This is a genomic window from Pontibacter sp. H249, from assembly GCF_037892465.1.
Classification (GTDB): Bacteria; Bacteroidota; Bacteroidia; order Cytophagales; family Hymenobacteraceae; genus Pontibacter.
Window position 1 is genome coordinate 1 of the sequence record NZ_JBBKTR010000013.1, and the last position, 57,671, is coordinate 57,671.

Below are 57,671 nucleotides of genomic sequence, written 5' to 3' on the forward strand. Positions count from 1 at the left end.
CAAAGTAGCTGTTCTCTTTTTATAAAGTCTTATATAAAGTCCACCTCTAATGTTAATGCATACACTTATCTGTGATGGTAACATTGTATTTTAGCTTAATCTCCTGGTCAATCTTATCATAGCTAACAGCATTGGTAAGCTTTTTCAATGAGTTAACAGTAATGGAATGTTGACTTCTTGTGTAGTTATTAAGTTCTTCAGTAGCTAAGACATAAAACTCCCACTGGTTTAAATTAAGAGGGTCAACAGTTGCTTTATCCAGGTGATGTAACAAGCAAAACACATACACATCAGCACTTCTTAGAGCCACTGTTGAACGCTTATCCAATTTCCAATCCCAAGGCTTTGAAAGCTTCGTGCTGAATGAAATCTTTGATAATTTGCTCTGTTCCCAAGATTGAAGATAAGCTGCTGACTTTACTTCTATTTTAATACCATCTGGTGTTAACAGGTCATATGCCCCCCATTCATCTCTTACTTGTTTAACATCAATATTTGTAGCAGTTGCCACTATAAATTCAGCTAAACGACCACGAGTAGCATTACTTAGGATGTCTGAAACACTCCACCGCCAGAAATCTGATAGCTTATAGTCTAAGGTTGTATGGTCAAGAGTAAGGCTTTCTTGTCCTGTTTTAATGGTAGCTCGAATACTTTCTAAACAAAGCATCTAATGAAAATATTTATGATTAAGTACTAAGTTCTATTTTGAAAATAGAAGGTTATTTATGCTATCCAAATCGTGTAGGTCCTTTTGATTATCTTGTAGACTATTATAAATTGCTTTAGCTTTCTTTCCATCTTCTTCTCTGCTCACCCTGTCAAACTTAGCATTACCCCTATCGATGAAGGCATGCATTCGGTCGTACGGTGTATATTTTTCTTTCTTTTTTAGGATGTTTGAAGCTATTTTTACAAGTTCTGTAGAAACTTTTTCTGCGTTGCTTATACTTCCTAATTTGTACAAAGAGAAAATCTTATTCCAGTAGTAAGGTGTGAGATGGGGAGCAAGCTTGATAGCCTTATCAAAGCATTCAATAGCTTTTCCATGTTGCTTATTGGCGTCATGTACAAAGCCTATAACATTTGATAGTTCAGGATTTTTACTGTCCAAAGCTATACCCCTTTCAGCACAAACTAACGCTTCTTCACCTTGACCATTTCTTGCTAAAGACCAAGCTAATGTTTCGTAGGCTTCAGGTATTTGGGATAAGTCATTCCATGAAGATTTTAACAAGGCAATTGCTCTGCTATAATCTTTGTTCAAGTAACATTTAGCTGCTTCTTCTAAAATCGTCTCTGTATTGGTAGATTTCTTTGTAGAAGTGACATCATCTTCGAGGAAATGTTTTTCTATTAAAGGTGCTTCTTCAACTTGTCGGAAGTTTAGGAGTGTAATATCATCTATACTTCTGCAGCTACTTTTCAAATTTTCAAAATTACAGATATAGGACTCAGCAACCTGTTGTTCGGAAATAACTACTATATTCTCTTGATTAACACGTTCTGCTTGATTTGTCCAGTTGTAAGAGCCAGTGATGACTGTAACTTCGTCAATTATACAATACTTATGATGTAAAAGCTTTTCTGTGCCTGAAAAGCTTATTTTACCACCCCTTTTATAAAAGTCAGCCCATGACAAAGAATCAGCGGAATTATTAATATAATCATCACGTATAATCAACTCAACCTTAACACCTTCGCTTAACTTTGTCAGAAGTAAGTCCAGAAGTTTCTGGTTAGTAAACCATGCAACAGCAACCTTTATAGATGTTTCTGCCTTATTGAGATTGCTTATCAAGACAAATTCGATTTCAGAAAAGTATGTCTGAGTCATTGGTAGGAGTTTGAATGCTTAATAAATAAAGGGGTCGGGTATTGAAAGTCCTAATTTCCGAAAGTTTGAGATTCAGTTCTAAGAGAAGCCAAATAAAGTTAATGTATTGCCTATTTTTCTTTTTCGTAAATAAACACCTGTGTAAAACTATACTCCTTTCTATCTGTAGATGAATCTCCCAATCCTATCCAAATAGATGCATTCAGTTGCTTTACTTTATATGAGCAATACTTTTGGAGTGTATCACTTAAGACTGGTTTAGAGCCTGTCATATATGTTACGCCTACCCCACCCAAAGAATGAGAAAATATGGAGCAATCATGTAGCCCCTTATTCTTAACAAACGCAGCTTTTGTAATCTTTACCTTTTCCAGTAATTGCTTGATAGTTGTATTGTTGAGTTCAAGAAGAATTAACCCAATTTTTACTCTATTATGTACTTCCGAATAGTCAAGTTGCAGAAGGAAATGATTGAACTCCTTAGAAATATAATGCTTTGGCTTCTTTGTCACTTTCGTCTTATGACCAAATTTATACATGTAGTAATCATTTATTGCATCCGTATCTGGAGCGAAATGAATTGCATTTGCACTATTCTCTTCTGCATCCTTTAACGTTTGCTTAATGTGCAAGCTATTGTACATGAAGTAAGAAACTAAGTCAAGTTCCTCATAAATGGACAGGTGCCCGTGAGTTAAGAAATCATTTCTTCTTTTAATGTATTGTATAAATAGAATGGGGTTATCAATTAAGTCTGCCAATACCACCAGGTCATAGATGCTGATAATCCAAGGGAAATGCTCAGGGTTAAAATAACCTATATCATTGGTTGCTTTAATTAACATTGCCAGGTTTCCAACTGGCTCTAAGGTCATAGAAACAATAATAATATCGTCAAAATCAGTCCTGCAAAGCTTTATTTTTTCACCATCTTGAACCCTAAATTCAGCTATTTCATTTTCTTCGATGTATCTTAAAGTTCTAATTCCCTGAGTATACGAATCTTTTACTAAGTCTTTGAGATGGTCTTCCATTTTCAGTATATGACCACTTCTTGCCTTTGCAGTAATTCTTTGCCCTTTTGCTTCTATGATAAAGAGGGTTCGGTCATAAACAATCAAACCATCGGTTTCATGCTCATCATTATGGATGGTATAGTATAGATTAGATTCAATTATTTGTGCTGTTGGGAGAAGTCTTTCAAAATAATCTAATCCTTCATTGAGCATGAAATCATGTTTTATGGCAGCAAACCTTGTATACCGCTTCTGGCTTTCCTTTATCTTAGCTTCAACCACTTCTTCAACAGCCCAAGTAAGCAATGGGAACGATGGTAATAGGAATTGACCATTGTGTTCCAGAATCGGCTTTGACTTCAATATTGTTATTGGTTTGTATATTTCTTCATCGGACTTAAGAGATGGGAATGAGCAGGAGAAAGTCTTTAGAAAAGCTTTACCCGCATGCAGTTCGATTTTACTAAAATCTGATAGTTCTTGGGCAGTGAAAGTATATACCTTGCTAAAGTTGAAAAATAACTCAAGGTATGTGTGGTTTTGTAATCCATGCCTTATCTCTTTATCTGTGAGTAAAGAATATTCTTCCAGTTGTTCCTGAGTAAAACTACTATCTGGCTCTACTAACTTTTTCTTTCTGTACTTTGTAATTTCTTTGGCAAGCTTGTTAGCTTCAAGTTTCGCTTCCTCAAATCCATTTCTGCACTTAATATTAATCAACTCTGGAATCGACTTTCTGATTTTTATTGAATCTGATATACTGAACCCCATCAAAGACTTTATTTCTTGCTTGATAGGCTCAAATAGTTTTTCAGAGAAAATAAGGTGATGGTCAGGTAAACCTGGATTCCTTATTTGCTTCGCTTCTCTTGACATTGCTCCAGTTATATCTGAAAAAAGACTATTGCTTTTTAGATTAGCAGTTATTTCAAGTGCGTCTTTTCTTCCACAGTAGGTGATTGTTGCTTTTTGTATTTCTTGAACAAGGTTAAAGAACTCTTCAAATGAAACTGTGCTTTCTTCAACAAACTCATTTTTCAAGCATAATAAGGTTAGGACTTCAGACACAAAGAAGTTTCTGTCACCCCTAAAATCTGTGTAGGTTTCGGAGTCATGTGCATTATTATAATAGGAGATGTTTGCCAGTAGGTCAAAAGTTTGAAGCTTTCTAACCGTTTCTGAGAGAAATGAATAGCTTTTTTCAATTTCAGCAGGAAATGAATCGAATAAATCCTGCATAATCCTTTGACTATCTTCTTGGTATATCATTAAGCTTCTTTTTAATACTTATATAATAGCACTTTCAATACTGTTAATAGAAAAAATAGTAAAACTCTATGACATTTAACATTTCAGGATAGTCATTAATTTTTTTAAATATAGAAGTTTCTTAAATATTGCGTAGTTAGATTTACGGTTCACATTTAACCCTATTTACCACCAATGGTTCTGTTTGACAACAGCCTTATTAAGTTAGATTACTTCCCTGCAACAGATGTATTAGAGGTTGCATATCCTGATTTGCATGATTATCTGCTTCTTGACATAAAAAGCAGTATAGATATTCTGGTAGATACTATAATAAGCTATGATGTAAAACGGGTCTTGCTGGATTCGTCAAATACCATTGTAGCTGTTGATGCTGAGCAGAGCAGAATGATTACAGCACATCTGGTAAAGGGCTTTATGACCACACGCATCACAAAGCTTGCGAGACTTCAATCATTCAATGAAACTGTGGAAGCAACGGCTCATAATAATATAAAATATGCAACTGAGAATTTTGCCTTCCCTTTTGAGTTGAAGAACTTTTCAAACAAACCAGATGCCCTTGAGTGGCTTCAATCAATTTAAATACAGGTTATACTGTATTATCTTTTAATCTAATAAGGCTTCTTGTTACTATCCTTTCAAAGAAGCTGGTAAATTATATGAGTAATTACAACCACTCCGAAGACAGAATGCATGGTTCTATATTCGTTCTTCTGAAGCGATTTGTTGAGAACCTGTACGACTACAGCACCTGGCTAAGATTGCTCGAAGAAGCTGGCATTGAACGTGCATCATATCAGATGCACGAGATGTACCCAACCAGCGAGTTATTCGCCCTTGTGCAGAAGGCATCACAGATAACAGGCATACCAGCTTATGACTTGATGGAGCGATATGGTCAGTTTCTTGTACCAGACTTAATGTTGATTTACAACAAGTACATCAACCCTGACTGGCGAACCTATGAAATGTTGCTTAACACGGAAGAAGCCATGCATGGTGCTGTAAGGAAAGAAGACAGCAGGACAAGCCCACCAAAGCTGCTGGTGACTAAGAAAGGGGCAAACCAGCTAATAATAGATTACCATTCAGAAAGACGCATGGCAGGCGTAGCAGTAGGTATCATCAAAGGCATTGCCCAATACTTCAACGAGAGTGACAAGATAGAAGTGACACGCATTACCCCTGAAGACGAGCCAAGAGTGCAGATAAGAGTAAGCTTCTCAGTCTTATAGTAATGAACTGCACAACATAAGCCAAAGTTTGTGTTTAAAGGTATAATAGCATTGCACCAACCAGAAAGTTTATTTTGTTAAATAAAGAATTAATTACTGAGCAACACTTCACTATCAGCCTTGATATCATTAATGATATACTGCATGTAAATTGGAAAGGCGACCAATCGAAAGAAAGTGTCATGGATGGCTGCGAAAAGATAAGACATTACCTGGTTCAACACCATTGCAAGAAGGTGCTGAATGACAACACAAATGTCACAAGTATTTGGGATGATGCATCAGATTGGGTGGCAGTTGATTGGTTTCCGAGGATGCACAGTTCAGGTTGCGAGTACTTTGCGTGGGTGTACTCACCTAATGTTTTCAGTAAGTTGTCAACAGACAAGACCCTTAACAGGGGAATAAAAGGTGTAATTGTAACTACCTTTAAGAGCGTTGAAAACGCTTATGCCTGGCTTAAAGTAATGTAGAGCCCATCTCCATTTTGAAATGACTTATGTTTTCTAACATAAGTGATAAATTACCATCATCAATACTGATTCTCATTATTAAGTTAGGGGCGTTCACGTTACTGAAGTAGTAAACCTGACTACCTTCTTTTCCTGATTCTTTAGCTTGGAGTAATTTAAACTTCTCAACAAATTTGTCGATAGTTATTGATTGCTCACCACAGGATAAGGTTGCATAAGTTAGTTTGCTACCTTTAGCTAATGCCTTGATTCTGTCAATAGGGTTCATTATTGAATAACCCTAATGGGCTGTCAAAGTTGTAGAATATGATGCAATTATAATTTATTTTGATGAGTTATAGATTAGATGAGTCATACATTATATGTATATACTTTAATCTGCTTTAGTCATCTCAAATCCGTGAGTAAAATAAACGATTGTATCCTTTACTACTACCCCAGATAACTATATACTTATAGATGGAGCATCACAGTAAAATATGGAGGGTTTAAGCATATATAGCTATCTGTTACGTAATTCTTTGTTTTCCTTCTCAAGAAGTGCAATACGTTCGTAGCATTTGGCAAGTGAAGTGCGGGCAGCCAATCTCACCTCCATTTCATCCATCACAATGCCAGCCATTTCCTTAAGCAATTCAAGTTGTTCCTTGCTTAAATACCTTTGTTTCTTATCTATAACACACAGGTTCCCGAGATTATAACCATCATTCGTTTGTAAGGGGGCAGCGGCATAGAAGCGAAGCCCGAACTCACTACACACTAACGGATTCTCTAAGGTTCTTGGGTCTTCGATGGCATTTTCCACGAGATATACATCCTCAGAGAAAATAGCAGATGCACAAAGCCCAGGCACTCGGTCAATTTGCTTCACATCAGGCAAACCGCTCTGAGATTTGAACCAGATTCTATCATGGTCTACCAATGTAATTAGAGCGATAGGCATATTGAACATTTTGGAAGCTAAGGCGGTGATACGGTCGAAGCTGCCATCTGGTGGTGTATCCAGAATGTCGTATCGCTTTAGTGCTTTAATTCTTTCTTCTTCAATTACCATCGTTTTCATAGGTTAGTATAATACTGGGTTAAACACTTTATGGAAATCACAAACTGACAGAGATAGAGTTAAACTTATTTAGTGGTTATAAAGCCTTATTTTATCTACCACCCTTTTTCAATATTTTACGCATTTTGTTTAATCTTAAAGTAGTCCGCAATTTAAAAAACAAAGTTATTATAATTACAAGTTAAACAAATTCATGCCTTTATTTTATTTATATTAGGTAATTCCTATTATAAAAAGCTATACCAGAATTTGAATCAGCCACACTTACAGGAAATATTCCTTATAGTCTACCATTTATAATCAGATGTCTTACTCTAATATGAACATCTCATTTTACAGTTAGTAAAGTAAACGGTTGTTTTCTTTACTAACCCCTGCCAAAACTTTGACCCCATCTGATTAAGCGTATTCAGTGATTGAAAAGTAAATTAACTCAGTTAAATATTCAAAGTAAATTATTATATTTGTATAACGAGATATTTAACTAAATCTGTTTCTATGCTTATAGGCTATGCCCGAGTATCAACACTTCTTCAAAATGTGGATTTGCAGCACGATGCTTTAACACAAGCAGGCTGTGAGAAAATCTTCACCGACAAAATATCAGGTACTGTATCCGAAAGACCTTCTTTAACAAAAGTTAAGGAAGTACTAAGAAGTGGTGACACATTAGTTGTATGGCGGCTTGACAGGTTAGGTAGGTCGTTGAAAGACCTGATTGAGTGGATGAACTACTTGGAGCAGGAAGGCATAGCCCTTAAAAGTTTGCAGGAGTCAATTGATACCAGTACCGCCACAGGGAAACTTGTGTTCCATATTTTCGCATCAATGGCAGAATTTGAAAGGAATCTGATTAAGGAACGGACAATGGCAGGACTTTCAGCAGCAAGAGCAAGAGGTCGGGTGGGTGGTCGCCCCAAGAAAATGAATGAAGATAAACGGAAACTTGCTGTTCGTCTTTATAATGAGAAGCAGCATTCAATTGATGCCATCTGCCAAATGATGAATATTTCAAAGCCCACCTTATACAACTATATAAAGGAGAAATAAAGCTACTAAGGCAAAATTGATAGCTACCGAATTAGTAGCTATCTATATCAAAGTTCTTCTTGTTCCAATCGTTAAATTTCAGGATTACCTGATTGCCAAGGTCAAGCCCTATGTATGGAGAACACAGCCTTTCTTCTGTTTCAACACTACTGGTTTCTCCACTATTTATTTCAATCAGAAGTACATCAACAGTCATAGTACAGTAATAAGCTAATTCACTATCGTAGTAGATGACAAGCACCGTGTATTCAGTTGAAAGCTTTCCAGCTTTGGAATCAATAAATTCCTGCATGGAAAAAGGGTAATCTTCTATACTGGTTACAAGGTCATACACTCGTTCTTCATTCTCTACCACAAAATTTACTTCTGCTCGGAAGTGCGAATCATCTTTAATGACTTCAATATTAGGCGGTATGGCAAGCAGAAATTCTCCCTGCTTATAAATACCTGGAATATTGATGTCATCGCCAGGTAGATACTCTTTTATACTGGTGGCTTTGGTTAACTTTCTACTTGGGTTCATCTTTCTGTACCTCCCCTAATCCAAATTTTTCGCCTAACGCTTTTAATGCAATCTGAACTACCTGGTTCTTGTTCAGCCTGACCTTATATTTTTTTAGGGCGAACAATTTTAATGTTTCCAGTTGGACATCGCACGAGTCTGTCAATTTCACGCTTCTCATAAATACTTTATTTCTTTTATCTATATATCAGGAATCATAACTCCTTTTCTACTTTTCCATAATTCTACCCAAAACAGGCAATGTGCTACTTCAAGGTTAATATATACCATAAACAAAAGAGAAGATTATGGTAGTGATATTAAGAAATGAAGTGCTTGGTGCATGTGGGAAAAAGGTTATTTACAAGACGTATGATACCGAAAAAGACCACTATGGTCTGTACAAAGAAACTCCTGATGGAACGACCAGTTTAAGTGAAAACTACATTCACATTTTCCCCTTTAAGGATAATAAAGCTGCTGCCATAACAGAGGATGAAGACTACGTTTGGATAAGCCCTAACCTGGAAGAAATTCCTATGGAGGAAGAAGATAAATGGTTTTGTGAAGCTATGGTTATCCTGGATTCGGTATGCAATTGTGTTACAATAGACACATGTATAGATTGTGATTTATGTGCTTTAGGTGTGATTCCTAATAATTATAGATTTAGGAGGGTGGATGAACAGTCAGGACTGGTGGTGTATGAATACCATACAAACTGCTACACCTATAGAATAAAGGTGTACGAAGGAGACTCATTTATGAGCAGGGTCGTGGATTATGTTTGGGATAGTTCAGACATTATAAGCAGACTTAAAATAATCGTGGAAACATTCGAAACACAAAAGGTCAAGTTAGAAGACAACCTTTATGTATGTGTGCTTGATAGTGTCTGTGACGTATATCCTACGACTTTACTTACTCCCTATTTCATAACCATAGATATTATAGATGTGGTTATAATTCTTTAGATAGGATAGCTTTCAAAAGGATAATCAATTAATCACCTGGTTGGTCCAGTATCAATCTTGGATTCCAGCATTTCCTCGATTTGGTCTGGTAGTTCAGACAAGATGTTATAGCCAGTTGCCTGTTCTATGGCATCTACCGATGTCCTGTACATACCCCATTCAGAGTTAATGGTGTTAATGTTGGGTGTGTTAACAGCGATAACCCTGGTATTTGCCGTTACTCGACTAATATCATCATCCCCAACTGGTAGTATCACAATTACCTTCCATATCTGCTTGGGTACGGTGACCCTGCCATTGTCAATGGTGTTGGCTGCCCCGTTGCTGCCTACTCCACCAGTACCATAGCTGCCCATGATTACATAGGCTTCCATTCCCTTTTCTACAAGACTACGGGTATAATCTTCCAGGTTAGCCCAAGTACTTCTGTTATTATTTGGGGCTTGTGGAATCATGTTGGTCATCAGAAAGGTAGCTGAATTGTCTTCCACCGTTTTCGTTCTATCAGCTGATGGCGTGTTATGCCCTCTGTCAAAGCCACTTCCTGTATAGGCAGATGCACCAACTCTATACCAGTCTGATGGCAAAGTCATATCTGCTCTGAAATCATCCTGCCTGTCAGCCTGACCAAACCAGTCATTGCTAAGATACCAACTAACCCAATTAGGTGTTCCCCTGTCTTTGCTATATGACAGCACATATTGCGGTTTTACCATGAGATAGTTGTTGCTATTGGATACTTCGGCTGTAGCATTGCTTGGGTTGCCGAATGTAAGATGTATACTTACTGATGTTGCAGGTGGTGTCTGTTTAGGGATTACTTCTGTTTCCTTACAACCTAAAAGTGTAAGTAAGACAAGTATGTATAGGTGTAAATAATGTTTTCTCATTATAAATTAGTTTTGTGTAGTATTCATTTCTACTTACGGTTTGCTAAGAGGTAGTTAGTTATACATAACTTCAAAAGGTTGGTTCAACCAGTTTAGAATTTAAGATGCCCTAAGCTGTTAAGCATTTTTTAAACATCGGATAACAACACCAGCAATATTGTATTGCTGATATTATTTAACCCTTCTTACATCATCAAATTGTTATCATAAATTACTTAATCTCCGCTCTAAATTTATTATTGATTTTGAGTGACTATTCAATAGAAATATAAAATACTAAATAGGGTTAAGGAAAGTAAATAGTATCTAAATTTTGCTATATTGTGATTTTATTATACTTGCTCCCACGGCTGAAGTTAGCCAGCACGAATTAGCAACAATACAGCACAATCAGAAAACAAACAAAATGACATTAGATACCTATCAGCCTCTTTTACAGAGTCTTCCTGTATTGCATCAAAGCTTCACAACAAAACGCAGCAACTGGACTAATGCTGAAAAGCAAATTACTTGGTTACAGGAATTGAATGACCAGCTTTTCCAGAACCATCCATCTCTTGAACTGAGCAGACAAGACCTGTTCTCACATACTGGCTCCACCCGAGAAATGATAGTGAAAGTTATCTATTGGGGCTATCCAAAGGGCATGCGTGGAAACCACTTTGTCAATATCCTAATGGGTATGCCTATACTTGAAGCAGCACTTGATAACATTAAAGTGAAGAGCAGCCCTGATGATTCAGATTATGAATCCTTGGTCAAATCCTTTGACAGTGTGCCAGGGCTTGGAATGTCCACCTTCAGTAAGATTCTATACTTTATGAAAATCACTTTCAATGGAAATCCTTCTCTTATCCTTGACCTACGGCTCATAGATGTGTTTAAGAGCAACATGTTTGCAGATTTTGTTGAACTCAAATCAATTCGTTATGATAACACCCGTAAGCACTTCTTGAATTACATCCGAATTATGAACGAACTGGCAAACAAGCTTGGCACAAGCGGTGAATGCATCGAGCAGTTCCTTTTCATCTTTGGCAACAACCTGAAAGCAAACTAAGACAATTACATAAGATATGGAGACATTATACAACGATGGCTACTGCCCAGAGTGCCAACTTAACAATGAGGAAGTAGTGCTAATGCTCAATAAAGATGATTTTTGGGAATGTCCGAAATCATCCTTACAGCTTGCAGTGTACGGCATTGATGCTGTAACATTGAAGTTTAGGGGTATAGGCAAGTTCAAAGATGCTCCTGTTTATGGAACAGACGAGATTTGCGGTGCCGCTTTATCACGTGCAGAAGGAGATTCTATCTTGCCAACCAACTCATTCTTCGATTCACTTGATGAATTAAGAAGCTACATTCAAAAGGAAGTTGAGCCAAATCTGGAGTTGAGCCTTCAAAACCTGGCAGTTTCATACATTGACTATAAATACAATGGTGGTAGTTCTCACCTATCCTATAAACGCCAGTCCAAGCACTTTAAGATTGATTTCGATAACAATAACATCTTAAAGAAACTGGAAAAACGAGATGAAGTAGAAAGTGTGCCATTCCCAAGTTCCTATACTCACTTGTATAGTTTGTTAATGAGATTATTTCAGAACTACAAAGAAGGGAATATAAGCTGGCTTCCAGAGCAGGGCATGAGTTTGAACCAACTTCACCTCTGTAAAAAGCACCTGCACAGCATGCCTGAGCCTATTACACATATTAAAGACAAAGAAGTTATTAGGAAAAGGCTTAGTGAGTTTATTGTTGATGTGATAGAAATTATTTATCGTGGCAAGGCAGTAGATGACGAATCACATATTGAACAAGTAAAGAAGGAATCAACTCAACAGCAGGATACAATGAAGTTGACCTTACAGGACATCTTAAACCTGAAGACTGACCTGTTCAGAAATGCTAAAGTTAAGCTGGTTCGGCACAAAGATAACAGGAAAGAATATCGTGAATTGATTAAGGATAAAGCAAAGCTAATTGAGTACCAGCGGGAACAAAGTAAGGAAGTTTTCAAAGGATGCGACTACATCATTTCTTTCATAGGTCAGGAAGGCACTAAGTCTTTGCTCTTCGGTATATTCAAAGTTAACGGTGTCGAAAAAGGCGAAAAATACTTCTACTATGACTTGGAGCAGGTGCAAGACCTGGATTATCTGATTGACCGTGTAGTCATAGATTGGGGAGAAAATGCAATCGCATGGCATCAATGGTATCATAAACAGCCTAAAGAAGTTGTACAAATCCTGCCTAAAGGATACTTAGGTGCTTTTCCAGGTTTACTGAACTTTGTTCTGGAGTTTGATGAACTACAAAAGCTAACTAAAAATCCAGATGCCAATCAGGACTGGAAGAATCATCTTTCTGCTGTAAATGGCATATACATGATACTCGATGCCAAAACAGGCAATCAGTACATAGGCTCAGCATGCGGTGAAGGTGGTATTTGGCAAAGATGGAATGACTACGCCAGAACCTTTCATGGGGGAAACAAAGAGTTGATAAGGCTCTGTGACGCTGACCCTGAATACCACAAAAACTTCCGCTATTCGGTTTTACAGGCATTGCCAAGCAATCTTACAAGAAGAGAGATTGTAGCGATAGAGTATCTCTACATGCAGAAGCTTGGAACAAGGGTTCATGGTTTGAATAATTAGCAGACAATAAAATGACATATGCAGAACTGCTATCAGATAAAAGATGGAAAGCGAAAAGAGCAATTATAATTGAAAGAGATGGGAACAAGTGTAATCACTGTGAAAACCTATCTTATGTAAATGGGTTATCTGCTTCAAAATTCAGTATTTCACCAGATGGGAACAGGATATATGTTTCCTATAAAGTTGGCAGATACAGTTCACATGGTCGCATAGATGTCTCATATAATAAATTACTTGCATTAGCTGACAGGACTGAGAACTTCCACCGATGCCTGTACGTCCATCCTTCTGAACCCAGTCACTCAGTTTATGCTATCATAGCATATAAAAGAACATTAGGTGATAATGCCTCTTTAACAAGCATATACAAGAGTATTAAATGGCTTTACACGAAAGGATTACATGTTCATCACAAGTATTACCAAAGCGGACTTGCCCCGTGGGAATACCCAGATGATGCCCTTTTAACTTTATGTCTGGTATGCCATGAAAATCTTCATAAGAATGAAAAAGTACCATTCTTAGATGAAAATGGCAAGCAGATTTCTATGCTAACCCCATGTAGCAAATGTTCTGGAGCAGGTATGTTTCCAGAGTATTCTCATGTACAATCAGGTATTTGCTTTCAATGTGGTGGTGCCAGATATGTCGAACTAATTGAATAAGCTAAACTGAGAGAAATTTCAAATAAAAGTAAACTTTAATCACCATGCTATAATGCCTGTACATCATAAGTTTTTAAATAAGAATTGGGGCAATGGGTTCCAGACGCATAACTCCATACTGGATACTGTTCCTTACGAACCTGAAGTCATTATTATTGGCACATTCAACCATGGTTGGAACTGGAACAATGCTGACTTCTTTTATGGCAGAGGTATGTATATGTGGACGATACTTGCTAATATGTTTATACATAATGGTAATACTTTGACAGCCAGGAGAACTATGGTGAATAATATTCCAACTCTGGATGATATATTCAAAATCTGCAAGAAAGGCAAGATTGTCTTTGCAGACATTGTGAAAGGCACTAACCCTCATGTACCTACACAACAGGAAGGCAACAGCATTATTGTAAATAATAACTATGTATGGGATGATTACGGAGATGACCATTTAGATATAATGGGTGCAAATGAGTGGCTGGATGACAATGTGGAAGAAATAGTGAAGTATATAAACACTACTGAATCTATAAAGCACATTTATTTCACTTTCAAATCTGGTGGCTGGTTAGTTGAGAAGCTACAATCCATAATTGCTCAAACCCCTACAGTAACAGCATGCTCTATTTTTACTCCTACGGGAAGTGGTTTTAGACAGAACTTACCACAATATCCTGCTCGTGCATGGTCATTGGCACATTGCTGGGTCTGGAACGGCTTACCACATGAAAACCCAATCAATAAGCTTGGTTACGGTCATTTCAATCATGCCTGGCTTGTAAATAATGGTGTAAACCCTGGTAACTTCTAAATGATAACAGATGACCAAACCAACTTCCTGTATCTTGCTGATACTCTTCCTAAGAAGTACCCAAACTTTTACCAGGAGTTTGAAAAGGTTCTTACTAAATGTAATTTCAGCTATAGTTTATTACCTGGCACAAAGGACATTTGGTGCAGAGATTATATGCCCATACAGGTCGCTCGTGACCATTTTGTTCAGTTCGTTTATAATCCTGACTACCTACAAAGCAATAAGTGGCTAAAGACCATTTCTGATACAGATAAAATCTGTCAAGCAATAGGCATTAGCCCAAGTAAGTCGAATATTCTGGTTGATGGTGGTAATGTGGTTAGAGCCAAAGGCAAGGTTATCATGTGCGATAAGGTATTCAGAGAAAACCCACATATCCCTGAAAAGCAACTGATACGAAAATTGCATGAGCAACTTGAAGTTGACCAGGTAATATTTATACCTACTACAGATGCTATTGGTCATTCCGATGGCATGGTTCGCTTCTTGGATGATAAAACTGTGTTGATAAACGATTACTCTAAAGAAAAGTCACAGTTCCAATTAGCGTTCAGAATGGCACTACATAATTCGGGTCTGAACTGGATTGAAATACCTTACAACCCTTACCAAAATCAAAAATACATTCAAGCCAATGGCATTTACATTAACTACCTTCAAATGAAGGATGTAGTCATTATTCCTATGTTTGGGTTTGAAGAAGATAAAGCGGTGGTCAAGCAGTTTGAGAAACTGTTTCCAAAAAGTAGAATAGCTACGATTGATAGTAATTCCATAGCAGATGAAGGTGGGGTGCTTAATTGCATAACATGGAATATACATCTGGGTATAAATCATGTCAACAATAATATATAATGCAAGAATTAGAACACTTTGAAGGGTTCAATGAGCAGATTTTTAAAGTTTACGATGAACGTAATCTTAAAAATTTGAGCCAAGTTAAATTTGAAGAAGAGACTTCAACAGCTTTTTTAAGCAATGTGTTAAGAAGAAAGGTAAATATTTACCCATTGCCCTATTCTGACTTCAAGATTCACGATGAATTGGACTTTATAACAAAGGACATCAAATACGTTATTGGTGTGCTTTACTTCTTAAAGCCATTTATTATAGATACAGATTATTCACAAGGTACATACCGACAGAATTTAGAAGACAGAAGATATTTGATGTATGCAAATTTTGGATTGCAAAGCATTTACAATTTTTGGGATAGAATAGGTGATATTTTACATCTGTATTTCGAAACTGGATTAAGCCTTGAGAATGTCTATTTAGGTCGTGTACTAAACAATATAAAGCCAGCACATAAAGCTAAACCAGAATATCAGACACTTAATAATATATATGAAACTCACTTAAAAACTTTTTTTAATGAAAGAAATGTGACTGTTCACCATTTTCAACTGGAGTGTCAATTTTACTGGGGGTTTATTGAAGCTTCAAGAGATTTAGAAAAACAGGCTGAACTCAATGAGAGGAAACACAATTTACCATTACTGTTTGAGAATTTGCTTAATCTTTGTTTTGAAGGGTTCAAAGCTGCTCTTGATTTAATTAATACATTACCTGATAAAACTAACATCTTAATCAGGAAGAAAGAACATTTAGAGGATGGTAGATACTTTATATCCGAACTTAAGTTGATAAGTGATGAAGAAGATATATTGAATCTGATAAACCCTCTAACTGGCTATAATGACGAAGAAATTAAAGCTATTCTCGCTGAAGGTTTGAGTGTTAATCCTGAAATGATTTTCCTGATAGAGGTAATATAATAATAAATCTAAGTTCAATTTGAAAAACCCATTACAGCAAGAACTGGATATATTTCTTGAGAACATATCGCTGACCAATTCGATGTTCTATCAGACATCCACGCACCTGAAAAACCAGAAGCAAAGTTTGTTAGAGCGTTTTCAGAAGCATGAACCTGAAGAAAGTATAATGGGAACAGCTTTAGCCATTGGCGACCTGACGGGTCCATCTGATAACGGGTACAAACTCTTCTACCATACTGGTAAGTATGATACGGTTAAGGTTAAGGATATAGCAGAAAGTGTTGAAGCTTTGATTAGCAAGGAAGGTATGAGAAGCGTAGCCACTTGTTATGAAATTCTCGAATCTTTTTTGTTTGACATTACCGCTTCTTACCTGTACCATAACCCTGATGAATATTGTAAAGCAGACAAGATTGCTCATCAACATTGCACATCACTGGAAGACTATAAGGAAGGGGTAAGAAGAAAATACCGTGGTAAAAACAACGCTGATATTATAAAGCTTATCAAGCAGTTATCCGAAAAATTCAACGAGTCAGAACAGCCAAGAAGGTATAACATTTCACAGTGGTATCAGGTCATAAGCCACGTCAGGCATGGAGTGGTACACTCCTCGTTTAAGATAAATAAGAAAAGAGCAGAGTTCACAGCTTACCAGAAAGAGCTATTCGAGCATTACTTCACCTTTGAAGAAGACACCCAGCATTATAAGCTCAAAATGAGTAGGGAAGAATCCAAGACACAGATTATCCTGGTAGCCGAATATGGATTCCACATTTTCAAGTGCCTTTGCATAGAAAAAGGATATAACTGGCAGGTATTAAGCGGAATGAAAGATAGGTGATTTAACCGCACCTTATCCCATTATAGTCTTTCGTGATGGTCTAATTATAAATTACAAGAAACCAAATGTACCTACTGCTCCAATCAGATAAATGAAAAATAAGTTATTAACTGAACCGCCAGTTTTATTTTAAGCTATCAATAAACATCGTCATGTAAATCCTCATAATTGCTATATTACATTTTTATTTTGCTCAGCTTCATATAGCAACAGGGAAACAAATGACACTTCATAATTACATTGATATTCTCAACACCAGGTACAAAGCAGGCTTTTCAAGAGAACATAGCTATCGTGGTGATTTACAAACGTTGATTTCAACCTTAGCCCCCGATGTACTGGTTACAAATGAGCCTGCTCGTATAGCTTGTGGTGCTCCTGACTATATCATTACAAAGAATGAGATACCAGTAGGCTATATTGAAGCAAAGGATATTGGTGTGGTGTTGAATAGTAAAACGCTGAAAGAACAGTTTGACCGCTATCGTGCTTCACTGGATAACCTGATTATTACTGATTATATGGACTTCCATCTGTACATAGATGGTGAGTTTAAGACATCGGTGAAAATTGCAGAACTACAAAACGGGCAGATTCACCCGCTACCTGAGAACTTTATGATGTTTGAAAGTCTGATAAAAGACTTTTGTACTCATATAGGTCAGACAATAAAGAGTTCTAAAAAGCTTGCTGAAATGATGGCAGCTAAATCACGTTTGCTTGCAGATGTCATCGAGAAAGCTCTTAATAGTGATGAAGAAAACCAGGAGAATAGTACGCTGCAAGAGCAAATGAATGCATTTCAGCAGATTCTCATACATGATATAAAGACCAGGGAGTTTGCTGACATCTATGCCCAAACCATAGCCTATGGCATGTTTGCGGCTCGTTTGCATGACCCTACCTTACCTACCTTTAGCAGACAAGAAGCGGCACAGCTAATACCTAAGACTAACCCTTTTTTACGCACCATGTTTAATTACATCGGTTTCGATTTAGATAGCCGTGTGGTATGGATAGTTGATGGTCTGGCAGATTTATTTAGAGCCACAGATATTGCTGCACTGCTGAAGAACTTTGGTAAAGCTACCCAAACACATGACCCAATCATCCATTTCTATGAAACATTCCTGGCTGAGTATGACCCGAAACTCCGTAAGGCTCGTGGTGTTTGGTACACGCCTGAGCCAGTCGTAAACTTCATCGTTCGTGCGGTTGATGATATTCTTAAAACAGAGTTTAATCTTCCACAGGGTTTAGCTGATACTTCTAAAACAAAAGTTAAGCTTAACATCCCAACCCATGATAAGCGGTATAAGGCAGGTCAACGTGAGATTGAACATGAAGTGCATAAGGTGCAGATTCTTGACCCTGCTACTGGTACAGGTACGTTCTTGGCAGAAGTTGTAAAACATATTCATGGCAAGTATAAGAGCATGCAAGGTGTGTGGAGCAGTTATGTGGAGAATCATTTGATACCACGATTGAACGGCTTTGAATTGCTAATGGCATCATATGCGATGGCACATCTGAAACTGGATTTGCTTTTAACTGAAACAGGATATAAACCTACGAAAGACCAACGTTTCAGAATTTATCTTACTAACAGCTTAGAAGAGCATCATCCTGATACAGGGTCTTTATTTGCCACTGCACTTGCCAATGAAGCTAATGAAGCTAATCACATAAAGCGTGATACCCCTGTAATGTGTGTGATTGGTAATCCACCTTATAGTATTAGTTCAAGTAATAAAGGGAATTGGATTGAAAAATTAGTTGCAGACTACAAAATTGGTTTGAATGAAAGAAATATACAGCCTTTATCAGATGATTACATAAAGTTCATTCGGTATGCTGAGCATTATATCGAAAGAACAGGTGTTGGTGTAGTGGCGATGATTACTAATAATTCTTTCATTGATGGAGTGATACATCGCCAAATGAGGAAAAGGCTGTATGATACTTTTGATAAGATTTACATTATAAATCTCCATGGTAACTCTAAGTTAAAAGAAAAAACACCAGATGGAGATGTAGATGAAAATGTATTCGATATTATGCCTGGTGTATGTATTAGTCTTATGATAAAGACTAATGCTAAAGATAAGAAGGTGCTGTATAAAGACTATTATGGCAAAAGACAAGAAAAATATGAGTCACTGGCAAATGGAAACTTATCACCAGAAACCTTCATCGAGTTACAGCCTAATAGTCCAAACTACTTCTTTATCCCAAACAATAGTGATGGAGAAAATGAGTATAATGGTTTCATTGATATCAATGTGCTATTCCCTCTGAATAATTCAGGTATACAGACTGAAGCCGATAACATCTTGATAAAGGATACAGAAGAAGGTCTAAATACTTTAAAAAACATTTTAAGCAGCAGCAGTATCTCTGACGCAGCACATGTCTTAGGAACATCACCAGCACGTATTCAGCAAATGGTTAGTGACATATCAGTAAATAAACCTATTGTTTCTGATATTTTATATAGACCGTTTGATAGTAAAAAGACCTTTTATACTGGTAAGACTAATGGTTTAATGGGTAGACCAAGGCATAGCGTAATGAAACACCTAATTGATGGCAAAAACACAGTCCTTCTGTTAGGTAGGCAGGGAAAAGTCGTTGGTGATATGCCTTGGAATTTGGCTTTCATAGGTAAGACGATTGTTGATAGAAATATCTACTATCGTGGAGGGTGCATCCTTTTTCCCCTTTATTTATATGATGAAAATTCGCTGCAATTAAACCTGCACCAAGGTGCAACACGCACACCAAATCTTAACAAAAAGATTGTTCAGCAAATAGCTGATAAGTTAGGTCTAAAGTTCACACCAGAGAAAGAAGGTACGCTTGGTACTTTCGCTCCAATAGACATCTTGGATTACATTTATGCTATGCTTCACAGCCCATCATATCGTGAAAAGTATAAGGAGTTTTTGAAAATGGATTTCCCACGTGTACCATATCCTACTGATGCTGACGAGTTCTTGTCGTTGGCAACATTAGGCGGCAAGCTTCGCCAATTACACTTATTGGAAAGCCTTGATTTAGAAGAATACATCACACAGTATCCAGTAGATGGTAACAATGTGGTCGACAAGTTACGGTATGAGAATGGTAACGTCTATATTAACGACAGCCAATACTTCGCCAATGTTCCGCAAACAGCTTGGGGGTTCTACATCGGTGGCTACCAGCCTGCTCAGAAATGGTTAAAAGATAGAAAAGGTAGAGAACTTTCTTTTGAAGATATACTTCATTATCAGAAGATGATTATAGCCTTGACCAAAACTGCTGAACTTATGCAGGAAATTGATAAGGTATTAGTGAAGGGGCAATTAGTGGATATGGATTAATAATATGCTGATTGTATATTAGTATTTGTTAAAAGATAGATAGCCATAGGAAATGGGAGAAAATAACAGAGACAACTCTGAGGACAGCCGCAATAACGAAGAAAGGTACAAACCTATTATTGATTTAATTACAGGTATAAATAGTAAAGCATCCGTTTTTGCAGCTCAATCTGCTATGATGAAAAATGGCATGTTAAGTTCTTCTGTAAATCAGTATTTAAAAGGTATAAGCGACCAATATTCAGCTATCTCAAGCATCTATCAGAAACTGCCAGATGTAGCCAAAATATCCTTTGAATCTCCTATATTAAAAGCTACTCGGGATGCCAATAAGTCTATTGCAGCAATTACAGGACATACTTTAGCTCCACAGTTAGCAAAGGCTATAACAGAACAGGCTAAAATATCAAACGGGCTTCAGAAATCATTAGCAATAACAATGAGCCCTGTTAGTGCTGGTTTGCAATTAGACAAAAGCATCAAAACACTTACTGCTTTCCAAGGCATAGATAAATCTATAATTGCACAATTTGCAATTTCAGCAAACATCGGTAAGATTACTGAATACGCTTTACATGCAGAAAGAAATTTTTCAGGCTTAAATTGGGGTAGTCTTGGTCAAAGTTTAGGATTAAACCAAATTGAGAAAGGGCTACTGAGCACATCCTTAGTTGAATACACCACCCAATTTTCAAAGCTTTGTCATTCATTTCAATCTAATCCAAGCTCGTTGGTTGGGCTTAACTCTACTTTAGCTCGGATTCCATCTATTGAGTTTTATAATACATCTAATGTTGTTGAGAAAATTACGATAGATAGGGAAGACGAAGTTGAAGAAGAAATCTTAATTAATGATATTCTTATAGAAAGTGAAGAAACTCTGCATTCACTTCTACCTAAATTAGACCCTGAATTAGTACGCTTATGGATAGGTGCTAATCAAGCTTTAAATTCAAATAACATAGATAAGACCAGGCACTTTATAACATCTCTTAGGGAATTATTCACTCATGTTTTCCATTTACTTGCACCTGATGCAGAGGTCAAGAAGTGGTCAACTAAGCCAGATGATTTTCACAATGGTAATCCAACAAGAAGGGCTCGTTTGCTTTATATAACTCGGGAAATAAATAACGAGGTATTTAATGACTTTTTGTCAATAGACATACAGTCAACACTGAAACTCATTGAATTATTCAATAGGGGAACTCATGGTGTTGTGTCAAAACTGTCGGAGAAACAGTTAGTTGCTATTAAATGCAAAGCCGAATCAACACTTAAATATTTACTGCAAATACACTATGCTGATTGTTTATAATATTTTGCTTTACAAACAGCAGTAATTTAATAGTAAGATGAAGATATTACAGCCACACAAGATTAGTACCGAGATTCTTGACCTGATTTATGATGCCAAGCAGTACCTTATAATTGTATCACCATATGTTAATTTCAAGTATTGGGAGCGAATTGCCAGTGAATTGGTCAACGCTAAGAATCGTGGTGTAAGGATTGATTTCTTTGTCAGGAATGAGCCTGAGAACTCGGCAAGTTGGGAGCAGGTGGAAAGTTTAGGTATCACCCCACGACTGGTAAATAACTTGCATGCTAAGTTCTATTTCAACGAGAAAAACGGTGTAATATCTTCCATGAACCTGCTGTCCAGTTCAAACAGCAACTCGATTGAAATTGGCTGTAAACTGGAAACCAATGAAGAACTGGAAGAACTGAAAAGGTTTGTAAAAGACTTTATTACTTCAAATGAGGTTAAAGAGAGACCAAGTGATATAGATTTATTTATAAGCAAAGAGAAGTTTTCTATTGTATTAGAAGAGTATATCTATAAGTCAATAGATGAAAAGGTAGATGTTGAATACAGAAATGGCATCATCAACATCTACGCTTGTTCCAATACCTTTATTCTTGAAATAGATAAAGTCAAAAACTTTGCTGCCGTATCTGGAATCATCTCACAAGAAGAAGCAAACAGATTTAAGTCCCAGTCGTCTAAATATCTCAAATCTGGGTATTTTGATTACGAATTGATAAAAGGTGATAAGAACCACTATAATACGATTGATGCTCAAAGTAAAACACGCCTTTCAACTACATATTGGGATAGCCTACGTGTGACCGAGAAGAAGACATTAATTGTAGAAGTAGGGGAGTTTATTAAAGCTGTTCGTGATTTTAAGATACCAACTAAGGTATTTAAATCCTAAACAGGTATCTGATATAGCCGAAACAAAATAAGGAGACAGAGGGGATAAAAAGCATTTATTCCCCACTATTCTTCATCATCTTCTGCTTCTTCAGCTTCTCTTAGTCTGTCAAATTCTATACCTTTCTTTTCTAAATCTCTAAGTCTTTTACAGGTATTTAGCCAATCTTGTTTACTTTGAGCGTTAGGTAAGAACATCAGCATATTAAAATCATCTATTTCAAAATCGGTAAGCTTAAAAGGCTTTTTCTCAGGAAACATTTCATAGCTGTCGCTTCCATATCCATTGTCGTTCATACACATATATTGTTCTTTTCTTTTTATATATCAGAACGATAACATTACATGTATGCTGCTTCTAAAGCCTATACATCTACTTCCATTTTATACAAGTTAATGATATATAATATACTACTATTAATACTTAGTAATAGGTGATTACTGTATACTAAAAAGACAATTAGTGTAAGGACATAAGAGAGTAATATAACTCTATCTAACTCTTATTAATCTTAAAGATTACAACTTTATATTATTCCATAAATAACTAAAAGAAAGATTTATTTGAGATAAATAACTTAAATAAATTAAACTTTTATTCTTTTTGAAATAAAAGAAATAGATAGTCATTAAACATGATTATCATAAAAATGGATAGTTAAATAGTGAATAATAATGAGATAGATTTCTATATACCAACTAATTTAAACATAAGGGAAATACTCAAAAAAGAAGGAAAAGGAAAGCGTTACATCGACTGCCAAATAGATAAGTATCACTGGTTTATCAGTTCTATCTATTTAAGGAGCATAACAGATAAGAGATATGAATCTGGCGATTTCCTGCCAATGAACTATCAGGTAATGGAAGATAACTTAGGTATACGTTACATTGACGATATTAAAAGAATACTTTCAGAAAATGGCATTATTGAAAACGATGGTGATTTTACAGTAGGTGTTAAAAGTATAGGTTATAGATTAACACCACAGTATCAGGTCAAGCATGATAGAATCTTGTACGATAGCGATTCCACCTTCATCAAAAAACTAAGGCTGGCTATACCTCTAAAAATAGCTGCTATGGATGATATTACCAGGTACACCTATCATCAGCTTAATGAAATAGGCATCCATCGTGAAGCAGCAGAGCAGTATGTTGATGACTGGTATCAACAGAACTCTTTAGTTAAAAATCCAACCCTATTAAAGAAGCTAAATAAGAGCAATAAGAAGCGAAGGGAAAAGGAGAAAATAGCAACGGCTAAAGGTCAGCAAGTAAAGTCAATACAGCTTACATACCAGCAAATGCTTGAAAAGAAGCGTGACAGCTACCTGTATCAGATACGAGCGATTGATGAAAAGCTTTGGCTACCTAACCGAGATAATAAGGGTCGAAGGGTTCATACATATCTAAGTAATTTATGGTCTGAGTTACGTCAGTTTTTATTTATCAAGTCTAAACCGAATACTCAGCTTGTATCACTGGATTGCAGTAATTCACAACCATACACACTGGCTAAGATTATTTTAGAATATTTTGATGGTATTATAGATTCAACTACTCCTACCGATGTAGTACGCTATATTGACCTTGTTACCACAGGTAAGTTGTATTCGTTCATGTGCCAGGAGTTAAGTATAACTGACCTTGATGAAATAGCAGATTTTAAGGTCAACATGTTTTCACGTGTGTTCTACTGCGAAAACCATAAAAGCTTTTTCAGCAAGGAAGCTAAAGTATTTCTTAAGTTCTTTCCAACGGTTTATCAGATAGTCATGCAGGAAAAGAAATACCAATACAATCAGCTTAGCATTAAGATGCAGCGTGTAGAAAGCGAAGCCATATTAGATATAGCTTTAACTAATTTAAAAGTAAAATATGGAATGGCAGTATGGTTTGGTAGCATCCATGATTCGATTCTGTGTGAGAAAGGGTTTGAAGATGAAGTTCGCCAGGTAATGATAGATGCCTATACACAGGTACTTGGAATAGCACCGCATATAAAGGTAGCAGAGAATATAAATGTGGTAAAAGATATAGACGTAGCAGTTCAGGCAAACTTACCTGATACAACGCCATTAGCAGAGTTACAGCAACGTTTTGAAGCACAGTTTAAATCAACACCTTATAAAGAGTTAATTGCTCATAAAGAGCCTGAAATTGATTACAGGATAAGGAAGCGAAGAGAAGCTATAGAGCGTGGAATAGAGTGGTAGTATAGCTAAACTTTTTACGGTCTAATAGATTTAAGCATGAGTTAAATTTATCATAACAGCTATTTTTCATCTTATATATAAGGTATCAGCAGTTAAACGCTGAAAAATTAACTGATAGATATAAGATGAAAAATGATAAGAGAATACAGCAAATATTGGGTGCCAAGCTATATAACGGCTTAGGCATTACCTTAAAAGAAGAAGCTGAAAGACTATTGCCCCTTATTAAAAGATTGAGTTGGTATAATGAATATACAGAAGAACTTATAGACCCTAATTTAATCAGTTACTACTTTTTAGAACACACACCAGGCAGCGTGTTCTTCTGCGTAATGAAGCAAAATGGTCAAGAAGTGGACTATTCTTTACTTGAAACTTATCCTGAGATAGATGAAGTAAATTATAAATTATTTGTGGAAGAATATGTGTTACATTTTAATGCGACCTGTCTGCACTCCAATGGGAAAAATGATGATGTAGACCTGGATTTAGTCGTAAATCTTAGAGATTATAAGCTATCAAATCTGATGGATGATTTATAAATGTTTATGTGCTTATTCTCGGTGCAATGAAATAAGTAGCATTAATATTTAAATTCATATCCATACATCTGCATGCTACACAAAGAAAGCATTATGTGTGCCACTACAATAGTTAGTGTTACTCTCTTTAAATAATTAGAAGTGTTGATATGCAGTGTAAAACTGCTTCTATCATAGCCTAAAAATTAAATCTAAAAGTTTAAAACTTTAGTCTGATTCTGTGTACAATAAACATAACATATTAATGTACAAAACGAGAATATAACAGATGGAAACTTGGAATGAACAACAGCAAAGATTAGGTGCTGTAATAAACAATAATTTAGGCATTACCCTGAAACAGCAGGCAGAATGGCTGCTACCTGTGATAAAGAAACTGGAGTGGTATAATGATATAACAGAAGAATTAGTTGACCCTAACTTAATTGGCTATTACTTTACTGAGGATATGAGGGATAGCCAGTTCTATGGGGAATACGATGAAGCATTAAAATTCTGTGTTATGAAAGGTAACACGCAAGAAGTTGATTTCGACCTTATAGTAGCTGTTGCTGAAATAGATGAAGAAAGCTATGAAGTACACATATGTGGCTATGACATAGATATTAATCTGGAGTATATACCTTGGATAGATAAAAGTTCTGATGCTGTATTGGATATAGCAGTACCAATTCGAGGTTATAAAATAGCTAAGCTTCTGGAAGGTTTTTAGTTTATTGTAGTCCTAATATGATGATAAATAACCTATTAGTGTTGATGCTTTCTTGCTACATTAGGGTCTTTGGAAAGGAACGTCAGCTAATTAATATAAAACTCAATCTGAAAGCTATAAATGGGCAATATAATAATGGCAGTGTGTAGTAACTGTAGTTTAGAATCAGATACAATCTATCAAGGTATTGGCTTTAGATTCTATGAGAATGGTATCCGAAATGAACCTGCCTATTGCGATGCATGTGGAGTAGTAGTTGGAAGGGATATAAGTAAAAACTATTGTAAATGTCCTAAGTGCCGAAAGAAGGTCAAGTTCTACAAAGAAGATGTAGAAGAAAGCGAGACCGAAAAACAGTTTTTACCACCAAGCGACTACCTGCAAGAAAAGGAGTATTGGCATTGTCCACGATGCAAACATGTAGCATTACAGTTTCAGAGTATGGGCATATGGGATTAGTATAGCTATACGTTTAGGCTAATACCTACTGATTTAATAGTACTGTGATTTAGTTGTTAAAATAAATTCATCTAATATTCTGAATTAGTCATTAGGTTTTTAGTAGGTTGGAAATAAGAGAGAATCGTTACAAATTAATAGTAGGGTTCGAACGGTAGAGTAAGAGGTAGTTGACTTATATCGATAATGCCAATTTTAGTTAGTTCATTATAAGAAAGTGAAGACTTAGAATTTCTTGTTGCTTGAACAATCAACCAATCACTATTAGCATCTTTACCTTTAAAAAATATTTTAATTTCTGTTTTAAACTTCTCTGAATACATATAGTGGCACGAGTCAAAATCCTCACGTTCTCTGTGCCCAAAAGCGGATTCAATGCATTCATATTTCAATTCATTGAAGGATACCAGCACGTGTACGCATTCATTTTTATCAATTGGTTCGATTGCTACCATAAACTCCTTTGTTCTGTTAGCAACCTTATTACAATCGCAATAATAGTACAGCCATTCAAAAGGTATATAATATGTACTCCCATCAACCCTAAAATTATACTCATTTTTCATCTCGAATTTCAGGTGTCTTTCCAGTCTTTGTTTTTTTTCACCACTAAATACCCAATTTTTGACCAGTACGGTTATTTCAACTTCATCAGAATCATAGTTAAATATTGGTGCTGTTGTTGGCAAATCACCAAAAAAGAATCGTGATTTAGTAAGTGCATATGTAATCAACTGTTCTATATGCTTTTGTTTGGGCATTATGATGTGATTAGTGAATAATATTTAAGTGTGATAAGGGAGCTAAGCTTAGAAAATGACCATCAAAATTAAAATTAATGGCTATTTACATAATGATGATTTATTCCGTAAACAAGGTAAAGAAATTTAATTCAATACATATACAAGCATTATAAAAAGAGCAAGAGCCGTAATTGCTTCTACTAATCATATAATTTAATATGTGTGGCAGATACTCAGTAACTCCAAAACCGAAGGGTAATTCCCGCATTGCAAAGCTTCTTGAAAAGAACCTGAAAGATGCACATTATAACTCTGCACCAAGCCAGTCATTACCTGTGGTTACACAGGATAAACCAGATGTAGTTCAGTTTTTCTCATGGGGGTTACAGCCGTTTTGGGCAAAAGATGCCAAATCGGTGAAGCGTTCCATAAATGCTCGTGCAGAAACACTAACTGAAAAGCCATCATTCCGAACCTTGTTAAAAACAAAACGTTGTTTGGTGCCTGCTAATAGCTTTTTCGAATGGGAAGTAACTTCATCGGGTAAAGTGCCACATAGGATTCTGCTAAAGAATGAAGAACTGTTCAGTTTTGCGGGTCTTTTCGATGAATGGGTAGATAAAAGTACAGGTGAAGTACTTCATACATACACCATCATTACAACAGAAGCCAATAATTTGGTAAAGCCAATCCATGACCGCATGCCTGTTATTCTATCGCCAGATGCAGAAGAACTATGGTTAGATGATAATGAATCACAGGATGATTTATTATCGCTTTTGAAGCCCTATGACGCATCCAAGATGAAAGAATATCCAGTTTCACCATTGGTTAACTCACCGATTAATAATGTACCTGAAGTGCTTAATTCGCTATAAATTAGTATAGAACAAGATGATTAAGGTTATTGAAATACTATTCTATGTGATATGTGGTGCTGCATTCCTGTGGGTTGCTTTCTTCTATATGACACCTGAAAAGATTGAAGAAGAACATAGGAAAATGAAGGAACGTGAGAAAGAAGATAGAGAGTTATTATAGTGCTAAGCTTTCAATTTTGCTTTGAAAGTATCATCTAAAATGAAGCAGAAGGTTTATCTCATATTTAATTTAAGTTGGTTGTTGTTGCTCGGCTAAGTCGTATAATTGTTTAAAATCTCCAGCATTAACGTGATAGAAATTTAGGGTTTGTGGAAAAAAATACTTTTTATCGTTTTCTTTTATAAAATTTAAGAAACCATTGTAATTATGTCTTAACCAGGGTGATAAACCAATGCTTTTTATTTGATTGCGAGTACAGAATTTTAATATCTGCTCAAAGGTATAATTCTTTAAGATTTCAGCCTTAGGAGCAACATTTTTCAGGTTTTTAGCTTCAATTGGGGAGCAACGAACAAAAAGAGAATCCAATACATCATAATCTTCCCAAATATTCTTCCGCTGAACCGTTATTTTTCTACTACCATGTTTGAATGAAACTGGCTCACTTGCTTTTTTCTTTACTTTCCACACGCAGAACTCTTTACCATATTTATAGTAATCAGAAAACATATGTGGGTTGATGTAGTCAGCATCATGTTCGTCTAACAATGTCGCTTCCTGAGGCAGGTTGAAGTATTTCTTCCATTTTCTTTGCCCGTAATATTCTGGACAGGCGATATGAATATATTCATCATGCATAATGGGCAAGATGTTAGTCAAACTCCAGTTTGATTGCACAGCGAAAAAGCCGCCACCTTCTGCGAGACCCTCGTTTATACAACAGATAGCAGAAAATTTTACACTAATGGATTTAAATAGAGCTGTAGCTTGAACCGAGTCAAGTCCTATACAGATTATCTTACCGTTAATGGAAACAGTTTCTTTGAAAGACTTATCGACTAAAACAACATTATCATAAGGTAAACCTTCATATCCTTCTCGGATTCTTTTACCTGACGCAAAGTATATCAGATTATTTTTATCCTTCAATTGCTGTCTTAATAAATTCTTTATTGGGGTTATTACAGAGTTTGGCAATTGCAAGGATAGTTGATGCATTCAGAATGGGTTTAGTTAGAAATAGATTTTGCTTCCATAAAGTTACCCAAAAATATCTTAAAAAGCTAATATTTATTGACTTAACATGCTCTTCCTGAGTTACATGCAAACCCTAAAAGTTAACCATAATAATCTGTAATCATGTTTTTCAACAAATCCTGTGAATAAATAAAGCTAAAGTATTTAGTTTATATAATACTTGTTTACGTATGTTTGCTAATATTATTAGTATAAATCTATAAGCGTTGGCAGTATGTGTAGTGCAAAAGTCATCCCCATTAATTCTCAACTGTTAGAGCATCTTGCCTTTGATTACATTGACAAGATAGAGATACCTTTCTTTTCGGCTTTTATATCAGCAGGCTTTCCAAGCCCAGCAGACGACTACTTAGAAGACAAGATTGATATAGGTAAATATCTCATTCAAAATCCTACATCAACCTTTATGATGCGTGTGAAAGGTAATTCTATGGTCGATGCTAACATCCATGAAGGAGATGTATTGGTCATTGATAAATCCTTAAAGGCAACGGATGGCATGCCAGTAGTGTGCTTTTTAGATGGGGAGTTTACAGTAAAGACCTTTAAGAAGATAGGTGATAAAGCTTATTTGATGCCTGCAAATGCTGCCTATAAGCCCATAGAGGTTACAGAAGAGATGGATATGCGTGTGTGGGGTGTAGTGGTTTGGATTCTCCATAGACCAGTAAAGCAATGACTACTCTGTTTGCCTTATGTGACTGTAATAACTTCTATGCAAGCTGTGAGCGTGTATTCAATCCTGCTTTAAATGGTAAGCCAGTAGTCGTGCTAAGTAACAATGATGGCTGTGTAATAGCCCGAAGTAACGAAGCGAAAGCCTTAGGCATACCTATGGGGGAGCCATACTTCAAAATCAGAAATCTGGTAGAAAATGGGCATGTGAGAGCTTTCTCTTCTAACTATGTGCTGTATGGTGATATGTCAGACAGGGTGATGCAGACACTTTCAATATTCACGCCCAATGTAGAAGTATACTCCATTGATGAATGCTTTCTTGATTTAGGTGATTTTTATGACATTGACCTGTTCTCTTATGCATGGGAGATTAAACGAACCGTGCAGCAGTGGACTGGTATTCCTGTCAGCTTAGGTGTTGCACCTACCAAGGCACTTTCTAAGGTGGCAAACAAGCTTGCTAAGAAGTCTAAGAAAGCAAATGGTGTACTGGTACTAACTGACCCATACCACATCAAAAAAGCATTGGAAGCCACCAAAGTGGAAGATGTATGGGGAATCGGTGGGCAGTATGCCAAGTTTCTAAAGAAGCGTAATATCAACACTGCTCTTGATTTTTCAAGCCTCTCAGAAAATTGGGTTAAGCAAAATATGACTATCGTTGGGGTACGTCTTTTAAAAGAACTGCAAGGCAAATCGTGCCTGGAACTGGAAGAAGTGGCACCACCCAAGAAGGGCATCTGCACGTCCAGAAGCTTCGGAAAAAAAGTGAATACTTATGATGAATTACTGGAAGCTACCGCATCCTATGCCGCTAAGTGTGCCAAAAAGCTACGCCAACAAAAAAGCTGTGCTAACCTGGTAACTGTGTTTGTGACAACAAACCGCTATTCTGAAAACGACAGTCAGTACTCCAATAGCAAAACCATTTGTATGCCTGTTGCTACCAACTCTGATATGGAGCTAATCCATTACGCCAGTATCGCTCTGAAAGAAATTTATCGAGATGGTTATTGGTATAAGAAGTCTGGTGTCATAGTAACCGAGATAGTACCTGAAAATCGAATACAGCTTGACCTATTGGATACAGTTGATAGAAACAAACATGCTAAGCTGATGCAGGTAGTGGATGGTCTTACTGATAGGTTTGGTAGAAGTAAGGTTAGAGTGGCTACACAGGGAGTTGATAATTCATGGCAGCTTAAAAGCGACTTTAAGTCACCTTGTTATACTACTCGGATAAGCGATTTACAGTCGGTTTATGTGAGATAATTCACCTGCCTGAGCAAGTTTAGTGAATGTTAGTGAAAGTTAGTGAATGGGCAATTGTATGGATGTCATCATTTAAATCATTATATTAATAGGGATACGAACCACCTTTCACTTAAAAAGTTCTTTTATAAATATACTGACACGCTCAAAAACAGTATTCACTAAAAGTGCAGATATTTTCACTAACAAACTATGTAACTGTTAGTGAATTTAGAGATAAAGCAAATAAAAAAGGCTGTCTACATTGCGTAAACAGCCTTTTTTGATTTCACTCGTTTTGAGTGGTGTGATCCCGCTGGGATTCGAACCCAGGACCCATACATTAAAAGTGTATTGCTCTACCAGCTGAGCTACAGAATCAGTACTAATTTTTTCCCGTTGTTTGGGAGGGCAAAATTAAAAGCTTTATTTTAAACTGCAAAATAAATTTTCAGGTTTTGCTATTCTCCTTTACAAAGGCAGAAAGAAAAAGCCTTTCTGGTCAGAAAGGCTTAAGCTCCCATTTTGTGATCCCGCTGGGATTCGAACCCAGGACCCATACATTAAAAGTGTATTGCTCTACCAGCTGAGCTACGGAATCTTTTAGTAACTTGCATTCTCAAGGACGTTTCCCTGAATTGCGATGCAAAAGTAACAACCATCTGTTTAAATGCAAAATCTTTGGTTCAAAATATCAGCGTTTCTTATACTTTTTTTAACGCTTTTCTCTAAACCAGCTTATTCTCAGGCAGATAATTCTAACCTTATCAAGGCAGATTCTTTGTTTCAGAAACAGCATTATTCAGATGCTTTAGGTTTATACGAGCATATACTGCAAAACGAGCAGGCTTACTCGCCACAAATGCTGCTAAAAATGGCCTACATTAAAGAAGGCCTGCGCGACTATACTGGCGCCATGTACTACCTGCACATGTTCTATACAAAAGAGCCAAGCCGCTCTACGCTCAGAAAGATGGAGGAGCTGGCGCAGGCGCACCGTTTGCAAGGCTACGAGTACAACGACCTGCAGTTCTTTAAAACACAGTTTAACAAGTACTACATGCGTATACTGGAGCTTATGCTGCTGGCTGCTGTAGTTACCGTTACCATTATGTTCTTTAGCTGGCGCAGAGGGCACCGATTTACAAACACCTTTAAAGTAGGCTTTACGCTGTACCTGCTGTTTATACTTTACTACATCAACTTCCTCAGCCTCGGCGATGCCGGCATCATCAAAAACAACAATGTAGCCATTATGTCGGCTCCGTCGGCAGGTGGCTCGTGGTTGGCAACAGCCTCTCAAGGCCATAAAGTACCTATTACAGGCGAGCAGGATATCTGGTACGAGATAAGATGGAAAGGTTCTAAGGCATATATCCGCAAAAGCAATCTGCTGGAGCTGCCGTAGCTGTTTTAACAAAAGATATAAAGGACAAAAGACTGTGCTATATCAATCTTTTGTCCTTTGTCAAAAAGTCTTTAACCAATAATTTACTTCTTCAGCGGCGAATCCTTCTCTTTCGCCATTACATTATACACCAGCTTATCCGCTAAGCTCGGAAATAGCTTGTTTACCCACACCGCCATTTTGCCTTGTGCGGTCATCACCAAATCACGTTTGCGTTTTTTAGTAGCTATCAGAATACGATCTGCTACTTCCTCGGCACTCATCATCTTCTGTTCTTCGCGTGGTGTTTCGCCCTGCTGCTGGCCGTCTGCTGCTAAAGCTGTGTTACGTATGTTAGATGCTGTAAAGCCTGGGCAGGCAAGCAGCACATGCACGCCAGAGTATAGCAGTTCGGTACGGAGCGTTTCCAGGAAGCCGTGCATAGCAAACTTAGATGCCGAGTAACCTGTGCGGGCAGGTAAGCCTCTGTAGCCGGCAATAGAGGAAATACCAATGATAGAACCTTTGGCAGACTTGATATATGGCAGCGCATACTTGGTACTATACACAGTGCCCCAAAAGTTTATATCCATCACCTGGCGCAGTACATTCAGGTCAAGGTCTTCAAACAGAGCACGCATCGAAATACCGGCATTGTTGATCAGAATGTCGAGTTTGCCATACTTTGTAACAGTCTCATGCACCATGCGCTCGCAATCAGCCTCTATACTTACATCAGCCTTTATTGCCAGGTTATCAATGCCAGCTGCGGCCAACGCTGCGGCTGTTTCGTCTAAGCCAGCCTGCTTACGCCCTGAAAAAGCAATCTTAGCCCCTTCCCTACCAAACGCAAAAGCCAATGCCTTGCCAATGCCTGATGTACCGCCTGTAATTAGAACTACTTTATCTCTCATTTATACTTGTATCTCGGGTGTTTCCAATTACAAAGATAAAGTTTATTGTTGATTGATATTTGCGGATTGTTTGTACTTCTGGCACAAGTCTAAAGTGAAGCGTGAATTGTGACTTGACAAGGGCTTCAGAAAAAGGATAAACTACAAAGACCTCGCGGTGTCTTTACGACCCGCGAGCGTCTGGTGTAAGCTACGAAGCAACAATCCTGCACTGGCAACAGCCTTTCCAAATCAGACGCTCGCAGGACCTCCGGACGCTGCGAGGTCTTTATCATTAATATAAGAAACGAGACGCATAATGTTACTTCTTTACATTTCAGAAATCGAACAACGAGCAACCAATAACGAAACCTACCTCAGATTTTCGTACTTTTGCACCATCGTGAGAAATAAGTATAAAAAGAAATTACCGATACTCGAAAATATTAGAATCGAGGACATGGTAGCCGAGGGCAAATGCCTGGCGCGCCACGACAACATGGTTATTTTTGTGGGCGGCGTAGCTCCCGGCGACGTGGTAGACCTGCGCGTTACCCGCAAAAAGAAAAGCTTTATGGAGGCTGTTCCTGTGGCCTTCAGGGAGTATTCTGAGTTACGCGTACAACCATTTTGCGAGCATTTTGGTGTTTGCGGCGGCTGCAAGTGGCAACATATTAGCTACGATACACAGCTGCACTACAAGCAAAAGCAGGTAAAGGACAACCTGGAGCGCATCGGCAAAGTTGCCCTGCCCGAGTTCGACCCTATACTTGGCTCCGAGAAAACCCGCTATTACCGAAACAAACTGGAGTATACCTTCTCCAACACCAGCTGGCTTACCAACGAGCAGATCCAGTCTGGGCAGGACTTTGACCGCGATGCACTGGGCTTCCATATTCCGGGCCGTTTCGACAAGATTCTCGACATAAAGCATTGCTACCTGCAGCCAGACCCGTCGAACGCGATTCGCCTGGAGGTAAGAAAGTATGCAAAAGAGCATGATCTGCCGTTTTTCGACATTGTGAAGCAGGTAGGCTATATGCGTAACCTGATCATCCGTACAGCCAACACTGGCGAGCTGATGGTGATCGTGCAGGTGTTTGAGGACAGACCGGAGGAAATGGCTGCGCTGATGGAACACCTAGCTAATACCTTCCCAGAAATTACTTCGCTGCAGTATGTGGTAAACTCAAAAGGAAACGAAACTTACCACGACCTTGAGGTGGTTTGCTACAAAGGCCTACCGTATATCCACGAAGAAATGGAAGGCATCAAGTTCAGAGTAGGACCAAAGTCTTTCTACCAAACCAACGCCGACCAGGCCTATGAGCTATACAGACTTACCCGCGAACTGGCAGCCCTTACAGGCAACGAACTGGTATACGACCTATACACCGGAGCGGGTACCATTGCCAACTTTGTGGCAAAGCAAGCTCGCGAGGTTATCGGAATTGAGTATGTGCCAAGCGCCATCGAAGACGCCAAGATCAACTCACAAATCAACGATATCACCAACACTACTTTTTATGCCGGTGATATGAAAGACATACTTTCGGATGAGCTGATAGAACGACACGGTAGACCGGATGTGGTGATAACAGATCCGCCGCGTGCAGGTATGCACCAGGATGTGGTGGAGAAGCTGCTGCAAGTGCACCCGAACCGTATTGTGTATGTAAGCTGTAACCCGGCCACGCAAGCCCGCGATCTGGAGCTGCTTTCGGCAAAGTATGATGTAACACGCGTGCAGCCAGTGGATATGTTCCCGCAGACGCACCACGTAGAAAATATAGTATTATTAACTGCTAAATAAACCACAATGGAAAACGATCCGGAATTAAACGGCAAATATCTTGGCTCTATCTCCAAAGATTTTGTGGTAGTAGCCGAAACATTAAAAGAAGCATCTTACCAGGTGCGTAAGCGTAAGATTTCAGAGTATCCTATTTTTGTTTTTAGCCGCACCCAAGTGCCGGTTGGCTCTATTTTCCTGGCAAAGGAAGAAGTAGCGCTGGATTGGCACATTAATGCTTCGTACCTGGAAGACTTCGTGCAGCGCCAGCTCGTAATGCCAGAGAAGGTTGAAGAATTTAAGGCTGCCTACAAAGACCCTGATGAATTCTGCTGCCTGTTCGTAGCAGACGGTGATTTCCAAAGCTTTGTGTACATACCTTTTCCGGAGGATTGATTTTTGCTTGGCAATCGATTTTGTGAGAATGGATAAAAGACTTGCCAGATAACGATTAACCCACCCCTCCCAATAGGGGAATCATACTTAGATTGAAGATATCCCAAGATTTAACCAACCATACGAAGATAAAACAGAACAGGCAGCTTCTACAGCTGCCTGTTCTGTTAATACACATTAGGCTCTTATCCTTTGTCTACAAAACTAAAAATGGCTCCAGCCCTGCGCTTTTAATGGATACTCATTGCCATGCTTCGTGGCCAGGTTTATACCTTCGCTTTCTTCTGTAATCACACCGATAATCGTAATATCAGGATGGTTCTTGAGTTTATCATGATCAGCTAACGGAACTGTAAACAGCAATTCGTAGTCTTCGCCGCCATTCATGATGCAGGTTAAAGGATCGATGTTGAACTCAAGTGCCGTCTGTAGCATTTGCTGATCGGCTGGCAGATTGTCTTTGTAAACCCTGGCACCCACTCCAGACTGCTTGCAAATGTGGAACAACTCAGAAGCCAATCCGTCCGAAATATCAATCATAGAAGAAGGTTTTATACCGCGTTCTTTTAGGTCGTACACCACATCCATGCGCGCCTCTGGCCTTAACTGACGGCCAACAATGTACTGCTTACTTTCCAGCTCCGGCTGCATGTCAGGGTTTTCCAAAAATGCCTGCTTCTCACGTTCCAGAATCTGAAGGCCCATATAGGCTGCACCCAGATCGCCGGTAACACAAATCAGGTCATTTACCTTGGCGCCGCTGCGAAGTACAGCCTCACCCTTGGCTACCTCTCCTATGGCAGTTACGCTAATAACCAAACCAGCATGAGATGAGGTAGTATCGCCACCTACCAGATCTACTTTATAATTCTCGCAAGCCAGTCGGATGCCCTCATATAATTCTTCCACAGCCTCTACAGTATAACGTGCTCCTAGAGCAATGTTTACCGTTATCTGCGTAGGTTTAGCGTTCATTGCCGCAATATCTGACACGTTTACCGCTACCGCTTTATAACCCAGATGTTTTAACGGACAGAAAGTAAGGTCGAAGTGCACGCCTTCTAACAACATATCACTTGACACTACAATCTGCTTCTCTCCTGGTTCCAGAACAGCCGCATCATCGCCAATTCCTTTTATAGTTGATTCATTTTGCAGTTCAATCTTTTCGTTAATCAGCCTGATTAAACCGAACTCGCCTACTTCGCTTAATGGGGTATATTCGCTCATTGTTTTCTCGTTTTGGAGATGCAAAGGTACAGAAAAGGGTTTGTTTGTGCTAAAGTGGTTGAGGTGAGGTTTTAATTATGGATGGTTAAATCACCTGTCACTTCTCCCCTACCACAAAGGCACCACCCTCCATCACATCATGAAAGGTAATTCCAGCAGCAGCTAACTCTTTGCGCATCCGTTCGCGGTACCAGGAGCTGTTGGAGCCGTCAAGTATAACTTTATCAAAAGTATATCTCTGCAACTCTTCCGGCTTTACACGCACGTTGCGTCGCAGCAGTATATAATTTATTTTAAAGCTGCCGGTAGGCTGCACCTGCAGCGGAACTGAATGTATAAGCCAGCGTTTGCCGTTTACCAGCAGTAGCTGATTTCCGTCGGGTAACACCGCAGAAGTAGCATCGTTGTTTATACTTTGCTCTAGTGATACAAATTGAGGTTCCTGCACACCCTGTTGCCAAAGGTGCGGCTGCACATTAAAAGTATAATTTCCTTGGTTTTGCATGAGCGCAGAATCGGCTATTATTATAGCCTGTTGCCCATTTAGGATTGCCATACCTGTACTGCCTCGCAGGCTATAAACCGCCTGCATACTTTGCTCGCGCTGCTGTACCGTTTCCAAAATTTCCTGCACCGAAAGTATAGCTGCAATGCCCGTGGCTACACTTAAATAGCGTAGCTTCTTCAGCGCCATAAAAAGTATAAAAGCCAGCAGGAACAAGTATAAAAGTATGGTTTGAAAGAGCGTGATATCGATGCCGTTGATGATTGCCTGCGGCAGTTGCTGCACCCATAGATTAAACTCGTTCATGCACCAGATAATCGCAAAGTGTATTTTAAACAGCAGCCAACTCAGGCCAGGCACCCAACTAAATGCAAGTGCCGCTACTCCCGACCAAAGTACAAAAGTTGCCAGCGGCACTACCACCAGGTTAGCCAGCCAGAAGTATACTGGAAACTGATGGAAATAAAACAGGCCAAGCGGAAATGTAGCCAGCTGAGCAGCTAAAGCTACTGTAAATAAAGCCCATACTTTGTCAAGCAGCCAGTTATTTATCTCCAGCAATTTATAGAACCTAGGCTGCAGGTAAACAATGCCTAGCACTGCTATAAACGATAGCTGAAAGCCTACATCCAGTAAATTATAAGGGTTAATAAACAGCAGCACCAATGCCGCCACAGAAACAGTATTGTAGATATTCGTATTCCTGCCCAACGCCATACCTACAGTTACTAAGCTGAACATAAGCACCGCACGCAGCACCGACGGCGAAAGCCCGGTGATAAAAGCATAGAGCCAAAGTATAACCAAAGTGAGTATGGCACTTAAAATACGCTGCTGCACGTTTCGGTTAAACTTAGACAGCAACAGCATCAGCACCGAAAAAATTAATCCCACATGCAAGCCCGAAACCGCCAGTACGTGCATGGTGCCGGTTTGAGAATAGGCATTCCGAATGTTATTATCCAGTTCATCTTTCACGCCAAGTATAAGCGCTGACGATATGCCATACTCCCGCTGCTGGTCCAGCCTCTGCTGTAGTAAGTTATCGAATTGGCGGCGCAGCTGTATACTGAAGTTTAAAACAGCTGAACCCGGTTCATTTTGCAGCTTCTGGAATTGAAAAGTTTGTAAATAATGCTGATAGTAGATGTTCTTGTTAGCGAGATATTGCTTGTAATCAAACTGAGCAGGATTAAGGGGTGGTGCAACTGCCTGAGGTGCTCCTTTTATCAGAAGTCGATCTCCGTAAGCTAGTTCATACTGCTGCTCCGAATCATGGGGTACAGAGAGCTGCACTTTACCCTTCGCTGGCTGCCATTGCCCCTTTACCTTTACCTTTACCTGCTCTACCTGAAGCACCGTACTTTGATAGCCAGGCTTTTGTACTATATAATCTTCTACCACACCTACATAATGCGTGGGGGCATCTACTGCGTTAACTAAGTGCTGAGATTGGTGTGATTGTGTACGATAATGAGCTGTAAATAAGCCAGCGGCAAAAAAACTTAGCAGACCAAGTATACCAGCAATGTTGGTGGCAAAAGCAGATTTATACTTTTTAGAAAGTATGGCCGCAGCTGAAAAGGCTACAAAGAAAAAAGCAAGCAGCTCAAACGTATACCTCAGCTCCCTGCCCGAAATAATGTAAAGCAATATGCCCGCTATAAAGCACAGCGTGATGCGCACAAAAGGATATGGCGCCCACCGCAGCATCAGCCTTTAAAAACCATTTTATAGTGGTTGATATCGCACTCGCTGAACATCTCCCCTTCTGTTACAAAACCGTGCTGCAGGTAAAAGTTAACGGCAGGCAACTGTGCGTTCAGGTAGATCTTTTTGTCTGGGTGCGCGGCCAGTACATCATCTAATACAGCTTTTAGCACATGGGCACCAATTTTCTTGTTCCGGTACGCCTGTAGCACAGCAAAACGCTCTAATTTTATTCCCTCTGCTGTTTCGCGCCAGCGGGCAGCGCCGCACGGTACGCCATCATACATAGCCAGGTAGTGCCTGGCAGTTTCCTCGTATTGGTCGCACTCTGCCTCGCGCGGCACGTTCTGCTCTAGTACAAACACCTGCTCCCGCACACGATGTGCTGCTTTTAAGTCTTCACTATTATCAACTCGTTTCAGCGTGATCATGCTGTAAAGTATAAATTAAGGTAAACCGTTATAAAAAGTTAAGAGACGCAATGGCTTGCGTCTCTATAGTTACAAAGTTACGAATTGCAGAGATACAAAGTGTTTCCCTGCTTTTAGGGTTACTCAGCCTTCTGCTTTCTGCTATGCCCGTTTACTTTTACTGGCTCTCCGACTGCGCTGGCTTCAGCAGCTTCCTTGGCGGCACGGCGTTCGTCTTCCATCGCGCTATAGGCATTTACAATGTCCTTAACCAAACGGTGACGAACCACGTCCTCAGCCTTCATTTCCACGAAACCAATGCCTTTTACATCACGCAGCACGTTCATGGCCTCAAACAGGCCAGAGCGCTGTCCGCGCGGAAGGTCAATCTGAGAGCGGTCGCCGTTTACCATTACTTTGGCATTCGGTCCCATACGCGTCAGGAACATCTTCATCTGAGCTGGCGTGGTGTTTTGGGCCTCGTCCAGCAGCACAAATGCATGGTTTAGTGTGCGTCCACGCATGTAAGCCAGCGGCGCAATTTCAATAATCTTGTTGTCCTGGTAATACTTCAGCTTTTCCACCGGAATCATATCTTCCAGAGCATCGTAGATCGGACGTAAGTATGGGTCAACCTTTTCCTTCATATCGCCGGGCAGGAAACCAAGGCTTTCGCCGGCCTCTACCACAGGTCTGGAAATGATGATCTTTCTTACTTCCTTATTCTTGAGGGCACGTACTGCCATCGCCACCGAAATATACGTTTTACCCGTACCAGCCGGACCAAGTGCAAAAGTGAGGTCGTGCTTTTCAACAGCGTCCACCAGTTTTTGCTGGTTCGGAGTTTTGGCTTTGATAATGCCGCCCTTGCTGCCGTACACGATCACATCCGAAGAGGTAGCAATTACTTCTTCTTCTGTAAAAGGATCAGCAGAAAGGTATCTATTTACGCTGTTATGCGTAATCTTTCCGAACTTATGGTAATGGTCAATTAAAGATGCGAGTATTTCGTGAATTTTGGTGATTTCGGGCGTTTGCCCCTGAATTTTTATCTCGTTGCCTCTGGAAATAATCTTGCTGCTAGGAAAAGCTGCGGCCAGTTGCTTGATGTTCTGGTTCTCTGTTCCCAGAAAATCGATCAGAGAAATATTCTCTAGGGTTATTACTTTCTCTACCAAATGTTTATCCTAAATATAGTTAGTTGGGTATATTGCTATAATTTAACTAAATTACATATATATTAATACAAATTTACCTAAATTATAGTTCGTAGTATGGCTGTAATTACGTTTACATCTGACTTTGGGTACACTGACCACTATGTGGCTGCTGTAAAAGCTAAAATACTGTCCCAAAATCCTGACGCCACCATCGTGGACGTCTCGCATGGTATCGAGCCTTATAACATTGCGCAGGCCGAGTATGTTTTGGGCGCAGTCTTCCAGGATTTTCCGGAAGGTACTGTACATATAGTAGCCGTGAACACCCATGGTAGCAAACAGGGCAAATATCATGCAGCAAAGTATAAAGGCCACTATTTTTTAATGGCAGACAATGGCTTACTGTCGTTGATAACAGAAGGGAGCCCCGATAAAGTAGTAGAGCTGCATACCGATAATCCGCAAATGTCGTTTCCGGAGAAAGATTTGCTGGCTCCTGCCGCAGTATACCTGGCCAAAGAGGGCGACATGGACATACTTGGCGAGCAAACCACTAACTTTAAACAGCTGCTAAACCGCCAACTGCGCCTAAACGATCATTCCATCACAGGCCATATCATACACGTAGATCGTTACGGCAACCTTATCACAAACATAACCCGCGACAGCGTAGACACCATTGCCCATGGCAGAACTTATACAATACATTTTGGCAGAGAGACAATATGCCGCATACACCCCACCTTTAACCAAGTAGACGAAGGCGATTGCTGCTGTACTTATAACAGCTTAAACCAGCTTTGCATTGGTATAAACAAAGGCCATGCTGCTGAGTTGCTGGGCCTAGGTTTCGACTCTCAGGTAGATGTGCGTTTTTATCCCGGGGCTTGAGGACAATTGTGAAGGTGTAGACGAGTAAATTTATACTTTGGGCCTTACCAACTCTGGTTCTGCTCAGGATTTTTTACTTTTACACCTTAAACCGAGATCAAGAGTTAAGATGGTTAATTAATTCTTCGCTCAATTACTTATACACTCATACACAACTATGCTAATTCGCATCGTCCGGATGACGTTTCAGGAGGACAGAACAGCTGATTTCTTGGAGATATTCCGTAATTCTAAAGATAAAATCAGGGCTTTTGAGGGTTGCAACCATGTAGAGTTGCTGCAGGACCTGAACCACCCCAACATTTACAGCACTTACAGCCTTTGGGACTCTGAGGAGCACTTAAACAACTACCGCGACTCTGAACTGTTTGGGCAAGTATGGAAAGCGACCAAAGCACTTTTTGCCGATAAGCCACAGGCATGGTCAAATGTGCAGGTAAAAGTATAAAAAATCTATAGAGTTTGGGAGTTAAGTAATTCACTTATTTAAAATCAGCCTACATCCGTAACCATACGCTCGCAGGAACTGCGCACGCTGCGCGGCCTTAAGCACAAGGTTAAACAATCCTGACGCTTTTACTGTACCTTTGTTAAGTATGCTGCTCTTAGGGGCAGTTTGTTAACGAACACTTGAGCACAAATACATGAGCAACTACTTTGAGTTTTACGATATACCTGAAAGCTTTACACTTGACGAGAAGGTGCTGAAAGCTAAATACTACCAGCTAAGCCGCGAATACCACCCCGACTTTTATGCCAACGAACCACAGGAAAAGCAGGACGAAATTCTACAGCTAAGCACCCAAAACACCAACGCCTACCGTACCCTCTCCGACCCTGACCTGCGCATGCAATACATCCTAAAGGAGCATGGCCTTTTGGAGGAAGGTAAAAATGAATTACCTTCTGATTTCCTGATGGAAATGATGGAGCTGAACGAAGAACTGATGGAGCTGGAATTTGATTTTGACGCTGCCAAACTGCACGAAATTGGAGAAAAAAGCAGCGGCTTAGTGGCTACCATGGATGCCGACATTTTGCCGGTGCTACAGCGATATCCTGAGTTACACGGAGTTACCAAAGAAGAGGCCTTGCTGGAGGTAAAAACATATTATCTGAAGAAAAAATACCTGTTGCGTATTCAGGAAACTTTATCTAAGTTTGCAGCACGTTCCTGATACTCGATCAGGAGTTCAGTAATGCCTTGGTGGCGGAATTGGTAGACGCGCTGGTCTCAAACACCTGTGAGGTTACACTCGTGCCGGTTCGACTCCGGCCCAAGGTACAGCAACAACAAAACCCATTGATAATCAATGGGCTTTGTTGTTTATAGGTGGCAGGAATGGTGGCAAAAATCAATGTAAAAGCTCCTCTTTGCACACACAACTCTCCTCCTTCTAAAATCTTTTAATTAAGCTACAGCTTTAAAATTCACCACTTAGCTATTTATCAGCCTCTTTTTCTAATAACTAAGGCTGATTGGGACTCAGATATTAGTGTTGGAATAGTGCACCGCTACATGCTGCTTTATTAATAAATTATCTACCAAGCGGTATCTTACTTCAAACTACCTAGAAACAAAAAAGGCGCAGAATCACTTCTGCGCCTTTTTTGTAATTTGTAAGCTACTCTACTTATTGCTTGTGCACTTTAACCGTGCGAATAGAATTGCCATCTGTGATGCGCACCATGTATAGGCCGGAGGTATGCTTAGTCATATCTAGCTCCTGCTTTCCGGTAGTGCTTACTTTCTGGCTGCTTAGCAGTCGGCCGCTGGCTGTGAATATCTCCACTAACATGCTATTTCCTGCCTTTACGTTATCAAGCTCCAGGTACACCATACCATCCTTGGTCGGGTTAGGGTAAAGCACAATGCTATTCAGTTCATCCGCCTTATCAGCGATGCCTGTCGGCGCCTGCACCGTGAGTGTGGCAGAAGCGGTACCAGTGTAATTAATATCACTGATAGTTGCCACAACAGCATAATTACCTCTGGCCGCAGGCGCTGTAGTCGACCCGTCATAGGTGATAACCACACCCAAGCCCTCTGGCGTGGTAGTGGCCGTAACAATTTTAGGCTGACCGTCCTCTGGCTGCTCCAGGTTTGAGAGCTCTATTGTAGCCGAGGCTTTGGTAACTGTTAATATGCCTGACTGGTAAGTAAAGCTGTAGTTGTCGTCACTACCGCCCGCCACTAAAATAGTGTACTCCCCAGCGTTGCTCTCAGCTATGGCAGTGGTGGTCGCGACAGGAGCCGCGTCCAGTTCCTGAACCGTTTCGCTACCTGTAAATCCGGTGATGGTAAAGGTAAGCGCCGGATTCTCCTCCCCATATATACGGGATTTGTTGTCGGCTACCACCACAAGCGCTTTCTTGGCAACTGTGAAGGTGCGCACTATGTTGGCAGCAGTTTCGAAGCAGTCGTTGCCGGCCTGGGCAGCTGTCACAGTCACCTGGCCTGCGCCGGTGATGGTTAGAACGTTTCCGTTCAGCGTGGCAGGTCCCTCAACGATATAGGTTACAGGAACACCTGAGGTCGCTGTGCCTGACAGCGTGATAGCCGCATTGCCGTAGGTAGCGTCTGCGAGCTCGGCAAACGTAATTTCCTGTGTTGCTTTTTCCACGGTTACGGTAGCCGTAGCGGTAGCCATATTGCCGTTGTTATCGGTTACGGTCAGCGTAACAATTTTGTCACCGGCATCGGCACAGGTAAAGGTGGTCTTGCTAAGCGCCAATGACCTGATGCCGCAGGCATCAGAGCTGCCGTTATCAATATCTTCAGGGGTAATCGTAGCCTCTCCGTCTGCGTTCAACCTAACAGTAAAGTTGCGTGCATTTACGGTTGGTAGCTCATTATCCGTAACAGTCACATTAAAGCTGATGGAAGCGGTGTTCCCAGCTGCATCCGTGGCTGTAAAGGTATTGACAGTAGTTCCCACTGGAAAGAAGGAGCCCGAGGCAAGACCTGCTGTCTGCGTGACGGTTGCTATGCAGTTGTCCGTGGCCTCAGGAACTGTAAACGTAACCACAGCTCCGCAGGCACCTGTGTCGCTGTTTCTGGAGATCGGCGCCTCAGCAGTAAACACCGGATTGGTCACGTCTTTCACCTCTACTTGCTGCGTTTGGGTAGCGGTATTGCCGTTGCCGTCGTCATATGTCCAGGTAACGGTGTAGGTGCCTTGGACGGTGTAGGTCAGAGGGCCGTTTGTTGTGCCTGTCACAGTACCGGCATAATCGTCTGTGGCAGTTGGGGCTGTTAGCGTTACCGCACACTCTCCCCTCGCCACAGGCAGCTCAGCAACCGTCGGAACTGGCGCTTGCGTATCCTGTGGTTGCCCTACTGTTACACTCTCCGTTTTAGTACATCCGTTGTCGTCCGTGATGGTTACCGTGTATGTACCGGCCGTCAAACCTGTTATACTCGGGGTACCGTCGCCTTGGGGAGCGCCCGGAACCCAGTCGTAGGTGTAACCACCTGCCCCACCAGACGCCGTAACACTTGCCGTTCCGTCCGCTGCACCGGGCTTAGTTGCATCCGTTTTGGAAGCAACTGCGCTGAGGGCGCTTGGCTCTGTAATGGTCACCTCGGCAGTTGCAGTACGATTCTGTATATCTGTCACGGTAACCGTGTAAGTGCCTGCAGCCAGCCCTGTGGCTTCAGCCTCCGTACCACCTGCCGGGGACCAGCTGTAGGTATAAGGCGCGGTGCCGCCAGAGGCTGTTACGGTAGCGGAGCCGTTGCTGCCGCCGTTACAACTTACATTTGTTTGAGTTGTGCTAATGGTAATCGGTGCATAGTCAATGGACGGCAAGGGGCCGGAGTAATTGACTTGATCCAGCCTGAAATAGTATTTCCCACCTACAGCCGCCGAAGTTGGTTTGATAACCCACTCAAACTCCTTCACAATCGTCTCATTGTTAAATGTTAGCATACCTGCTGCTGTGGAGCTGTTAATGACCTCACCTGCTCTAAAGCTTTCCCCGGCAGATGTGGCCAGCTGCCGTGTCGTAGCTGTACCGCTGGGCACATGGGCACCCGCTGCCAGAACAAAGTGCTCTCCTGCAGTGCTCGTAACCGGTATCCTGGTGAACGGCCCAGCAGGACTCGTTGCATAACTTATCGCGTTACTTATTGAAACCGGCCAATTATCTTGGGGATGATTGGCGTCGGCCTGTGAATTTAGTTTGATTCGCAGCCGGAGTGTTTCATCTGCCGAGTTCACTTTGATTTCCTGATTCTCGCTGCCTTTCCAGGTGGCGGAGGTTTCGGATCCATCGTCGTTTCGCCAGCGCCAGCTGCTTTGCGTCAGCGTGGGGGATGCTACCGCATCAAAGAGCAGACAGCTGAAGAAAAAAAACAGTAAAAGTTTTTTCATTTTAAATTGGTTTATGGTTGGAAAAATTAAGTTTCTGATTCGGTTACTCCGTATTTTTTAGAACAGCCTACTGTTTCAGGAGACATTCGGACGCCTCTCGCTCTTAGCACCTGCCCTTTCGAAGCACTTCCCAATAGCCAAAGCAGCACCCAACAGAAACAGGGCATACAGGAACAGGTGGAAATCGTTTGCAGGGACACTGTTAGGGTAGACCGAGACCTGCTGTATACTGGCCTCATCAGACTGGAAGCGGGCTCCAATGTCGCCGGTGCCGTGGATCACACCCGACACGCCGCGGTTGTTGTTGATAACAATGTCCTTTCTGGTTTCTACCGCCCGAAGCCTGCAGTTATAGAAGTGCTGCCTGGTGATAAAGTAATCGGAGAACCATCCGTCATTACCCAAGTTAATAAGGAATGTGGCCCCTAGTTTGCCATAGCTGTTGGTCAAGGTCGGAACCGCCGATTCGCTGCACAAAAGCAGGCCTGCCTTGCCCCAAGGAGTCTGCATCAGCTGCTCAACGCTGCCGGCCCTCACAGCCAGCCCGCCGCCGGCCAGGAACGGGAGTATAATGCCGCTGCTCTCCTCAAAGAGCGGCCGCTCCACGAGCGTGAGCAGCGCTGTCTTATCGTAGCGGCCGACCACTTGCCCGTCAGGTTTAAAGAGGTAGGCAGAGTTATAAACCATACTACTGTTGTGACTAACAGGAGAACTCATCCCCATCAGGTAATGTGCGCCTCTCCCGGCAACGCCGCGTGAGATCTCCCTCAGAAAATCGTCGTCCGGACTGTAGGTCCATGGCACAACAGTCTCAGACCACAGCACCAGCTCAGGGCTAGACGTTACAGCCTGCCTGTTCAGGGAGAGTAAGTTTTGCACCAGCGCACTTCCGTTCCTTTCATCCCATACAGCCTCGGGAGACTGGGAGGCCAGCACAAGCGAAGTATTTATATGTTTTCGTCCATCCCCACTTAATTTGTCAGAGATTATCCCGTACATCAGCAGACCGGACACGGCATGCACCAATACAATCAGCAGCGGTGCCAGAGCCCACTTCCAGCTCCTGCTGTGCACAGCATGGCTTAAAGAGTAATTGAACAGAACAAGAGAGAATGACAGGATGTACACGCTGCCGATGGCTGCAGGCTGCACCAGGTACAGCTGACTGCTGAGAGAGACGCCGAAGCTATAGCTCAACCACGGCATCCCGGAGAAGGCTTGAGCGCGCAGCCACTCCCCTCCCACCCATAGGACAGCCATAAGGAGAGCGCTTAGTACCAGAGCAGGCCACCCATCGGACCGGAAGCTTAGCTTCACGAAAAGTACAAACTGAAGGGCATAGCACAAGGCGATCAGCAGAACGGCCAAAAGCCAGCACGCAACGGCCAGAAACAGGCTGCCTTGAGCGTAGTACTGAATGGCCGGCACCATCCAGTAGTTAAGAATACCAGCGGATGCGCAGCCGAAAAGTAGACCTATTTGCACCGCCTGTCGAATGTTAACAGCTTTAGAAAGGATCAAAAAAAGAGGCAGCAGAGCTATCCATGAAATCACGTGGTTTACAAAAACCAGCGACAGGCTGAACAGAATCCCAGATACTGCAACCTGGGCAAAAGAAAATCTTCCTGGAGCGGACCAGAATTTGGTTATATTCATTACTGAGTTAATTCATTCTTAAGATTCAGGTCTTCCAACATAGCTAACTAGCGGTAGCTATTAGAATAACCTGTAAGCCTTCCTTATCTCAATTATAACGAATGGCAGAAATCCAATAGTAAGCTTATGAGCGTATCTTGTAACTCTCTAAGGGTAAAAATATTGGCAAATATATCACAATCTCCAACTAGCTCAAATATAAAATCAAGATGAGATTTCATAAAACCTTAGGTGGCAGAATAGGTGGCAGAACTTCAGTTAAAATTTGTTAACATCTACAACATTTTATAAACAAGCCGCTACATACACTGCAAACACACATTATAAACCACTTGTAGTTGTTAAGAACCTACTAAAGTCCGGCCTAGGGTACAATTAACAAAAAAATAAAGGCCTGTAAGTTAAGCGCTTACAGGCCTTTCTCGTTTTCGGGGGACGGTGTAGGGGACGGAATATAGTGATTATTTCACATGATCATACTTCAATTCTATACTTGTGAAGTTTGAGCTAAACTATTTGTTCATATTTTCTTTCTGATATTCACACCAAGCATTCTTCTTTAATTTAATAACACCAATCAGAATATTAGTTACAATACCGATAATTACTCCTGTGCCTAGTGAAAGCTTAGTCCCTATAGCCGTTGCAATTATAGTTGTTAGCTCTTTGAAATTTTTGCCGATCAACCCCCTTTCATGTGAATATGTTTCAGACTCTGTACAAATAAAGTTGTAAACTTCTTTCTTTACACACTCCCAAAAGCTTGTTTTTTGGATTGAAGGACCTGTGTTTAAGAACATTAAATTGTTATTAGCTTCACCGGTTAAAACTTTTCCATTTAGCTCTACATCCTCTATCTTGATATAATCTTTTTGTAGCAACATTAGCAACTTTTCCTGTTGGTATGTTGGTATACTTCCTTTTATAAAAGCTTCAATCTCAATATTATCAAATTTGAACATCCCTATTTTTTTATTTCGTTTTCAAGAAGAGCTTTCCCATAATCAATGATTGCTGCATAGGATATGTTTGTATCAACCCCAATCATTCTATTGCCAAGCATCATCCTTACATTGCTCGGAGTAGGGTTAAATCTACTTGACACTACTCCAATTATTTTATTAGTTCTTAGTTCAATAAGGGGGCTGCCACTATTTCCCTCATGTATCATGCAATCAAATTGGAAAAGTTTTAAGTCATCTGCAGCCATTACTTTTGAACTAACTATACCATGTGTTATCGAAAGAGAATGTAATCTATTTTGACCAAACGGAAATCCTAAGATAGCAATTTGAGCCCCACTATTTACCGATGTTGCATCCCCGAAAATTTCATTAGGTACAGGTAAGAACGGATAATTATTAATTTTCAATAAAGCTACATCATGAATACCATCCAGTTGAACCAAGGTGAGATCAAGCGCAGTCACTCTTTCCAATGTTATCGGAGAGAAACTATCATTATCGTTAGCCGCTATTGCAACAAGTTTATCAGTTGGGTTCAAAATATGTGCGCATGTTAAAACATGACCATAACTAGATACTATAAAACCTGTACCAAGAAACTCTACACTTTCTTCTGTCCTTTTGGCAATCATCAAAATTGCATTTTTGAATCTCTTATTAATTTCTCTAAACATGCAATTACTTTGTATTTTGAACTTAGAACTATTAATAATTTTTAATTTAATATATTTAATATAAACTATAAACACCTTAATCAAGTGAAATAAAAAACCAGTCTATACTCGGTTCCTATTTATAATTCTTCTACCTCTAATATTGCTAAATACTCGTTACAACTTGGGCAGTAAAGAAAAAGCTCTACTTGCTTAATTATTCCCGACTTCTGCCAATGTAGCTGCTGTTCTTCAGGCAGATCATCAAAGTTAAATTCACCTCTAGCCCTACCACATTTTCTACAAAGATTTGTCTACAATCTAAATAACTCATAGATGCACTTAGGCTGAGTAACTTTAGGTTTACTGTTACTATTTTGATTGTTTTTCTTTTTTCTATTTCTCGATACTGGCATTTTCTTATTGATTTAAGCTTTCTAATGTTTTTCTATTCTTGTTCTCAAATCTGTCATAGAACCTTATAGTATTCTTATCTAAAGGCACTAGATAAAGCGTACAGAACTCAAGCGGCACTTCTTTTATCTCATCTTTCTTAAGCCTCTGTAGCTCTTCTAAAAAGCCATAATCAGTATAGAAATCAGTATAAAGCGCAGAGATAGACTTAGAGCAGTTCCAGACCTGACACTTAAACTCAGCTTTGCTCTTCGCGACATACTTAGTGGTTAATAAAGTAAAACTTATTGCCTATACTTTATTCTATAGAGGGTTTGCAAGAATTGCCAGTAAACAAAAAAGCCTGGCCCGCAGCAATAAACTTGCTGCGGGCCAGGCTTTGTGAACTTAGAATTTTTAAAACTAAATTCTGTTGGTCCTAGAAAACACCAATGTAGTGGTTACCTGGCTTATTAACTAATTTGGCACCTTTAGTTACTTCACCTGTTCTGCTATTCAGAACATAGATGTTGCCATCTTTACCAATAGGAGTAGCTGCTATCAACAGATTCTCACCGCTAACCAAGAATCCCTGATACTGGAACAGGTCGAGGCTAGCATCATTAGGTATCTCTTCAACGCGTTGAGCTGTTTTGTTGTTAAGATCCACGCGTGCTACATAGCTTTGGTCAGACGCACCATATTGGTATATAATGTACCCGATACCTTTGCTTACATAACGCCAGGATTGAACGTATACACCTTGCACGCCAAGTGCCTGATCAAGGCTAAATACATAGGAGTTATCATACTCGTTATTAGAGGTTATTTTAAGTATGTGCGATCCTTTTGAATCTCTTTGAGTGGCCTGGTAAATGCTTCCATCTTCTGCCAGGAAGTTAACATTGCTGCGGTAACCTGCGCAATCGCCGTTAGAAACCGTAGAGGTAATCACTTTAGGGTTCTCCAGAGATGGATAATCTACCACTACCGATTTAGTACCTAATCTTTCCCATTCAGCTTCTGTTTTGCCAGTAGCAGTATTATACTTGCGCATCCAGGTGCCAATAATCAGTTTGTTGCCAGCTTTATTCAATACCGGAGCATCCAAACGGAAGATAGTATGACCAGCTGCCTCTTCTTCTTTTGAAAGCTGAATCTGATACTGCTTATATTTAGAAATAAGAACACTTTTCAGGTCCAGCGCCAATACTGTTGCAGTGCCACGGTAGTATTCAAACGGTCCTCCTGAAGTGGCATTGTTTGCGGCAATGTTGGCAATGTTAACGGCAATGCCTGTCTTATCTCCGTCGTATAATTTTGCCCATCTTGGAGCAGTTCCAGCATATTGAGCGATGCTCACTGTAACGTCTTCCTCCACAAAATTGGCACCACCCTTTACCGCAAATCTTGAGAATTCTCCTCCATTCTCTCCTGCATATGCTATGTTAAACATCGTGTTGCCATCCTCAGAAACCTGCAAACGCGCCGTACGGTTAGATTTTACCGGAGTGCCTTTCTCGAATACATCAATTGATTTTTCCGGGTTGATAATATCTTCGTAACTCAGAGCATAAATCATAGTGCCACCATTACCGTCTCCAGGATTCTCACCCATCTTTGCACCTGCTACAGTTACCCATCGTTCAGCATCCAACGGTGTTTCTATTGGCTCTACTCCGTTATCATCACTACAGCTAGACAGTGCAAAAGCTGACGCTATGGAAACATTTAGCAACAGGTTCCAGAATCTTCTTTTCATGAATATTTATTTTTATGTTTAAAAAGAGTTAAGTGTGTAATTCAACTTTAGATAACAGGCTCTTCCGGGTTTTTGTACAGCAAAATTGTCGTAAACCTGCTTGTCAAAAATGTTCCTGACATCAGCGCTAACCACTACTTTTCTGTTAGGGAAAGTATAGTTCACTCCTAAATCATGTACAAATTGCTGCGGTGTTCTGAAGGCCTCGATTTCTAACCAGGTGGTGTAAAAGCGGTCTACAAAACCAAAGTTGTAAGACAGGTTTAGCAAAGAGTTCTTCAACCCTATATCGCGGAGCGTGTATTGGAGCGCACTGTTAATGGTAAAGAATGGCTCGTTGGGCAGCTGCTGGTTGTAATTGCCAAACACATTACCATTGGCGTCATACTTTGAATCGAATACTGTGTTGAATCTCGATGCGTTGACCATCACATGCAGTACTTTTTTATAAGTATAATTTAGCTCAGACTCAAAGCCGATAGACTTCGTTCGTCCTAAGTTTTCGTAGGGGTTGGTCTGGACTGCGTCGTTTATTTTTGGGTTTATCCTTTGCACGATTTTGTCTTTTGCAGCACGTACAAAAGCTGTCCCTGAAAACGAGAAGTCGTGTTGCCTCACGCTAAAGGCTCCTGCCTGAAAGCCCAGGTTAAGGTTATTGCTGATTTCTGGATTAATGCCGAGGTTTTCTATGATGTTGTCTCCAGGGCTTCCGAATATTTCATTCTCAGATGGCATTCTGACTGCCTGCTCTGCCGAAGCAAGTATAACTAGTTTAGGTATAGCGGTAAACGATAAGGCCGCTCCATATCCTGCCGTGTTTCTGGTACTAGATACACGATCCTCTTTACGCACAGGCTGGTCGTCCACCATCACCAGTACAGGGTCCATCCTGTCTATCTTTTGCTGGTAATATTTACCAAATAGGTTTCCTTTTAAGCGAGTGTTAAATACGTTCACCTCGTAAGCCAGCGACGATATGTTCTTTTGCAGATCGCGGGTACCTATGAACTCACGCTCTACGGCGCTGCGCATTTCGTCCTGCTCTGTTCTGTCTATATTAAAGAAAGAATGGCTGAATACGACCTTATGGTTGTTATTAAAAGTATAGTTTAGGCCAGCCCTAAAGGTAGTCACGTTTCTATCGATGTGGTTGATGGTAGGTGCACCCTGCTGCGCTCCTTGTGGCCTTAGAATAGGATCGCCGTTCAGTCCCACACTTCGCTCACCGTACCAGTTGTAGTTCCACTTCACCGTGTCGTTAACCACCTCGCTTCTGTTGCTGTGCATCCCGTTAAAGGTTGCTTCCAAACCACGCACCAAAAAGTCAGTTTTTCGGTAGGTTAGGCCGAACACATGAGCCTGCGATTCAACAAACCTGCCCTTATAAGGAATCGACATGTAGGTTCCATGCTGTATTTCATTATAGTCTTCAGAGCCGTTATAGCTTATAAAAAACTGGTCTGCCCACTTTACATTCGTGAAGCCTGCTTCAAGCCGTGCCCCCGTAGATTGATAGGCATCATTAAACCGCTTGGCTCGCACATAATCGTATCGTCCGTTTGGAAGTATGTTTCTAACAAACTTTCCCCATACTTCATAGTCGTTGTCGGAATAGTTGTGAAAGCCGGAAGCCTTAATTGTAAAGCCTGTGCGGTCGTTGCGGTACATTCCGCTCAGGTTAGACTGAAACGTGTTGAAAGAGCCATATGAGACTGATGCTGTAAGGCTATTGCCCAAGTCCTTTTTCAGCACCACGTTAATAGCGCCACCCAAAGCATCATCAGCCAGGTGTGCAGGAAGCACTCCCTTGTATACTTCTATGCGTTCTATCAGCGCAGGCGGAATACTGTTTAAGCTGAAAGAGGATCCGTAAGTGGATATAGGCAGGCCGTCTATAAAAATTCGCACAGAGTTACCAGACATACCATTAAGGTTGTAGTTTACAGCAGAGCCTAAACCACCGTTTTGCCGTACTCTCACACCCGCTGTCCTGTTCAGCAGATCGTTGGTCTGCACAGATTGTAATGCCGCCGCTTTTGTTTCGATCACATTCACGGCAAAGCCACTGGTTTCTATTTCTCTCTTTTCTGTTTTGCCCTCAACCACTACTTCTTTAAGCAAACTTGCATTTGCTCGCTTTAAAATAAAGTTTTCAGTCACAGCGGCACCAGCTAGCTTAACCGTATATCTGCCTTTTTCGATTTCGATACTGCTGATCTCTACCTGATGTGTGCCATAAGGAACACCGGTTATTTCGTATCTACCCTCTTCCGTTGACAGGGCATGTTTCTGGATAGCTGGAATAAAAATATTGGCAAATGAAACAGGCGTGCCATCTACAAATGTTAAGGTGCCTGCTATTTTACCCGACTGAGAAAAACACTCTGTTATCGAAAAAAAACTTACTGTAATAAGTACCGTGATGATCCACCTTCCCATAGAAGATTAAATTTATTTAGACTAATTCTAATTAGTGCTGCAAACTTAAAGGAGAACCAAATACTTTCCTACAACTTTTTACAAAAATTATATATAGTGCTTTTTTATTTGAAGCGTCTGCTAACGTTCTGAGGGCTTTAAGCTATGTGGAATGATGGATAGAGATAGGCGAATTAGATAAAAGTACACCCTGTATCTTGGCGAATTTTATTAAATTAAAGCTTACATGGACACGGTGCTACAGATTACACTTTAGAATAACTAAGCTTAGTTCACATACAAATTTGCTTTCGCTAGAAAAATCATAAACTTAGAGCTCATAGCTAAAACAGAAAGTTAGTTTTGGAAACTGTTTGACTAAATAATCTGTGTCTAAACTATAAATAATATCAAGTTCTTCTATTTTTGTTGAATGACCAGTTTTGAAGAAACGAAAAGGCTGCTGGAGGACTCTACCTTCTACTATATTATTACCACAAATATGGAGGGGAAGTATACCTATGTAAACAACTGCTATAACAAAGCTTTTAAGCACATTTATGGTACTATTTTGGGGCAGCCGTATGAAATGACTATGCACCCGGATGATACTAAAGTATGCGAAGAAGTTGCTGTCAAATGTTTCACTAACCCAGATAGTACTTTTCCGGCTACCATTCGCAAACACGATGGCAAAGGCGGCTATCTAATTACGCAGTGGGAATATAAAGCCTTGTTAGATGTGCACGGAAACCCTGCGGGTATGTTCTGCCTGGGCTACGACATTACTGATTATACTGTTTATCACGAGCAGCTGAAGGATGCGCAATCTCTTTTAAAGGAGATCGCCTTTTATCAGTCTCACGTGCTGAGAAGACCTTTAGCAAATATTATGGGACTTGCTAAAATATTGGAGCGGATGGAGTTGGACCAGAACCTTCGAAATATCTGCGAAATGATAATAGAAAGCAGCCAGCAGTTGGATGCTGTTATAAAAGAGGCTGCGGCCAAGCAGAACAACTAATGCAGCATCAGGATTAGCCTGATGTATAACACCTTTATATGTGAGTTAATTTGCTTCAGTAATTTACCAGCCATATTAGTAAATTACTGAAGCTTTTAAAGCTTAAAAAAACAGTAAGCCTTGCAAGTAATCTGCTTGCAAGGCTTACTGTTTAAATGGATTATTTTATAATTGATGTCCTGTTAGGTCCAAACGGACATAAACTTCAGGCAGAACATGGCGCTCGCCAAGTGCAGGATCAGCAGCATAAATCATTCCCATTTAGTTCTGTCTAACTTAAATGTATCTTCAATGGCTGCTTTGTCTTTAGTAAGTATAACTTTTGCCGGAAATGTAATGGCATGCGTCTGCCCTAACATCGTAAAATCACCTTTTACTGTAAAATTTGCTCCTTTTATGGCTCCTGCAGTTGGTGCAGCAAGTGGTTTTACCTCCGTAATTTTAAAAGTGGCATTTGGTGTAATGTTAAAGAAGTCTGGGCTTTTTAGGTGATTCAGTAAAACAGGCTTACTAATGTTGGTAAGTCAAAGTTTTCGATGGATGCGATTGGAATGGTAAAAGTGCCACCTGATACTTTGCCATTTTCAACTTCTATACCTTGGCTGGTAACTGAAAAAGAGCCATCGTGAAAAAGATCTGGGCTATACCCTTTCCATACCACAACAGAGTTTTCCTTATCTAAAGTATAGTTGCTTTTAACTACTTCGGTTTCGTCGTCGCAGCTGGTAAAGCATAAAACAGCAGCAAGTGCAAAGAAACACCACCAACAACGGCGGCAGAAGTCAGTATAGAGCGCAGAGATAGACTCAGAGCAGTTCCAGACTTCTAAGAGCCATATCAGCCATTCCCCTACACTGCATCATTCAGTACACGCATAGCAATTATCTGGCGTCTCACATCATTTCCATTGTCTTACGGCTTCCGGCAGGGCACCTTTGCTTAGGTTTTGCTACAACCCAACTCAAAAAAATCTAAAGCTGATAGACTATGAAAAGAAGAGTAACTTTTACCATCCTGCTTGTGCTGCTGCAGTTAGTGCAGGTGCAGGCACAACAAACACCTGCCATACATGGAAGCGTGGTAAGCACAGAGGGCAAGGCCATAGAGTATGCGAATGTTATACTTTTGCAGGCTAAGGATTCTACTGCCGTTGGAAATACCTTGGCAGACGAGACTGGCAAATTCCATTTCCCCTCCGTTAAGGCGGGCACTTACATGATCACTGTGAAGCAACTGGGGTATCAGCAGGCATTCAGCCAGAGTATAACGATAACAGGACAGTCAGTTACTGTTGATCCTATCATGCTTACACCAACTGTAAACCAGTTGGCAGAGGTAACGGTGCAGGGGCAAAAGCCATTGCTGGAAGTACAGGACGACAAACTGGTACTGGATGTAGCCCAAAGTATAACGGCAAGCGGAGGCAACGGACTGGAGGTACTAGAGAAGCTCCCGGGTGTAAGTATAGATCAGGATGGCGGCATTACCCTGAACGGGAGAACAGGCGTATTGGTAACCATTAACGGGAAACAGACAAATTTACCCGCAGCCGAGGTGGCAAACCTGCTCCGTAGCATGAGTGCCAACACTATGGAAAAAGTGGAGCTAATCACGCATGCTTCTGCAAAGTATGATGCAGCCGGCAATGCAGGTATCATCAACATCAGGCTTAAAAAGGGACTTGCCGACGGCACCAACGGAAGTATAACGGCTGGCACAGGCTACGGAAAGTATGGCAAAGCCAATGCAGGCATAAACTTAAATACTCGTGGCGATAACTTTAACCTCTTTGGCAACTACAACTACCTGTACAACAAACGCTTTAATAAATTTAGCCTGAAAAGATCCGTAACGCACGAAGGCCAGACAACATATTTCGATCAGTTTAACCACAGACCTGCTTTTTCGCATAGCCACACTTACCAGGCCGGGGCAGACTTTACTTTAAGCAAAAATGATCAGTTAGGCATACTTTTCAATGGCAACAACTACATGATGGAAGTAGATCCCAGAAACTCAACTTACTTCAGAAGTAACCCGACTGCCGCGCCAGACTCCGCTTTGCAACTGAAAAATCACATCGACACGAAATGGTTTAACTACACGCTAAACGCTAACTACAAGCACAGTTTTGCACAAAAGGGTCATGAATTTTCTGCCGATATAGATTACTCAAGTTTCGATTTTCAGCAGAACGATAACATTACCACGGATTATACTTTCACGAACCCGGCCAAACCAACTTACAGCCAGACCCTGAGAAGCGATGTACCTGCCGATATTTCTATACTTGTGTTTAAGAGCGATTATGCATTGCCACTCGGCCAGGGCATACAACTGGAAACCGGTGTAAAAGTGAGCCATGTAAAAACCAAAACCGATATTCTGTATGAAGAACTGCACGATAACATTTGGAAAACCGACGAGACCAGGACAAACGATTTCCTTTATACAGAAAACATCAGTGCAGCATACGTAAACTTTTCAAAACAAATCAACAAGTTCAGCCTACAGGCAGGCTTACGCGCCGAGCATACCTTGGCCGAAGGAGAATCTGAAAGAGCGAAGGCCACAGACAAAAAAGACTACCTGGAGTTTTTCCCGAGCATTTCGGTAAGGCAGCAACTAAGCGACAAGTATACTATTGGCTTATCGTATAGCCGCCGGGTGGATCGCCCGGTGTACCGCGACCT

At 40.2% G+C, this 57,671-nt stretch carries 52 protein-coding genes and 3 tRNA genes (1 of these 55 running past the window's edge); 30 read left to right on the forward strand and 25 right to left on the reverse strand.

Annotated elements, in window-relative coordinates:
• Positions 1 to 52: 52 nt before the first annotated feature.
• The 3 genes from WG943_RS15225 to WG943_RS15235 form a co-directional block, all read right to left on the reverse strand.
• A complete protein-coding gene (locus tag WG943_RS15225; protein ID WP_340410312.1) occupies positions 53 to 670 on the reverse strand; it encodes a hypothetical protein in 618 nt (205 codons plus the stop codon).
• Between the two features lie 33 nt (positions 671 to 703).
• Positions 704 to 1,837 carry a phospholipase D-like domain-containing protein gene (locus WG943_RS15230; protein WP_340410314.1) on the reverse strand — a complete coding sequence of 378 codons (1,134 nt, stop codon included), beginning with the start codon at positions 1,835 to 1,837 and terminating at the stop codon, positions 704 to 706.
• Between the two features lie 110 nt (positions 1,838 to 1,947).
• On the reverse strand, positions 1,948 to 4,122 hold the full coding sequence (locus WG943_RS15235) for a hypothetical protein (protein ID WP_340410316.1): 2,175 nt from the start codon (positions 4,120 to 4,122) through the stop codon (positions 1,948 to 1,950).
• A 174-nt stretch (positions 4,123 to 4,296) separates the two neighbouring features.
• Here WG943_RS15235 and WG943_RS15240 point away from each other — a divergent pair, with 174 nt between their 5' ends.
• The 3 genes from WG943_RS15240 (at position 4,297) to WG943_RS15250 (ending at position 5,833) form a co-directional block, all read left to right on the forward strand.
• Positions 4,297 to 4,707, forward strand: coding sequence for a hypothetical protein (locus WG943_RS15240; RefSeq protein ID WP_340410317.1), 411 nt, complete (start codon positions 4,297 to 4,299; stop codon positions 4,705 to 4,707).
• 77 nt (positions 4,708 to 4,784) lie between these two features.
• Positions 4,785 to 5,360: a heme NO-binding domain-containing protein gene (locus WG943_RS15245; protein ID WP_340410319.1), complete on the forward strand. Its 576-nt coding sequence runs from the start codon at positions 4,785 to 4,787 to the stop codon at positions 5,358 to 5,360.
• Positions 5,361 to 5,434: 74 nt separating this feature from the next.
• Positions 5,435 to 5,833, forward strand: a complete 399-nt coding sequence (locus tag WG943_RS15250) for a hypothetical protein (protein WP_340410321.1) — start codon at positions 5,435 to 5,437, stop codon at positions 5,831 to 5,833.
• Here WG943_RS15250 and WG943_RS15255 read toward each other — a convergent pair.
• Positions 5,820 to 6,101, reverse strand: coding sequence for a hypothetical protein (locus WG943_RS15255; protein ID WP_340410323.1), 282 nt, complete (start codon positions 6,099 to 6,101; stop codon positions 5,820 to 5,822). The genes WG943_RS15250 and WG943_RS15255 overlap by 14 nt on opposite strands.
• A gap of 234 nt (positions 6,102 to 6,335) precedes the next feature.
• Positions 6,336 to 6,896, reverse strand: a complete 561-nt coding sequence (locus WG943_RS15260; RefSeq protein WP_340410325.1) for a GAF domain-containing protein — start codon at positions 6,894 to 6,896, stop codon at positions 6,336 to 6,338.
• A gap of 498 nt (positions 6,897 to 7,394) precedes the next feature.
• On the opposite strand from WG943_RS15260, the gene WG943_RS15265 reads away from it, so the two are divergent.
• Positions 7,395 to 7,946 carry a recombinase family protein gene (locus WG943_RS15265; protein ID WP_340410327.1) on the forward strand — a complete coding sequence of 184 codons (552 nt, stop codon included), beginning with the start codon at positions 7,395 to 7,397 and terminating at the stop codon, positions 7,944 to 7,946.
• Positions 7,947 to 7,977: 31 nt separating this feature from the next.
• Here WG943_RS15265 and WG943_RS15270 read toward each other — a convergent pair whose 3' ends face one another.
• Positions 7,978 to 8,469 (reverse strand): hypothetical protein, encoded by a 492-nt coding sequence (locus tag WG943_RS15270; protein WP_340410328.1) that lies wholly within the window; start codon positions 8,467 to 8,469, stop codon positions 7,978 to 7,980.
• Positions 8,470 to 8,756: 287 nt separating this feature from the next.
• On the opposite strand from WG943_RS15270, the gene WG943_RS15275 reads away from it, so the two are divergent.
• Entirely contained in the window at positions 8,757 to 9,422 is a 666-nt protein-coding gene (locus tag WG943_RS15275; RefSeq protein ID WP_340410329.1) for a hypothetical protein, read from the forward strand.
• Positions 9,423 to 9,454: 32 nt separating this feature from the next.
• On the opposite strand, the gene WG943_RS15280 is transcribed toward WG943_RS15275, so the two are convergent.
• Complete coding sequence (locus WG943_RS15280; protein WP_340410331.1) at positions 9,455 to 10,312, reverse strand: DNA/RNA non-specific endonuclease; 858 nt, start codon at positions 10,310 to 10,312, stop codon at positions 9,455 to 9,457.
• 406 nt (positions 10,313 to 10,718) lie between these two features.
• On the opposite strand from WG943_RS15280, the gene WG943_RS15285 reads away from it, so the two are divergent.
• The 10 genes from WG943_RS15285 (at position 10,719) to WG943_RS15330 (ending at position 22,675) form a co-directional block, all read left to right on the forward strand.
• Positions 10,719 to 11,372: an 8-oxoguanine DNA glycosylase OGG fold protein gene (locus tag WG943_RS15285; RefSeq protein WP_340410333.1), complete on the forward strand. Its 654-nt coding sequence runs from the start codon at positions 10,719 to 10,721 to the stop codon at positions 11,370 to 11,372.
• A 16-nt stretch (positions 11,373 to 11,388) separates the two neighbouring features.
• On the forward strand, positions 11,389 to 12,978 hold the full coding sequence (locus tag WG943_RS15290; RefSeq protein ID WP_340410334.1) for a GIY-YIG nuclease family protein: 1,590 nt from the start codon (positions 11,389 to 11,391) through the stop codon (positions 12,976 to 12,978).
• 11 nt (positions 12,979 to 12,989) lie between these two features.
• Positions 12,990 to 13,646 carry a hypothetical protein gene (locus WG943_RS15295; protein ID WP_340410336.1) on the forward strand — a complete coding sequence of 219 codons (657 nt, stop codon included), beginning with the start codon at positions 12,990 to 12,992 and terminating at the stop codon, positions 13,644 to 13,646.
• Between the two features lie 52 nt (positions 13,647 to 13,698).
• On the forward strand, positions 13,699 to 14,460 hold the full coding sequence (locus tag WG943_RS15300) for a hypothetical protein (protein ID WP_340410337.1): 762 nt from the start codon (positions 13,699 to 13,701) through the stop codon (positions 14,458 to 14,460).
• Complete coding sequence (locus WG943_RS15305; RefSeq protein WP_340410338.1) at positions 14,461 to 15,318, forward strand: agmatine deiminase family protein; 858 nt, start codon at positions 14,461 to 14,463, stop codon at positions 15,316 to 15,318. It abuts the gene before it with no gap.
• Entirely contained in the window at positions 15,318 to 16,241 is a 924-nt protein-coding gene (locus tag WG943_RS15310) for a Cthe_2314 family HEPN domain-containing protein (protein WP_340410339.1), read from the forward strand. The genes WG943_RS15305 and WG943_RS15310 overlap by 1 nt, the downstream gene beginning before the upstream one ends.
• A 19-nt stretch (positions 16,242 to 16,260) precedes the next feature.
• On the forward strand, positions 16,261 to 17,088 hold the full coding sequence (locus WG943_RS15315) for a hypothetical protein (RefSeq protein ID WP_340410341.1): 828 nt from the start codon (positions 16,261 to 16,263) through the stop codon (positions 17,086 to 17,088).
• A gap of 221 nt (positions 17,089 to 17,309) precedes the next feature.
• Complete coding sequence (locus tag WG943_RS15320) at positions 17,310 to 20,453, forward strand: type ISP restriction/modification enzyme (RefSeq protein WP_340410342.1); 3,144 nt, start codon at positions 17,310 to 17,312, stop codon at positions 20,451 to 20,453.
• Positions 20,454 to 20,505: 52 nt separating this feature from the next.
• Positions 20,506 to 21,771 carry a pPIWI-associating nuclease domain-containing protein gene (locus WG943_RS15325; RefSeq protein WP_340410344.1) on the forward strand — a complete coding sequence of 422 codons (1,266 nt, stop codon included), beginning with the start codon at positions 20,506 to 20,508 and terminating at the stop codon, positions 21,769 to 21,771.
• A 37-nt stretch (positions 21,772 to 21,808) separates the two neighbouring features.
• Positions 21,809 to 22,675: a phospholipase D-like domain-containing protein gene (locus WG943_RS15330; protein ID WP_340410345.1), complete on the forward strand. Its 867-nt coding sequence runs from the start codon at positions 21,809 to 21,811 to the stop codon at positions 22,673 to 22,675.
• A 65-nt stretch (positions 22,676 to 22,740) separates the two neighbouring features.
• Here WG943_RS15330 and WG943_RS15335 read toward each other — a convergent pair whose 3' ends face one another.
• Positions 22,741 to 22,971 carry a hypothetical protein gene (locus tag WG943_RS15335; RefSeq protein ID WP_340410346.1) on the reverse strand — a complete coding sequence of 77 codons (231 nt, stop codon included), beginning with the start codon at positions 22,969 to 22,971 and terminating at the stop codon, positions 22,741 to 22,743.
• 368 nt (positions 22,972 to 23,339) lie between these two features.
• On the opposite strand from WG943_RS15335, the gene WG943_RS15340 reads away from it, so the two are divergent.
• The 3 genes from WG943_RS15340 to WG943_RS15350 all read left to right on the forward strand — a co-directional run bounded on the left by WG943_RS15340 (position 23,340) and on the right by WG943_RS15350 (position 26,147).
• A complete protein-coding gene (locus WG943_RS15340; protein WP_340410347.1) occupies positions 23,340 to 24,893 on the forward strand; it encodes a hypothetical protein in 1,554 nt (517 codons plus the stop codon).
• Between the two features lie 125 nt (positions 24,894 to 25,018).
• Positions 25,019 to 25,435: a hypothetical protein gene (locus WG943_RS15345; protein WP_340410348.1), complete on the forward strand. Its 417-nt coding sequence runs from the start codon at positions 25,019 to 25,021 to the stop codon at positions 25,433 to 25,435.
• A 268-nt stretch (positions 25,436 to 25,703) separates the two neighbouring features.
• Positions 25,704 to 26,147 carry a hypothetical protein gene (locus tag WG943_RS15350; protein WP_340410349.1) on the forward strand — a complete coding sequence of 148 codons (444 nt, stop codon included), beginning with the start codon at positions 25,704 to 25,706 and terminating at the stop codon, positions 26,145 to 26,147.
• A gap of 593 nt (positions 26,148 to 26,740) precedes the next feature.
• Here WG943_RS15350 and WG943_RS15355 read toward each other — a convergent pair.
• Complete coding sequence (locus WG943_RS15355) at positions 26,741 to 27,367, reverse strand: hypothetical protein (RefSeq protein ID WP_340410351.1); 627 nt, start codon at positions 27,365 to 27,367, stop codon at positions 26,741 to 26,743.
• A 200-nt stretch (positions 27,368 to 27,567) separates the two neighbouring features.
• Here WG943_RS15355 and WG943_RS15360 point away from each other — a divergent pair, with 200 nt between their 5' ends.
• Entirely contained in the window at positions 27,568 to 28,227 is a 660-nt protein-coding gene (locus WG943_RS15360; RefSeq protein WP_340410352.1) for an SOS response-associated peptidase, read from the forward strand.
• Positions 28,228 to 28,459: 232 nt separating this feature from the next.
• On the opposite strand, the gene WG943_RS15365 is transcribed toward WG943_RS15360, so the two are convergent.
• Entirely contained in the window at positions 28,460 to 29,389 is a 930-nt protein-coding gene (locus WG943_RS15365) for a hypothetical protein (RefSeq protein WP_340410353.1), read from the reverse strand.
• Positions 29,390 to 29,642: 253 nt separating this feature from the next.
• Here WG943_RS15365 and WG943_RS15370 point away from each other — a divergent pair, with 253 nt between their 5' ends.
• A complete protein-coding gene (locus WG943_RS15370) occupies positions 29,643 to 30,107 on the forward strand; it encodes a LexA family protein (protein WP_340410354.1) in 465 nt (154 codons plus the stop codon).
• Positions 30,104 to 31,378, forward strand: coding sequence for a Y-family DNA polymerase (locus tag WG943_RS15375; protein WP_340410355.1), 1,275 nt, complete (start codon positions 30,104 to 30,106; stop codon positions 31,376 to 31,378). The genes WG943_RS15370 and WG943_RS15375 overlap by 4 nt, the downstream gene beginning before the upstream one ends.
• Before the next feature lie 287 nt (positions 31,379 to 31,665).
• Here the strand turns inward: WG943_RS15375 and WG943_RS15380 are convergent.
• A tRNA-Lys gene (locus WG943_RS15380) sits at positions 31,666 to 31,738 on the reverse strand.
• A gap of 147 nt (positions 31,739 to 31,885) precedes the next feature.
• A tRNA-Lys gene (locus tag WG943_RS15385) sits at positions 31,886 to 31,958 on the reverse strand.
• Between the two features lie 69 nt (positions 31,959 to 32,027).
• Here WG943_RS15385 and WG943_RS15390 point away from each other — a divergent pair.
• Entirely contained in the window at positions 32,028 to 32,765 is a 738-nt protein-coding gene (locus tag WG943_RS15390; protein WP_340410356.1) for an SH3 domain-containing protein, read from the forward strand.
• Positions 32,766 to 32,848: 83 nt separating this feature from the next.
• Here the strand turns inward: WG943_RS15390 and WG943_RS15395 are convergent, their stop codons facing one another.
• The gene (locus tag WG943_RS15395) at positions 32,849 to 33,658 is read right to left on the reverse strand and encodes an SDR family oxidoreductase (protein ID WP_340410357.1); all 810 of its coding nucleotides are present in this window, start codon (positions 33,656 to 33,658) and stop codon (positions 32,849 to 32,851) included.
• A gap of 439 nt (positions 33,659 to 34,097) precedes the next feature.
• Here WG943_RS15395 and rlmD point away from each other — a divergent pair, with 439 nt between their 5' ends.
• Together rlmD and WG943_RS15405 are read left to right on the forward strand one after the other, a co-directional pair.
• Positions 34,098 to 35,450, forward strand: coding sequence for a 23S rRNA (uracil(1939)-C(5))-methyltransferase RlmD (gene rlmD, locus WG943_RS15400; RefSeq protein ID WP_340410495.1), 1,353 nt, complete (start codon positions 34,098 to 34,100; stop codon positions 35,448 to 35,450).
• Positions 35,451 to 35,456: 6 nt separating this feature from the next.
• Positions 35,457 to 35,825: a hypothetical protein gene (locus tag WG943_RS15405; protein WP_340410358.1), complete on the forward strand. Its 369-nt coding sequence runs from the start codon at positions 35,457 to 35,459 to the stop codon at positions 35,823 to 35,825.
• 204 nt (positions 35,826 to 36,029) lie between these two features.
• Here the strand turns inward: WG943_RS15405 and thiL are convergent, their stop codons facing one another.
• From thiL to WG943_RS15425, 4 genes are all read right to left on the reverse strand, one after another.
• Positions 36,030 to 37,055 carry a thiamine-phosphate kinase gene (thiL, locus tag WG943_RS15410; RefSeq protein ID WP_340410359.1) on the reverse strand — a complete coding sequence of 342 codons (1,026 nt, stop codon included), beginning with the start codon at positions 37,053 to 37,055 and terminating at the stop codon, positions 36,030 to 36,032.
• 97 nt (positions 37,056 to 37,152) lie between these two features.
• Positions 37,153 to 39,273 carry a ComEC/Rec2 family competence protein gene (locus WG943_RS15415; protein ID WP_340410361.1) on the reverse strand — a complete coding sequence of 707 codons (2,121 nt, stop codon included), beginning with the start codon at positions 39,271 to 39,273 and terminating at the stop codon, positions 37,153 to 37,155.
• Positions 39,273 to 39,701: a GNAT family N-acetyltransferase gene (locus tag WG943_RS15420; protein WP_340410362.1), complete on the reverse strand. Its 429-nt coding sequence runs from the start codon at positions 39,699 to 39,701 to the stop codon at positions 39,273 to 39,275. The genes WG943_RS15415 and WG943_RS15420 overlap by 1 nt, the downstream gene beginning before the upstream one ends.
• Before the next feature lie 119 nt (positions 39,702 to 39,820).
• A complete protein-coding gene (locus WG943_RS15425) occupies positions 39,821 to 40,858 on the reverse strand; it encodes a PhoH family protein (protein WP_340410363.1) in 1,038 nt (345 codons plus the stop codon).
• Between the two features lie 96 nt (positions 40,859 to 40,954).
• On the opposite strand from WG943_RS15425, the gene WG943_RS15430 reads away from it, so the two are divergent.
• The 4 genes from WG943_RS15430 (at position 40,955) to WG943_RS15445 (ending at position 43,016) form a co-directional block, all read left to right on the forward strand.
• Entirely contained in the window at positions 40,955 to 41,731 is a 777-nt protein-coding gene (locus WG943_RS15430; RefSeq protein WP_340410364.1) for an SAM hydrolase/SAM-dependent halogenase family protein, read from the forward strand.
• A gap of 157 nt (positions 41,732 to 41,888) precedes the next feature.
• On the forward strand, positions 41,889 to 42,179 hold the full coding sequence (locus tag WG943_RS15435; protein ID WP_340410366.1) for a putative quinol monooxygenase: 291 nt from the start codon (positions 41,889 to 41,891) through the stop codon (positions 42,177 to 42,179).
• A gap of 196 nt (positions 42,180 to 42,375) precedes the next feature.
• The gene (gene hscB, locus WG943_RS15440) at positions 42,376 to 42,909 is read left to right on the forward strand and encodes a Fe-S protein assembly co-chaperone HscB (protein WP_340410368.1); all 534 of its coding nucleotides are present in this window, start codon (positions 42,376 to 42,378) and stop codon (positions 42,907 to 42,909) included.
• A gap of 23 nt (positions 42,910 to 42,932) precedes the next feature.
• Positions 42,933 to 43,016 (forward strand) — tRNA-Leu (locus tag WG943_RS15445).
• 349 nt (positions 43,017 to 43,365) lie between these two features.
• On the opposite strand, the gene WG943_RS15450 is transcribed toward WG943_RS15445, so the two are convergent.
• From WG943_RS15450 to WG943_RS15475, 6 genes are all read right to left on the reverse strand, one after another.
• Entirely contained in the window at positions 43,366 to 46,107 is a 2,742-nt protein-coding gene (locus WG943_RS15450) for an MBG domain-containing protein (RefSeq protein ID WP_340410369.1), read from the reverse strand.
• 75 nt (positions 46,108 to 46,182) lie between these two features.
• Positions 46,183 to 47,763 (reverse strand): apolipoprotein N-acyltransferase, encoded by a 1,581-nt coding sequence (gene lnt / locus WG943_RS15455; RefSeq protein WP_340410370.1) that lies wholly within the window; start codon positions 47,761 to 47,763, stop codon positions 46,183 to 46,185.
• 512 nt (positions 47,764 to 48,275) lie between these two features.
• Positions 48,276 to 48,725: a hypothetical protein gene (locus tag WG943_RS15460; protein ID WP_340410372.1), complete on the reverse strand. Its 450-nt coding sequence runs from the start codon at positions 48,723 to 48,725 to the stop codon at positions 48,276 to 48,278.
• A gap of 2 nt (positions 48,726 to 48,727) precedes the next feature.
• On the reverse strand, positions 48,728 to 49,402 hold the full coding sequence (locus tag WG943_RS15465) for a S1 family peptidase (RefSeq protein ID WP_340410374.1): 675 nt from the start codon (positions 49,400 to 49,402) through the stop codon (positions 48,728 to 48,730).
• Positions 49,403 to 50,213: 811 nt separating this feature from the next.
• Entirely contained in the window at positions 50,214 to 51,536 is a 1,323-nt protein-coding gene (locus WG943_RS15470) for a hypothetical protein (RefSeq protein WP_340410375.1), read from the reverse strand.
• Positions 51,537 to 51,554: 18 nt separating this feature from the next.
• Positions 51,555 to 53,975 (reverse strand): TonB-dependent receptor, encoded by a 2,421-nt coding sequence (locus tag WG943_RS15475; RefSeq protein WP_340410377.1) that lies wholly within the window; start codon positions 53,973 to 53,975, stop codon positions 51,555 to 51,557.
• Positions 53,976 to 54,387: 412 nt separating this feature from the next.
• Here WG943_RS15475 and WG943_RS15480 point away from each other — a divergent pair, with 412 nt between their 5' ends.
• Positions 54,388 to 54,978: a histidine kinase dimerization/phospho-acceptor domain-containing protein gene (locus tag WG943_RS15480; RefSeq protein ID WP_340410378.1), complete on the forward strand. Its 591-nt coding sequence runs from the start codon at positions 54,388 to 54,390 to the stop codon at positions 54,976 to 54,978.
• A 251-nt stretch (positions 54,979 to 55,229) separates the two neighbouring features.
• Here WG943_RS15480 and WG943_RS15485 read toward each other — a convergent pair whose 3' ends face one another.
• Both WG943_RS15485 and WG943_RS15490 read right to left on the reverse strand, forming a co-directional pair.
• On the reverse strand, positions 55,230 to 55,493 hold the full coding sequence (locus WG943_RS15485) for a YceI family protein (RefSeq protein WP_340410496.1): 264 nt from the start codon (positions 55,491 to 55,493) through the stop codon (positions 55,230 to 55,232).
• The gene (locus WG943_RS15490; RefSeq protein ID WP_340410379.1) at positions 55,472 to 55,639 is read right to left on the reverse strand and encodes a hypothetical protein; all 168 of its coding nucleotides are present in this window, start codon (positions 55,637 to 55,639) and stop codon (positions 55,472 to 55,474) included. The genes WG943_RS15485 and WG943_RS15490 overlap by 22 nt, the downstream gene beginning before the upstream one ends.
• A 326-nt stretch (positions 55,640 to 55,965) precedes the next feature.
• Between WG943_RS15490 and WG943_RS15495 the strand changes: the two genes are divergently transcribed.
• Positions 55,966 to 57,671 carry the 5' portion of an outer membrane beta-barrel protein gene (locus WG943_RS15495; RefSeq protein ID WP_340410380.1) on the forward strand. 730 nt of this gene lie beyond the right edge of the window, so the window shows 1,706 of its 2,436 coding nt (coding positions 1–1,706); it begins with the start codon at positions 55,966 to 55,968; its stop codon lies beyond the right edge, outside the window.

Excerpts from the sequence above, each read along its gene's own strand:
- WG943_RS15260 (WP_340410325.1), bottom strand. The coding sequence starts at position 6,896 with ATGAAAACGATGGTAATTGAAGAAGAAAGAATTAAAGCACTAAAGCGA.
- WG943_RS15305 (WP_340410338.1), top strand. The coding sequence starts at position 14,461 with ATGATAACAGATGACCAAACCAACTTCCTGTATCTTGCTGATACTCTT.
- WG943_RS15290 (WP_340410334.1), top strand. The coding sequence starts at position 11,389 with ATGGAGACATTATACAACGATGGCTACTGCCCAGAGTGCCAACTTAAC.
- WG943_RS15275 (WP_340410329.1), top strand. The coding sequence starts at position 8,757 with ATGGTAGTGATATTAAGAAATGAAGTGCTTGGTGCATGTGGGAAAAAG.
- WG943_RS15295 (WP_340410336.1), top strand. The coding sequence starts at position 12,990 with ATGACATATGCAGAACTGCTATCAGATAAAAGATGGAAAGCGAAAAGA.
- WG943_RS15360 (WP_340410352.1), top strand. The coding sequence starts at position 27,568 with ATGTGTGGCAGATACTCAGTAACTCCAAAACCGAAGGGTAATTCCCGC.
- WG943_RS15240 (WP_340410317.1), top strand. The coding sequence starts at position 4,297 with ATGGTTCTGTTTGACAACAGCCTTATTAAGTTAGATTACTTCCCTGCA.
- WG943_RS15310 (WP_340410339.1), top strand. The coding sequence starts at position 15,318 with ATGCAAGAATTAGAACACTTTGAAGGGTTCAATGAGCAGATTTTTAAA.
- WG943_RS15370 (WP_340410354.1), top strand. The coding sequence starts at position 29,643 with ATGTGTAGTGCAAAAGTCATCCCCATTAATTCTCAACTGTTAGAGCAT.
- WG943_RS15345 (WP_340410348.1), top strand. The coding sequence starts at position 25,019 with ATGAAAAATGATAAGAGAATACAGCAAATATTGGGTGCCAAGCTATAT.
- WG943_RS15450 (WP_340410369.1), bottom strand. The coding sequence starts at position 46,107 with ATGAAAAAACTTTTACTGTTTTTTTTCTTCAGCTGTCTGCTCTTTGAT.
- WG943_RS15255 (WP_340410323.1), bottom strand. The coding sequence starts at position 6,101 with ATGAACCCTATTGACAGAATCAAGGCATTAGCTAAAGGTAGCAAACTA.
- WG943_RS15390 (WP_340410356.1), top strand. The coding sequence starts at position 32,028 with ATGCAAAATCTTTGGTTCAAAATATCAGCGTTTCTTATACTTTTTTTA.
- WG943_RS15325 (WP_340410344.1), top strand. The coding sequence starts at position 20,506 with ATGGGAGAAAATAACAGAGACAACTCTGAGGACAGCCGCAATAACGAA.
- hscB (WP_340410368.1), top strand. The coding sequence starts at position 42,376 with ATGAGCAACTACTTTGAGTTTTACGATATACCTGAAAGCTTTACACTT.
- WG943_RS15230 (WP_340410314.1), bottom strand. The coding sequence starts at position 1,837 with ATGACTCAGACATACTTTTCTGAAATCGAATTTGTCTTGATAAGCAAT.
- WG943_RS15420 (WP_340410362.1), bottom strand. The coding sequence starts at position 39,701 with ATGATCACGCTGAAACGAGTTGATAATAGTGAAGACTTAAAAGCAGCA.
- WG943_RS15480 (WP_340410378.1), top strand. The coding sequence starts at position 54,388 with ATGACCAGTTTTGAAGAAACGAAAAGGCTGCTGGAGGACTCTACCTTC.
- WG943_RS15320 (WP_340410342.1), top strand. The coding sequence starts at position 17,310 with ATGACACTTCATAATTACATTGATATTCTCAACACCAGGTACAAAGCA.
- WG943_RS15375 (WP_340410355.1), top strand. The coding sequence starts at position 30,104 with ATGACTACTCTGTTTGCCTTATGTGACTGTAATAACTTCTATGCAAGC.
- WG943_RS15280 (WP_340410331.1), bottom strand. The coding sequence starts at position 10,312 with ATGAGAAAACATTATTTACACCTATACATACTTGTCTTACTTACACTT.
- WG943_RS15265 (WP_340410327.1), top strand. The coding sequence starts at position 7,395 with ATGCTTATAGGCTATGCCCGAGTATCAACACTTCTTCAAAATGTGGAT.
- WG943_RS15245 (WP_340410319.1), top strand. The coding sequence starts at position 4,785 with ATGAGTAATTACAACCACTCCGAAGACAGAATGCATGGTTCTATATTC.
- lnt (WP_340410370.1), bottom strand. The coding sequence starts at position 47,763 with ATGAATATAACCAAATTCTGGTCCGCTCCAGGAAGATTTTCTTTTGCC.
- WG943_RS15435 (WP_340410366.1), top strand. The coding sequence starts at position 41,889 with ATGCTAATTCGCATCGTCCGGATGACGTTTCAGGAGGACAGAACAGCT.
- rlmD (WP_340410495.1), top strand. The coding sequence starts at position 34,098 with ATGGTAGCCGAGGGCAAATGCCTGGCGCGCCACGACAACATGGTTATT.
- WG943_RS15415 (WP_340410361.1), bottom strand. The coding sequence starts at position 39,273 with ATGCTGCGGTGGGCGCCATATCCTTTTGTGCGCATCACGCTGTGCTTT.
- WG943_RS15350 (WP_340410349.1), top strand. The coding sequence starts at position 25,704 with ATGGAAACTTGGAATGAACAACAGCAAAGATTAGGTGCTGTAATAAAC.
- WG943_RS15285 (WP_340410333.1), top strand. The coding sequence starts at position 10,719 with ATGACATTAGATACCTATCAGCCTCTTTTACAGAGTCTTCCTGTATTG.
- WG943_RS15395 (WP_340410357.1), bottom strand. The coding sequence starts at position 33,658 with ATGAGAGATAAAGTAGTTCTAATTACAGGCGGTACATCAGGCATTGGC.
- WG943_RS15465 (WP_340410374.1), bottom strand. The coding sequence starts at position 49,402 with ATGTTTAGAGAAATTAATAAGAGATTCAAAAATGCAATTTTGATGATT.
- WG943_RS15470 (WP_340410375.1), bottom strand. The coding sequence starts at position 51,536 with ATGAAAAGAAGATTCTGGAACCTGTTGCTAAATGTTTCCATAGCGTCA.
- WG943_RS15355 (WP_340410351.1), bottom strand. The coding sequence starts at position 27,367 with ATGCCCAAACAAAAGCATATAGAACAGTTGATTACATATGCACTTACT.
- WG943_RS15235 (WP_340410316.1), bottom strand. The coding sequence starts at position 4,122 with ATGATATACCAAGAAGATAGTCAAAGGATTATGCAGGATTTATTCGAT.
- WG943_RS15335 (WP_340410346.1), bottom strand. The coding sequence starts at position 22,971 with ATGAACGACAATGGATATGGAAGCGACAGCTATGAAATGTTTCCTGAG.
- WG943_RS15330 (WP_340410345.1), top strand. The coding sequence starts at position 21,809 with ATGAAGATATTACAGCCACACAAGATTAGTACCGAGATTCTTGACCTG.
- thiL (WP_340410359.1), bottom strand. The coding sequence starts at position 37,055 with ATGAGCGAATATACCCCATTAAGCGAAGTAGGCGAGTTCGGTTTAATC.
- WG943_RS15300 (WP_340410337.1), top strand. The coding sequence starts at position 13,699 with ATGCCTGTACATCATAAGTTTTTAAATAAGAATTGGGGCAATGGGTTC.
- WG943_RS15365 (WP_340410353.1), bottom strand. The coding sequence starts at position 29,389 with ATGCATCAACTATCCTTGCAATTGCCAAACTCTGTAATAACCCCAATA.
- WG943_RS15225 (WP_340410312.1), bottom strand. The coding sequence starts at position 670 with ATGCTTTGTTTAGAAAGTATTCGAGCTACCATTAAAACAGGACAAGAA.
- WG943_RS15270 (WP_340410328.1), bottom strand. The coding sequence starts at position 8,469 with ATGAACCCAAGTAGAAAGTTAACCAAAGCCACCAGTATAAAAGAGTAT.
- WG943_RS15405 (WP_340410358.1), top strand. The coding sequence starts at position 35,457 with ATGGAAAACGATCCGGAATTAAACGGCAAATATCTTGGCTCTATCTCC.
- WG943_RS15460 (WP_340410372.1), bottom strand. The coding sequence starts at position 48,725 with ATGTTCAAATTTGATAATATTGAGATTGAAGCTTTTATAAAAGGAAGT.
- WG943_RS15430 (WP_340410364.1), top strand. The coding sequence starts at position 40,955 with ATGGCTGTAATTACGTTTACATCTGACTTTGGGTACACTGACCACTAT.
- WG943_RS15475 (WP_340410377.1), bottom strand. The coding sequence starts at position 53,975 with ATGGGAAGGTGGATCATCACGGTACTTATTACAGTAAGTTTTTTTTCG.